The organism is Spirosoma horti (genome assembly GCF_054776595.1).
In genome coordinates, this window is record NZ_BAAHBQ010000011.1 from 57,672 (window position 1) to 114,527 (window position 56,856).

Annotated in this window: 57 protein-coding genes (2 of these 57 running past the window's edge); 26 read left to right on the plus strand and 31 right to left on the minus strand. The window is 48.2% G+C overall.

Translation table 11 applies throughout. The features are described from left to right. Both ACYVAM_RS28120 and xth read right to left on the minus strand, forming a co-directional pair. A protein-coding gene (locus ACYVAM_RS28120) for a hypothetical protein (RefSeq protein WP_461073355.1) crosses the window boundary here: on the minus strand, positions 1-660 show its 5' portion. It extends 24 nt beyond the left edge of the window; the window shows 660 of its 684 coding nt (coding positions 1-660); the start codon lies at positions 658-660; the stop codon falls past the left edge of the window. Positions 661-1,048: 388 nt separating this feature from the next. Further along, entirely contained in the window at positions 1,049-1,822 is a 774-nt protein-coding gene (xth, locus tag ACYVAM_RS28125) for an exodeoxyribonuclease III (protein WP_461073357.1), read from the minus strand. Between the two features lie 240 nt (positions 1,823-2,062). On the opposite strand from xth, the gene ACYVAM_RS28130 reads away from it, so the two are divergent. Further along, a complete protein-coding gene (locus tag ACYVAM_RS28130) occupies positions 2,063-3,100 on the plus strand; it encodes a site-specific integrase (protein WP_461073359.1) in 1,038 nt (345 codons plus the stop codon). Between the two features lie 286 nt (positions 3,101-3,386). Next, positions 3,387-3,740: a hypothetical protein gene (locus ACYVAM_RS28135; protein WP_461073361.1), complete on the plus strand. Its 354-nt coding sequence runs from the start codon at positions 3,387-3,389 to the stop codon at positions 3,738-3,740. Between the two features lie 182 nt (positions 3,741-3,922). Here ACYVAM_RS28135 and ACYVAM_RS28140 read toward each other — a convergent pair whose 3' ends face one another. Both ACYVAM_RS28140 and ACYVAM_RS28145 read right to left on the minus strand, forming a co-directional pair. Further along, entirely contained in the window at positions 3,923-4,165 is a 243-nt protein-coding gene (locus ACYVAM_RS28140) for a TraR/DksA family transcriptional regulator (protein ID WP_461073363.1), read from the minus strand. 601 nt (positions 4,166-4,766) lie between these two features. After that, positions 4,767-5,888, minus strand: coding sequence for an IS110 family RNA-guided transposase (locus ACYVAM_RS28145; RefSeq protein WP_461073365.1), 1,122 nt, complete (start codon positions 5,886-5,888; stop codon positions 4,767-4,769). A 469-nt stretch (positions 5,889-6,357) separates the two neighbouring features. Between ACYVAM_RS28145 and ACYVAM_RS28150 the strand changes: the two genes are divergently transcribed. After that, positions 6,358-7,206: a helix-turn-helix domain-containing protein gene (locus ACYVAM_RS28150; protein WP_461073367.1), complete on the plus strand. Its 849-nt coding sequence runs from the start codon at positions 6,358-6,360 to the stop codon at positions 7,204-7,206. A 158-nt stretch (positions 7,207-7,364) separates the two neighbouring features. Further along, the gene (locus ACYVAM_RS28155) at positions 7,365-9,743 is read left to right on the plus strand and encodes a S41 family peptidase (protein ID WP_461073369.1); all 2,379 of its coding nucleotides are present in this window, start codon (positions 7,365-7,367) and stop codon (positions 9,741-9,743) included. A gap of 779 nt (positions 9,744-10,522) precedes the next feature. Here ACYVAM_RS28155 and ACYVAM_RS28160 read toward each other — a convergent pair. The 4 genes from ACYVAM_RS28160 to ACYVAM_RS28175 form a co-directional block, all read right to left on the minus strand. Continuing rightward, the gene (locus ACYVAM_RS28160; RefSeq protein WP_461073371.1) at positions 10,523-10,705 is read right to left on the minus strand and encodes a hypothetical protein; all 183 of its coding nucleotides are present in this window, start codon (positions 10,703-10,705) and stop codon (positions 10,523-10,525) included. Between the two features lie 84 nt (positions 10,706-10,789). After that, complete coding sequence (locus ACYVAM_RS28165) at positions 10,790-10,993, minus strand: hypothetical protein (protein WP_461073373.1); 204 nt, start codon at positions 10,991-10,993, stop codon at positions 10,790-10,792. An 18-nt stretch (positions 10,994-11,011) separates the two neighbouring features. After that, positions 11,012-12,295, minus strand: coding sequence for a Y-family DNA polymerase (locus tag ACYVAM_RS28170; protein ID WP_461073375.1), 1,284 nt, complete (start codon positions 12,293-12,295; stop codon positions 11,012-11,014). After that, positions 12,279-12,749: a LexA family protein gene (locus ACYVAM_RS28175; protein WP_461073377.1), complete on the minus strand. Its 471-nt coding sequence runs from the start codon at positions 12,747-12,749 to the stop codon at positions 12,279-12,281. The genes ACYVAM_RS28170 and ACYVAM_RS28175 overlap by 17 nt, the downstream gene beginning before the upstream one ends. Before the next feature lie 143 nt (positions 12,750-12,892). Between ACYVAM_RS28175 and ACYVAM_RS28180 the strand changes: the two genes are divergently transcribed. Then, positions 12,893-13,192 (plus strand): hypothetical protein, encoded by a 300-nt coding sequence (locus tag ACYVAM_RS28180; protein ID WP_461073379.1) that lies wholly within the window; start codon positions 12,893-12,895, stop codon positions 13,190-13,192. Between the two features lie 32 nt (positions 13,193-13,224). Further along, positions 13,225-13,566, plus strand: coding sequence for a recombinase family protein (locus ACYVAM_RS28185; protein ID WP_461073381.1), 342 nt, complete (start codon positions 13,225-13,227; stop codon positions 13,564-13,566). Positions 13,567-14,353: 787 nt separating this feature from the next. Here the strand turns inward: ACYVAM_RS28185 and ACYVAM_RS28190 are convergent. The 14 genes from ACYVAM_RS28190 to ACYVAM_RS28255 form a co-directional block, all read right to left on the minus strand. Then, positions 14,354-14,806 carry a hypothetical protein gene (locus ACYVAM_RS28190; protein ID WP_461073383.1) on the minus strand — a complete coding sequence of 151 codons (453 nt, stop codon included), beginning with the start codon at positions 14,804-14,806 and terminating at the stop codon, positions 14,354-14,356. After that, on the minus strand, positions 14,803-15,231 hold the full coding sequence (locus ACYVAM_RS28195; RefSeq protein WP_461073385.1) for a hypothetical protein: 429 nt from the start codon (positions 15,229-15,231) through the stop codon (positions 14,803-14,805). The genes ACYVAM_RS28190 and ACYVAM_RS28195 overlap by 4 nt, the downstream gene beginning before the upstream one ends. Next, positions 15,221-15,679, minus strand: coding sequence for a hypothetical protein (locus ACYVAM_RS28200; protein WP_461073387.1), 459 nt, complete (start codon positions 15,677-15,679; stop codon positions 15,221-15,223). Before ACYVAM_RS28200 ends, ACYVAM_RS28195 begins: the two co-directional genes overlap by 11 nt. 314 nt (positions 15,680-15,993) lie before the next feature. After that, the gene (locus ACYVAM_RS28205) at positions 15,994-16,332 is read right to left on the minus strand and encodes a hypothetical protein (RefSeq protein ID WP_461073389.1); all 339 of its coding nucleotides are present in this window, start codon (positions 16,330-16,332) and stop codon (positions 15,994-15,996) included. A 44-nt stretch (positions 16,333-16,376) separates the two neighbouring features. Further along, complete coding sequence (locus ACYVAM_RS28210; protein ID WP_461073391.1) at positions 16,377-16,823, minus strand: hypothetical protein; 447 nt, start codon at positions 16,821-16,823, stop codon at positions 16,377-16,379. Next, complete coding sequence (locus ACYVAM_RS28215; protein WP_461073393.1) at positions 16,820-17,203, minus strand: DUF3846 domain-containing protein; 384 nt, start codon at positions 17,201-17,203, stop codon at positions 16,820-16,822. The genes ACYVAM_RS28210 and ACYVAM_RS28215 overlap by 4 nt, the downstream gene beginning before the upstream one ends. A gap of 531 nt (positions 17,204-17,734) precedes the next feature. Continuing rightward, entirely contained in the window at positions 17,735-17,920 is a 186-nt protein-coding gene (locus ACYVAM_RS28220) for a hypothetical protein (RefSeq protein ID WP_461073395.1), read from the minus strand. 117 nt (positions 17,921-18,037) lie between these two features. Beyond that, complete coding sequence (locus ACYVAM_RS28225) at positions 18,038-18,601, minus strand: hypothetical protein (RefSeq protein WP_461073396.1); 564 nt, start codon at positions 18,599-18,601, stop codon at positions 18,038-18,040. Positions 18,602-18,709: 108 nt separating this feature from the next. Next, positions 18,710-19,402, minus strand: a complete 693-nt coding sequence (locus tag ACYVAM_RS28230; protein WP_461073398.1) for a hypothetical protein — start codon at positions 19,400-19,402, stop codon at positions 18,710-18,712. 67 nt (positions 19,403-19,469) lie between these two features. After that, complete coding sequence (locus ACYVAM_RS28235) at positions 19,470-19,796, minus strand: SH3 beta-barrel fold-containing protein (protein WP_461073400.1); 327 nt, start codon at positions 19,794-19,796, stop codon at positions 19,470-19,472. Between the two features lie 74 nt (positions 19,797-19,870). After that, a complete protein-coding gene (locus tag ACYVAM_RS28240; RefSeq protein WP_461073402.1) occupies positions 19,871-20,071 on the minus strand; it encodes a hypothetical protein in 201 nt (66 codons plus the stop codon). Positions 20,072-20,232: 161 nt separating this feature from the next. Continuing rightward, positions 20,233-20,841, minus strand: coding sequence for a hypothetical protein (locus tag ACYVAM_RS28245; protein ID WP_461073404.1), 609 nt, complete (start codon positions 20,839-20,841; stop codon positions 20,233-20,235). Then, a complete protein-coding gene (locus tag ACYVAM_RS28250) occupies positions 20,842-22,596 on the minus strand; it encodes a toprim domain-containing protein (protein ID WP_461073406.1) in 1,755 nt (584 codons plus the stop codon). It abuts the gene before it with no gap. A 4-nt stretch (positions 22,597-22,600) separates the two neighbouring features. Further along, positions 22,601-23,536 carry a DUF3945 domain-containing protein gene (locus ACYVAM_RS28255; protein WP_461073408.1) on the minus strand — a complete coding sequence of 312 codons (936 nt, stop codon included), beginning with the start codon at positions 23,534-23,536 and terminating at the stop codon, positions 22,601-22,603. Positions 23,537-23,649: 113 nt separating this feature from the next. On the opposite strand from ACYVAM_RS28255, the gene ACYVAM_RS28260 reads away from it, so the two are divergent. Next, complete coding sequence (locus tag ACYVAM_RS28260) at positions 23,650-24,384, plus strand: M23 family metallopeptidase (RefSeq protein ID WP_461073410.1); 735 nt, start codon at positions 23,650-23,652, stop codon at positions 24,382-24,384. On the opposite strand, the gene ACYVAM_RS28265 is transcribed toward ACYVAM_RS28260, so the two are convergent. From ACYVAM_RS28265 to ACYVAM_RS28280, 4 genes are read right to left on the minus strand one after another with little or no spacing between them, the layout of a single operon-like run. Next, entirely contained in the window at positions 24,312-24,746 is a 435-nt protein-coding gene (locus ACYVAM_RS28265) for a hypothetical protein (protein WP_461073412.1), read from the minus strand. The genes ACYVAM_RS28260 and ACYVAM_RS28265 overlap by 73 nt on opposite strands. Further along, positions 24,743-26,758: a YWFCY domain-containing protein gene (locus ACYVAM_RS28270; RefSeq protein ID WP_461073414.1), complete on the minus strand. Its 2,016-nt coding sequence runs from the start codon at positions 26,756-26,758 to the stop codon at positions 24,743-24,745. Before ACYVAM_RS28270 ends, ACYVAM_RS28265 begins: the two co-directional genes overlap by 4 nt. After that, positions 26,758-28,179: a relaxase/mobilization nuclease domain-containing protein gene (locus ACYVAM_RS28275; RefSeq protein WP_461073416.1), complete on the minus strand. Its 1,422-nt coding sequence runs from the start codon at positions 28,177-28,179 to the stop codon at positions 26,758-26,760. The genes ACYVAM_RS28270 and ACYVAM_RS28275 overlap by 1 nt, the downstream gene beginning before the upstream one ends. Next, a complete protein-coding gene (locus ACYVAM_RS28280; protein WP_461073418.1) occupies positions 28,163-28,618 on the minus strand; it encodes a hypothetical protein in 456 nt (151 codons plus the stop codon). Before ACYVAM_RS28280 ends, ACYVAM_RS28275 begins: the two co-directional genes overlap by 17 nt. Positions 28,619-29,175: 557 nt before the next feature. Here ACYVAM_RS28280 and ACYVAM_RS28285 point away from each other — a divergent pair. The 17 genes from ACYVAM_RS28285 to ACYVAM_RS28365 all read left to right on the plus strand — a co-directional run bounded on the left by ACYVAM_RS28285 (position 29,176) and on the right by ACYVAM_RS28365 (position 44,800). Continuing rightward, positions 29,176-29,931, plus strand: a complete 756-nt coding sequence (locus ACYVAM_RS28285) for a ParA family protein (protein ID WP_461073420.1) — start codon at positions 29,176-29,178, stop codon at positions 29,929-29,931. After that, the gene (locus ACYVAM_RS28290) at positions 29,915-30,415 is read left to right on the plus strand and encodes a hypothetical protein (RefSeq protein ID WP_461073422.1); all 501 of its coding nucleotides are present in this window, start codon (positions 29,915-29,917) and stop codon (positions 30,413-30,415) included. The genes ACYVAM_RS28285 and ACYVAM_RS28290 overlap by 17 nt, the downstream gene beginning before the upstream one ends. Then, a complete protein-coding gene (locus ACYVAM_RS28295; RefSeq protein WP_461073424.1) occupies positions 30,408-30,953 on the plus strand; it encodes a hypothetical protein in 546 nt (181 codons plus the stop codon). The genes ACYVAM_RS28290 and ACYVAM_RS28295 overlap by 8 nt, the downstream gene beginning before the upstream one ends. 11 nt (positions 30,954-30,964) lie before the next feature. Beyond that, on the plus strand, positions 30,965-31,486 hold the full coding sequence (locus tag ACYVAM_RS28300; protein ID WP_461073426.1) for a hypothetical protein: 522 nt from the start codon (positions 30,965-30,967) through the stop codon (positions 31,484-31,486). Positions 31,487-31,858: 372 nt separating this feature from the next. Further along, positions 31,859-32,242 (plus strand): DUF4134 family protein, encoded by a 384-nt coding sequence (locus ACYVAM_RS28305; protein ID WP_461073428.1) that lies wholly within the window; start codon positions 31,859-31,861, stop codon positions 32,240-32,242. Further along, positions 32,242-32,598: a DUF4133 domain-containing protein gene (locus ACYVAM_RS28310; RefSeq protein ID WP_461073430.1), complete on the plus strand. Its 357-nt coding sequence runs from the start codon at positions 32,242-32,244 to the stop codon at positions 32,596-32,598. The genes ACYVAM_RS28305 and ACYVAM_RS28310 overlap by 1 nt, the downstream gene beginning before the upstream one ends. After that, positions 32,546-35,050 (plus strand): TraG family conjugative transposon ATPase, encoded by a 2,505-nt coding sequence (locus ACYVAM_RS28315; protein ID WP_461073432.1) that lies wholly within the window; start codon positions 32,546-32,548, stop codon positions 35,048-35,050. The genes ACYVAM_RS28310 and ACYVAM_RS28315 overlap by 53 nt, the downstream gene beginning before the upstream one ends. A 50-nt stretch (positions 35,051-35,100) precedes the next feature. Further along, positions 35,101-36,270: a hypothetical protein gene (locus ACYVAM_RS28320; RefSeq protein WP_461073434.1), complete on the plus strand. Its 1,170-nt coding sequence runs from the start codon at positions 35,101-35,103 to the stop codon at positions 36,268-36,270. A gap of 2 nt (positions 36,271-36,272) precedes the next feature. Beyond that, a complete protein-coding gene (gene traK, locus ACYVAM_RS28325) occupies positions 36,273-36,911 on the plus strand; it encodes a conjugative transposon protein TraK (RefSeq protein WP_461073436.1) in 639 nt (212 codons plus the stop codon). Next, complete coding sequence (locus tag ACYVAM_RS28330) at positions 36,908-37,225, plus strand: hypothetical protein (protein WP_461073438.1); 318 nt, start codon at positions 36,908-36,910, stop codon at positions 37,223-37,225. Before traK ends, ACYVAM_RS28330 begins: the two co-directional genes overlap by 4 nt. After that, entirely contained in the window at positions 37,222-38,505 is a 1,284-nt protein-coding gene (gene traM, locus ACYVAM_RS28335; protein WP_461073439.1) for a conjugative transposon protein TraM, read from the plus strand. The genes ACYVAM_RS28330 and traM overlap by 4 nt, the downstream gene beginning before the upstream one ends. Before the next feature lie 119 nt (positions 38,506-38,624). Beyond that, positions 38,625-39,488: a conjugative transposon protein TraN gene (traN, locus tag ACYVAM_RS28340; protein WP_461073441.1), complete on the plus strand. Its 864-nt coding sequence runs from the start codon at positions 38,625-38,627 to the stop codon at positions 39,486-39,488. Beyond that, entirely contained in the window at positions 39,485-40,081 is a 597-nt protein-coding gene (locus ACYVAM_RS28345) for a conjugal transfer protein TraO (RefSeq protein WP_461073443.1), read from the plus strand. Before traN ends, ACYVAM_RS28345 begins: the two co-directional genes overlap by 4 nt. Further along, entirely contained in the window at positions 40,078-40,494 is a 417-nt protein-coding gene (locus ACYVAM_RS28350) for a hypothetical protein (RefSeq protein ID WP_461073445.1), read from the plus strand. Before ACYVAM_RS28345 ends, ACYVAM_RS28350 begins: the two co-directional genes overlap by 4 nt. Before the next feature lie 200 nt (positions 40,495-40,694). Further along, complete coding sequence (locus ACYVAM_RS28355; RefSeq protein WP_461073447.1) at positions 40,695-41,705, plus strand: hypothetical protein; 1,011 nt, start codon at positions 40,695-40,697, stop codon at positions 41,703-41,705. A gap of 26 nt (positions 41,706-41,731) precedes the next feature. Next, a complete protein-coding gene (locus tag ACYVAM_RS28360; protein ID WP_461073449.1) occupies positions 41,732-42,361 on the plus strand; it encodes a hypothetical protein in 630 nt (209 codons plus the stop codon). Positions 42,362-42,766: 405 nt separating this feature from the next. Next, positions 42,767-44,800, plus strand: coding sequence for a M13-type metalloendopeptidase (locus ACYVAM_RS28365; RefSeq protein ID WP_461073451.1), 2,034 nt, complete (start codon positions 42,767-42,769; stop codon positions 44,798-44,800). 263 nt (positions 44,801-45,063) lie between these two features. Here the strand turns inward: ACYVAM_RS28365 and ACYVAM_RS28370 are convergent, their stop codons facing one another. The 4 genes from ACYVAM_RS28370 to ACYVAM_RS28385 form a co-directional block, all read right to left on the minus strand. After that, entirely contained in the window at positions 45,064-46,605 is a 1,542-nt protein-coding gene (locus ACYVAM_RS28370) for a sensor histidine kinase (protein ID WP_461073453.1), read from the minus strand. A gap of 410 nt (positions 46,606-47,015) precedes the next feature. Beyond that, positions 47,016-47,309, minus strand: coding sequence for a putative quinol monooxygenase (locus tag ACYVAM_RS28375; protein WP_461073455.1), 294 nt, complete (start codon positions 47,307-47,309; stop codon positions 47,016-47,018). 593 nt (positions 47,310-47,902) lie between these two features. After that, positions 47,903-48,769 (minus strand): aldo/keto reductase, encoded by an 867-nt coding sequence (locus ACYVAM_RS28380; RefSeq protein ID WP_461073457.1) that lies wholly within the window; start codon positions 48,767-48,769, stop codon positions 47,903-47,905. Between the two features lie 429 nt (positions 48,770-49,198). Next, a complete protein-coding gene (locus ACYVAM_RS28385; protein ID WP_461073459.1) occupies positions 49,199-50,386 on the minus strand; it encodes a glutathione-independent formaldehyde dehydrogenase in 1,188 nt (395 codons plus the stop codon). A gap of 1,192 nt (positions 50,387-51,578) precedes the next feature. On the opposite strand from ACYVAM_RS28385, the gene ACYVAM_RS28390 reads away from it, so the two are divergent. Then, positions 51,579-51,851: a hypothetical protein gene (locus tag ACYVAM_RS28390; RefSeq protein WP_461073461.1), complete on the plus strand. Its 273-nt coding sequence runs from the start codon at positions 51,579-51,581 to the stop codon at positions 51,849-51,851. A 263-nt stretch (positions 51,852-52,114) separates the two neighbouring features. Here ACYVAM_RS28390 and ACYVAM_RS28395 read toward each other — a convergent pair whose 3' ends face one another. Continuing rightward, on the minus strand, positions 52,115-54,628 hold the full coding sequence (locus ACYVAM_RS28395; RefSeq protein ID WP_461073463.1) for an ABC transporter permease: 2,514 nt from the start codon (positions 54,626-54,628) through the stop codon (positions 52,115-52,117). 522 nt (positions 54,629-55,150) lie between these two features. Between ACYVAM_RS28395 and ACYVAM_RS28400 the strand changes: the two genes are divergently transcribed. Continuing rightward, positions 55,151-56,856 carry the 5' portion of a TonB-dependent receptor gene (locus tag ACYVAM_RS28400; RefSeq protein ID WP_461073465.1) on the plus strand. Its footprint extends 496 nt past the window's final position, so 1,706 of the gene's 2,202 nt are visible here — the first part of the coding sequence; the start codon lies at positions 55,151-55,153; the stop codon falls past the right edge of the window.

Consider the following 56,856-nt stretch of genomic DNA (forward strand, 5'->3'; position numbering starts at 1 on the left):
TTGTAGGCCTATTTGATAGGAATGATAGTAGGAATATGTTGGATGAGATTGCACATTATATTGGATCGTTGGTTGAGCAACAGCCAGCAGATGGTTGTTTAATCGGTAGATGGCTCCGATTCCAACTAGGGGCGTGACAATTAAAGCTTTCCCAAGCTTGACAGGCACTTCCTGGCCATTTCCGGCTAAATCAACGTAACTAACGCCCCTAAAGTCCAGTGAAGCACCAATCGAAAAATAAGGTGAAAGCCTGTTTTTGGATGACTGATAATTCACCGATAAAGGCACCTTATACGCATTCGTAAAGGGATGGCTGTAGTGATAAGGAATCCGAATAGAGCTGCCATTTATATCGAAATAAGCTGTGCTGGATAAGACATGAGTGGCCCAGATACCAGCCGAAGCAGACCATTTAGGGGAGAAGCTATACCGGGATGATAGGCCCATCATATAGCTAAGTCCATGCGAAGATAAAGTGATGACTGTATTTGGAGATTGGGTATTTGGGTCAGGTAAAAGTAAAGCAACGTTATAACCTGCATGGGTATAAATGGGCGCTAGATTGATTGACAGAGCAAATTTACTTTGCCCAAAGGTTAACTTGATAGTTCCGAGAAAAAGGAATCCGGTAATGCAAAGGCAGGTCCAAGTTTTCATCATCGTTAAGTATTAGATTCTGTTATATAATCAGAATTATGTTAAGTACTACAGAATGTAAGACAAAAACAAGGCTTGTCATACACCATATATGACAGCACTTAATTCCTTCATAGATGTAGAGCCGTAAGTTGACGACTGGGCTGGCTCGATCATTATCCAATCATTTCAATGGACCAGCGCGGTAGTTTAACTCGCCGTGATAATACAGGCCATTGTATTGATATTATCTAACTTCTTGGAGAGTAAAAGAATAAAAAGCGATGTTGACATTTATTAGATAAATACAATTATTTATGTCTATGATTTCGCTCTACAAAATGCTCTTCAAGCGGGTGTTCAAGCTATCATTAAACTTCACTTAACTTGTTAGAATAAAAAACGTCCAGTTTTATTGGGACAGCTTTATCCAGACGGGGGCATGATCGCTTGTTTTCTCCCAACCTCTGACTGATCGGTCTACACCACCCGACACCAGTTGGCCAGCCAGCAGCGGACTAACTAATAGATGGTCAATGCGTAGGCCGTCATTGCGCCGGAAAGCCTGACCAAAGTAATCCCAATAGGTATACATCCGTTCAGTAGGGGCTAGTTGCCTAAGCGAATCGATCCAGCCTAGGTCAAGCAACTTGGCATAAGCGGCTCGTGATTCGGCTCGATAGAGCGCATCATGGAGCCACCGCTGGGGAGTGGCCGCATCGAGTTCCGATGGAATCACATTGAAATCACCCGCTAGAATGGCGGGCGTATTGGTTTCCAGCAGATGAGCCGCCTGTTGAAGTAATCGATTGAACCACTGTAGTTTATAGTCAAATTTTGGCCCAGGTGACGGATTGCCATTGGGTAGATACAGGCAACCAATTAAGACCCCATCTATTAAAGCCTCCAGATAGCGGCTTTGCTCATCGGTTTCATCCCCGGGAAGTGCCCGACGAATTTCGGTAAACTCCGCGCAGCGGGTCAAGATGGCCACCCCATTCCAGCTTTTCTGACCTTTCCAGATAGCCTGGTAGCCGGCCTGCTGAATGGCGGCAAAGGGAAATTTTTCCTGAGGGGCTTTCAACTCCTGTAAGCAGACGACATCAGGCGTTGTTTCAGCTAACCACCGAAGCAGTACCGGCAATCGGGCGTTTATGCCATTGACATTATAGGTAGCGATTCGCACGGGTCGTGATCGGTTTAAACTATCTGGCTGATTAGTCAGTAGCTAGTACTAAGTAAGCAAACCAATTTATCTCAAAATGTTTAGGAAGTTTGTTGAACAACCATCGAGCACTAACGGGCTTTTACTCGCCTTTGACCAACATCGATGAGGCACGAGTAAAGGTGATGTTATTTTCATTTCTCATAAACTATAAAATTAGTTACTCGTGATAAGTCTTAATTATCAGGAGTAATCCTATCTTTGTCAAAAAGAGCCTCACTTGACGTTTTTGTCAGTCTTCACTACTCGTTTCCCATGAAGCAACCCGCCACCCATATCAACGCCCTCACAATTATTCCCCCTCAAGAGCAGCGTCTGTCGATGCGTATCGACGAGCAACTGCACGGGGAAGCCAGAGAGTATCTGCGAGCCGGCTTGCAGGGTTCTGCTAATTCACACCGGGCCTTTATCACCGATACTCGCCAGTTCGCTGATTGGTGTGAACAGAACAGCTATCCACCAACACCGCTGTCAGCTGTGGCGTTGGTGGAGTATGTCACTTTCCTGGGACGGACTCGCTCGTTTTTCACGGTGCAGCGCCATCTGGCCAGCCTGGCCAAACTGCATCGGCAGCATGGGTTCCCTTCGCCAACGACCGACGAACAGTTCAAGGTATTTATGAAAGGCTTTAAACTTAAAAAGACCGTACGCCAGAAGCAGGCTCCCGACTTTTCCATTAAACAGTTACGCCAGGCCATCGACAGCCTGCCGCCGACGCCGACGGGCTTGCGCAACCGAGCGATCCTGCTGCTAGGCTTCACGGGAGCCTTTCGGCGGAGTGAATTAGCCAGTCTGGACGTCACGAATATTCTGATTGATGAGGCGGGCCTGGTCATCCGCCTGGACCGTTCTAAAACGAATCAGTTTGGTGAGGTCGAAGAAAAAGCCGTGGCCTTCGCCAGTGAACCCGAATATTGTCCCATCGGGGCCCTACAGCAGTGGCTTGCTGTCATTGATCGGGAGCAGGGGCCTTTATTTGTGAGGATTCGGAAAGGGGAACGAGTCACCCAGGAGCGACTGTCGGATGAGTGGGTAAACGTGTTGGTTCAGCAGCACTTGGGGGAGTCCTTCACGGCCCACTCCCTACGAGCCAGTTTTGTGACCGTGGCAAAAGCCAACGGGGCGGATGATCTGGAGGTGATGAATCAGACTAAGCATCGCACCACCGTCATGATCCAGCGCTATGATCGACGGCGCAATATTCGCAAGCATAACGCGTCGGGCAAATTAGGCCTTTAAAAAGACAGGGCAACGTCGTTGAAACCAGCGTTGAGAGGATTATATATATGGCGAAGTACCTTCATTGGGTACAAGCTCCATGACTAGACTCATAACCCACTAAAAGGAGTAAACTGTCCCGGGTTAGTAATTTTCTAATAAACCTAATGGCTAGGGCGGTGTTAACCCCTGTGCCTGCACGATCTGGTGGGGTTGTACCCTACCCCTGTTGCAGGATTTGCGTAAAGCTACCCGGCAACGATAGAAAGGAAGTAAATGGTTTTCAACTCCGATAAATGATAAGACGATGAAGCAAGAACTGCTCGACACGGCCAACGAATTTAACTCATCGTTTTTGGCTCCCTTTCCCCATGTCCAGGATCCGGTTACCCAACTAGCCAAGTTTAACACGGCTTTGACTCACTATGCCCAGCAGGCTACAGAGCAGGGTGAAACCATTCATGCCCTCACTACGCTGTTGAGTAATCCCCACTTAGAAGCTTATGCGTCTGAACAGCAACAAGCCCTGGCGAACCAGGAAGCTCCCACCAGTACAGCAGAAGCCCGTGACGTGGTATGGGGTGATGTAGAGCATAATCTGGCCGGCCTTAAAGAATTAGTCAACAAGCTACTTAGCGATTTGGAGGCAGCTACTCCCTAGGGGTCGGTTGGTGTCAAACCAGCTGATCACTTCTGACCAGGCAGTCCCTATCCTTCTCCATAAAGCACGGTACGACTCTACCCATCGTCCTCTCGAAGGATATCCATAAAAACGGCCAACTCGTCATGGAGTTAGCCGACCATAAAGCGAATCAAACTAAACCCGAGAATGGCTAGCCCAAGCTAGTTCCGCTTCTCGCGCTTCATATAGGAAGAGGCACCGGTGCCTCGTCGGGCTCCCATTTTATGCAGCTGTTGGGCATCAGCTTGTGATACGATCTGTAGAGCAGAATATTTCGTTTTACCGGTAATCAACGGAAAGCCCGCTACTCGTTGCGCTTGCGAACAATGCACACAGGTTTTAGCCGTTGGAAGCGCTTTTAGACGAGCTTCGGGAATCAAATTGCCGCATTTAATACAGTACATATACTGGCTATCTTGTTGCTATTAGTATAACCCTAAAGCAAGCTGGATAGTGCCTTAATCGGCGCAATAAAACGAGTTGTTTCTTGTGGATAAGCGACTGATTTACAGTTGATTAATTTTTAATTTTCAATTAATTGCCTAGGCTGGCTTATGCTACTAGTTTAGCTTGTCTACGTTCCAAAAAGGGAGCTATAGAGTACTAAAAAATCAATACGGCTCGCTCAGGGATAGCCGATTTAACTTAGCTAAACTACAAGTAAATACCCATCAACTGATCACCAGGTAGGCTAAACTATATAGGCTGAGACGGGTTAGGGTGACTAAACACAACCTGATAATGAACCTGGACAAACTAACCCCTATTCAGCCCACTCCGTTAACTCCTTTATAACCTGCCAAGCCACCTAGACCCAAACGTCCCCGCATAAAAAAGACGACCTAAAGCCTACATTGGTCAACACAGGATAGTTATGGTAAAAAAGACAGGGCCTCTGGTGCCATCATCTGGGAGAAAATAGTCTCACAAACTCAGTTAAAACGTGAGACTTTTGGTTTGATTCGTGGTACTGTCTTTGGAAGCAAGAAAAGCTGTATTATTTTTTTAAGATTCGACTAAAATCCTCACATTCGTATTCTCAAGCACAACCCCTTGGGGTTGATGCAGCGTAGCTCCTGTCATGGGAGCTACTATTTTTTGTCCCTCGCTCGCGTAATCTGCCTGGTAGGATTGGTCTTTTTTCCACAGACTATAGATAATGGTGAGCAGCTTGCGTTGGACGGCTACATACCCTTTCATTTTAATGCTGGTCCGTTCATAGACCCGTTCAAATAAGCCTCTAAAAGGGCGTTGCTCGTAGCGCACTACCGATAGGGACGGCATATACAAGGCCCGTCGGATCCGAGCATTACCGCGTTTACTAATATGAGTTTTCCCCACCCGTTTACCGCTTTGGTTTTCGACCACATCATAGCCTGCATAGCTGACTAATTGACGGTGGTTCTCAAACAGAGCGAATTCATTGGTTTCGGTCAGCAGGTTGGCAACGGTCAACATACCCATCCCTTTGATTTGACAAATTTGATCCACCTTGCGCTGCCAATCAGGATTCTGGGCAATCGCTTTTTCAATCAGTTTGACGCACTCGCTTAACTGCTGATCAAGTTGATCTAGCAATTTTTTCAACTGCTTTTTGACTTCGCTGGCTTGATACATGCCTGTCTCCAAGGCAATCAATTGATTATTTAACTGCGTCTTAAGCTCTTGTAATTGAGTATGTTGTCGAGTTATTTGCCGTAGTTTATACATGGCTTCGCTGATTGGAGTCCAGGCTTCCAACCGCTGTTGACAAGCCATAGTGGCTAATCCTTGGGCATCCACACTATCGGTCTTGGTTTTGATGCCTAATGCTTTGAGGTAATGAGCTGCTTTTTGGGGTAAGATGACACTCACCTGAGCTTGTTGATGATGCAACGCCAGGGCCACTTGTTCGTGATACACCCCAGTGGCTTCCATCAAATACTGAACAGGTAGCTGACGGTCTTTACAATGATGAGTAGCCCATCGCAGGAAACTGGTGATCCCTTTGGGTGAATTGCTAAACGAATGAGTCGCTTTAATCTTGATGCGTTGTGCTTGATCAACTGTGCTAACACAGGCATAAAAGGTTTCTTTACCCATGTCCAGGCCGACTCCATATTTGAGGGCATTGAAAGAAGCATCCATAACAGGTTTTGGTTAGGTGAAATACATCAATACGCCATTGACCTTTCCGAATTGCTCACATGATTGATGATCGTAGTCAGGCTACGTCATTGGGTACTGTCCAAGTTAACAGAAAGAAAGTGAGTAGGGCAAACCCACGAATGCTATGTCGTCCAAGAAGGACGCATTTGAGATGACAAATCGCTTCTTCTACTCACCAATGGCATACACTGAAATTGCACTTTTTTTTATTATCCTGCTTGGTGTCAAAGATATGTGAGATGACTTTATGAGACTTTATCTCATAAAGTAAGAGCTTGCCTAGGTTTGAATTGTCTCCATCTCAAAAATTGGGCGTTTCTAGCGACACAGCTCAGTGAAAATTTCATAGAAAGCGATTAATAACAGGAAGGATGCAACATGTCTATCAAAAAAGAGTCTATACTTATACTCCCTTTCTTCACATAAACTAGAACTGCGCTTGCTGCTCATGCGAACACTTGTTATACCCGTCTCGCATCCCCGGTTAAAGCCGTATGTGCAATCCTTCTTATTCTTCCGCAAAGCAGATCAGGCTTCGTTCACCTATACGACCTTTCCCAATACCAACCTATGCCTGGCCATCTATAAAAATAACCGGGTTACCTATGGTCCTAATTCCGGCCTGAATCAGTGTGGGGTCAAGCCCGACCAGCAGAGTAGTAGCCGCTTATATGGCTTTCACCAACAGCCCTTTACCGTCAACATTCAGGGGGAGATGGACCAGGTTTGTATTTTGTTTCGTCCCGCAGCACTACGAGCGTTTACCGCTGAAGCCTACGACCAGCTAATCCAATCCGAACACGTGTTGAGTGATCTGTTCGGCTCCTCTTCGATGTCACTGCTCGATCAGCTCTTCAGTCTGGACGAAGCGCCCCAACGCGCCAGCGTACTGGAAGCGTTCTTAGTGGCTCGAATCCTGTCTACTGGCTTGAACCCCCTGGCCACCGCTTCGTTGCAACTCATTGGCCAGCGACCAACCGGCCAACCCATTGAGCAGCTAGCCGCAACGCTTCGAATCCATCCCTCCACCTTGTATCGACTATTTATGCAACAGGTGGGTCAGAGTCCCAAACTGTTTGGGCAGACGGTTCGATTCCGTCATGCTCTGACGGGTTTACAGGCCCCTTTTCGTCCCAATCTGACCCAAGTAGCCTACAGCAGTGAGTACTATGACCAGGCGCATTGCATCAAACACATCAAGCAGTTAACCGGCTACACCCCCAGGCAACTCCAACAAAAAGCAACGGTTGAACAAAACGAGCTCATCTGGATCACTACCCAGCCCCGGGCTGCATGATTTTTACAATTTTATCCCCATCAGCGGAGGTAAGTTTGCGGTCTGTTCACCTCAGCGGATACATAGAGAGAAGCGGTTAGCCGGGCCAACGCGCCTTGGCGACTGTCTTCGCCTACTCGTCAATTCGCTGATTCATGGACTTCACCAGTACCCCGTTTATGAACCGTTTCCTTTCCTTGTCATTCGTTGGTTGCCTACTCTTCCTGGGCACCCAGGCACAACCCCCCATCCCGGCTGAGACCAGCTTATTTACCCCCTACAACCCGGCGGTTTGGAATGCCCCGGCCACCCAAAGGGTAGCCGACATCGGCAAGCTATGGGGCACGCTTAAATACTTCCATCCCCAGTTGATGAAAGGCACACTCCAGGCCGATGAGTTACTGCTCAAAACACTCGATCCCCTATTGGACAATCCTTCCAAAGCCAATTTTGTCCGTACCATTCAGGGCATGCTCCGGCTGATCGGCGATACAACTACGCAGATTGAGTCAGTAATGGCCTTCAGTAAACCCGCTCGTAGTGGGCCGGTAAAGCTCACACAACCCTTACCCGCTGCGATGGGCTATATCGCCCTGCCGCAAGAGCGGTTTACGGCTCCTTTCTCACTGGACTCCTTCTTAACATCTTCACGCCTTAACCAACCGTACTGGATTGTTGACCTGCGCAATCAAGCCGAAAACGAACGGTTAGGGATTCAACAATATACGGCTTTCGTGCAGCCTTTAGTCGCGGGCCTGATTGATCGCACCCTTATTTTACCCACGCTCCGGACGGCTTATTATCATGCCTACTTACGGCAAGACTTTTCCGATGACCTGGATGTCATCCCCGCCCGGGATCGGGGGGGCGACCCCAATTACTGGTATCAGGAACGCTTTGGCCTCAAGAATACCTCCCAGGGGGCCTATCTCTTAAAAGGCAAATCCCGTTTCAGCGGGAAGCGTTTCTGCTTTATCGTTAATCAGTATACAAATGCCAATACGCTAAAAGCCCTGCTGGCTCTCCGGAACCGGAATGGTTGTTACCTGATCGTTGAGGGACCCATGCCTGATTATCTCAAGGGTGCCTACTACACCCTATCCCTAGCGGATCAAGTCCGGGTGAAGATTAAGGTTGGCGAGCAAATCTACGAAGATGGGACGTTAGGTACCCCCCCTGACCAGGTGCTAGGAGCGGCCAATCCGTTGACAACCGATGAATTAATCCAGCACTGCCGGTCCCTTTTCCAGAAGCCCCCGCGCCGAAATCCGACCCCTATTGCCAATACGGTTTATATACGACTACCCCAGCCAACGTACCCCGATTCCTTGTATCCCAATCGCAAGCTTCGCCTGGCGGCCTTGTTTAACTTTTGGAATGTGATTCACTACTTTTCCCCAAACAAACCCTTAATTAAGGGGAATTGGGATACGATCCTGACCTACTTTGTGCCTCGTTTTCTCTTTGCCAGCGATTATAAAAGCTACTATTGGCTGTTGCGTGAATTGAGTGCTCGGCTGAACGATGGCCATGCGGAGGTGCTTTATCAGCATGGGGTCTTACCGCCCCCGGGGATCAATGAGTTCTATGCTCCCTTCTGCATCAAATACCTCGAAGGCAAAACCATCCTGGTCCAACTCATTGCCGACTCCACCCATCGAGCGGCCAACGGACAGGTCGGGGATCAACTGGTAGCGATCGATGGCATCTCCATCGATACGCTCTATCAGCGATGGCACCAGTATGCGGGGAGCTCCAATGAGAGCAGTTACCGCGATCTGTTGCACAAGATTCCACTCGTGAGCCGGTCGGGGCCACAGCCATTTGCCATCACGATTGTGCGGGCGGGCAAACCAGTGGCCATGCAGGTAATACCGGTGGCTAAAAGCGCTTACTTAACCGCCTTCAGCCACGTTTACTATCCGGCGGTCCCCAAGCCGTATTGGCGCAGCCTGAACGACAGCACGGGTTACGTGCGGGTCAACAGCATTTATAGTACGCAGGTGGACAGCGTCTGGCAAGCCTTGAAGGGGCGAAAATATATCATTCTCGATGCCCGGGGCTACCCTCGCGATGCCGCCATTGTGAGCACCATCGCGGCTCCTTTCATGACTAAAACCGATACGGTCTGTATCAATGCCTTTCCCGAGATTACGCATCCGGTATTGAGCCGCAATGCCGTTACCCTGGAAGCTGAAACGGTTTCGCCCTTGAGTTCAGTCGTGACCGTAGACCAGGATAAGCGTTTCGTATTGTTGTGCGGGCAAAATGCCAGCCAAGCGGAGACCAATATTATAGCCTGGCAAAAAGTGCTTCATCCCACAACAATTGGATTGCCTACCGTTGGGGCGAATGGGGTGTCGAACACGATTCTGATGGCTGGGGGGTACGAATCTCATTACTCGGGTTTTGCGGTCTACTATCCCGATGGTACGCCGAATCAACGCCTGGGGGTCAAGATTGACCTTCCCGTTTCGCTGACCATTCATGGCGTTTTAAGTGGTCAAGACGAAGTCTTACAGCGTGCCTTACACTTTATTGAGCAACAGGGGCGCTAGTAGCTACTTAAGCAACGTCCTGGTAACTTTCCCTCCCCTCTTTGCTCCGATCAGCTCCTTGTTTATATGACACTATCACTCAGTGAGTCCCATACTCATTTGCTTCATCTCACGAAACGCTCCTACTTGAGACGAACTCAGCTGATAGGGTAGTGAATTAGTAACCCCTTACAAACGGTCGTTTAGAAAATGTAAAATACGCTGTCATACTGCTCACCACTTTTTGAATCGAGCGTCATTAGGTATAAAATAATACTTTATACAATATTTAGGTTACTTATGGGCTTGTAAGTAACTGGATGAGCGAAGATAAATATAAGAACAAATCAATCGGGCCATTTTTCTAAGCCGGCAGCTATGCGCAAGGCCCGTTGAACATCCTCCCAGTAGTAGCCGCTGTCATAGCCAGTTGATAATCGATCACAGACTGTCAGAAAATCATTGGCGGCACAAACCGCAGCTTCTCGGGAGTTGGTTGATCAGGTTGAGCCGGGAGTTGATCAGATAGGCCTTCCATGCTGGAAATTGTCGATAGTGTTGAACACGAAAAAGCCCCACGGGTAAGACCGATGGGGCTGAACTAAGATAACAGATATAAAACGTCCAGTTAACCCTTTTATTGTGTCCCTCGAAACAGGCGAGGACTTATTTATCACTTTATTTCTACATACTCGTTTGCTAACCTAGGTCAGTTCGTATAGGCGGTTCTCTTCCTAGTGAGAGATCCAGTCAGACGGGCGCCAATGAGGCTGGAATAAATGGGTCGGATTTGTCTCTTTTCAATGATCAACTGTCAAGGGTGGATTATACGTACCGGAAACGAGTTCCGTATTACAGGCGTCAATCCCTTCTTTCAACTCCGAGATAGCCCGCTTATTTTCCGGTAAATCCGCTAACCCAGTCAAGGCAGTTTGCAAGGCAACCTTCCGGGCCCAAACGGCCTTCATCTGTTCTTTTGTCATGGCAATCTTTTGGGGTTGTTTAGTTTCTAATTCCTTCCGATCAATGATAGCTGGCCAGACTTCCCGTATTGATTTTGTCCGTGGCTATGTGGCCCGTTTATCGGCTAACTTCCTCACGTCGTTCGGGTTGACTAATTTCGAGTTCTGGCGTTTATCCCCATCGGGCTGGACTTTGAGTCTGCCCGATGACATCCAGGCAATCACGGTGGCTTTGTAGGCTTTACGTATAATGCCATTTTTGATGGGTGTGACCATCACCCGGTCACCCGGCGCAATAACTCGGTTCATAATTATGTCAACTTAATCCTACTTTACTTCCAATATATCCTCCCAACGCGTCGTATATCGAGGGGATAAGTACTTGGGCTTCATGGGCCACTCAGGATTATACAGCTGGGAGGCCATTCGTAGCTTATCCTGACCATACCGTTTGTTGACTTTATCCACTACGGCCGACAGCCTGATCAATCGTTCATCCGGCCCCTGGGTAAACACACCTACTTGCCGGTAGCCCGCAGGTACTAGGTCCGTCAGCATAATGCCCACTCGCTGATAGCTGTAGCCAAACTTAAAGATCGCCTTCAGGCCTGATTCCGCGTACTTAATAATCTCCAGCGTTGAACTGGTTGGATGAGGGAGTCGAACCGTAACACTGTTACTGTACTGTTTGGTAGGCTGGCCATTGCCGGGGGTTTTCCGGTGGGGATTGGTCCTGAGCCATACGGTGACCGCTCCACACAAAGATTCCTGCTTGCGTAGCTTTTCGCAGATCCTCGACAAGTGGACCGTTAAGGCATCGGTGATATTAGCCAGATCGGGAATGACCTTTCCGAAGCCCGGTTCGGTGCAGATCGCCTTTCTCGGCGGGGGATTCACCTCCAGCAGTTTGCAGGGCAAGCCACGGAGTTCATGTACGAGCCGCAGTCCGTTGACCGTCATTATACTCTGAATCCAGTCATCATTGACTTCCCTGAGTTGGTGAGCCGTCCAAATACCCTGTTTTTTAAGCTTACTGACTGACCGTCCACCAACGCCCCAGACATCCTCAATCGGAAAACCCAACAAGGCCTCGTCGATGGCTTCGGGGGTATCCAGCACGCAGACACCGTTTAGTTCAGGCTTCGTCTTGGCCAGGCGGTTGGCAATTTTAGCGAGCGTTTTGGTAGGTCCGATCCCCACACCCACCGGCAGCCGCAGCCACTGTTTAATGGAATCGCGTATGGTCTCACCCAGGCCTCGGTAGGTCGGGTAAATGCCGGTATACTCCTCCAGTTGCAGGAAGGCTTCATCTATCGAATAGACCTCAACGTCAGGGGCAAACTGGGTAAGTAAGCTTATTAATCTTGACGAAGTGTCGCCGTAAAGCTCGTAATTTGACGAGAAAACGGTTACTTCGTGTTCTTCAACTAGCTCCTTCGTCTCGAAGAATGGCTGCCCCATTTTTATACCAAGCTGTTTCGCCGGGGCACTTCTGGCCACTACATTACCATCTCTATTACTTAGCACAATAATAGGTTTACCTTCAAGGTCGGGCCTGAAGATCTGGTGGCAGCTGGCGTAAAAACTATTGGCATCAACGAGGGCGAGCATAGCGGGGTGGTTTTGAAACGATGTATGTTACTTCGCCGAGCACGGCAACCTTGTCGCGGTCAGGGTGCAAGTACATGGGAGGATAGTTCTCGTTGCTGGATTCGAGCATAATCATGGGGCTCTTATCGATATAGCGCTTCACGCACCAGCCTTCGTTGACCCAGATGACAATGACCATCCCGGATTCAATCGGCCTAATTGAATCAACGACCAGAATGGAGCCGGGAAAAATGTAATCTCCCAGCATGCTCTCTCCTGTGGCCTTCACAAAGTACGAATTGTCGGGATGCAGCACGCACAGATCCTGAAGGTTCAGACGCTGACAAATGTAATTGTCAGCCGGATTAGGAAAGCCTGCTTGTACGGCCATATCGAAAAGGGGCAAGTCTTTACGCCTTGTCGGGTCGGTCAGGAAGATATTTTCGGGAGGTATGTAGTCGATCCAATCAATCATATAGCGGTGTTTACATGTAGCAAATCGCTATATTATACTTTTGTTATATATGTTGCAAGTCAAATATAAAAACTAACCCTTAACAAGTGCCGAACATTGGAATGCTTTCCGCGTTTTTATACCCCAGATAACGAATAAACTATATGTGCAATAATGCTCCCCGGGATAGCTCACCCTATGCTAAATTGATGATGGCTGAAGAGAAATTTCTACAGTTGACCCCTGATTGTAGTGCAGAGAACGTCAGCCAACAATTAGCTGAGTTTAAAGAATTATTGTGGGACGTAATTGAAGGCTCGCCCGACCCATTTCCTTTTACCAATTCTTGGAATATGATTAACCTATATGCAAAAGCCGATCTATTAGACTTCGAGAGTGGCAATACGGATGCTCTGCCCAAAATCCAAAATAAGGTACAGGAAGCAATTACAAATTTGCCTTGACTTCTTTTTGTTTAATATGGGCTTGGACAGATTTGATTGATCGATTAAGCCGCAACACCGAGAAGGCCTTACTTATACATCGGGAGTTAGAGGGCAGATTAGAGCTGCGACATTCCGAACTCGACAAGTTCACCCTGACGTTGTTAATGGACATTGCCGACCGGGAGCGTGAGCTAATCGGACTCAGGACCAAGCAGGCACTTGATCAGAAGCCCATAAGATTAGGCGAATGGCGGAAGGGAGGCCCGAACGTTAAGAAGGCCGCAGCGGGCCTTATTGGGGCTCAAACTGTAAAGGAAATGGCTAGTGAGAATGAGAACAGCCGTCGGGCTACGGCGTTGATCGGTTCACTTCGTAAAGGGGGGCTGAGTTAACCCATCATTGCCCATCAATTAAACATCGCTGGATTTAAAACGCCACGAGGCAAGGGCTTTATCGCCACTCAGGTGCGCCGACTTCACTTAAAGGAGACCGGCAATCCAGCCAGTACTGTTAATACAATAGATAGCGACAGTCTAAGGCAATGATTTGTTTTTTTACGCTCACCTTGTCCATTCTGACTGGATACTTTTATTGCGTGCACATAGGTTAATGAAGTCAGCTGCATGAAGGGCGAAACCATAGTCCGTAAGGTCAAACCAATAGTTGCTGTCATAGCCCGTTTTCAGCCAAGATATAAAAACAGTAGCACTACCACTGCCTCCATTGTAACCATATAAAATGCGGCTTATGTCACTTTCCAAGAGGTCATAGCGTTCATATAAGGCCCCCCAGATTAGGGTAATTAGTTGGTTCCGCTCAAAGCAAGCTCTCTCCAGCGGTTTCAAAAGTGCTAATAGGATCTTATGGTCAGCCTTGTTGCTACTCGTAGCGAAATCGGCATCTGAATCAAACTTCTGCCGAGCTTTTTGGTACTTGTAAATTAAATTTTCATTCCAGCCAATAGCTTTTGACAGTTCGTCTAGTTTAGATTGACTATTTAGAAAAGCCGTATAGACAGGTAGTTATACAATTAGCTCAAGCGCTTGTGCATCAGTTACCTTCTCTTTTGGTGGTGGGAAGTATGGGCGACTAAAGAGCATGTGAAATGTTAATAGAGGGGCTGTAGAGATAATGGTAGAGGTGCGAAAATGGACTACTACTTACGCTGTAATTGCCTCATCAAACGCCGATCCGCTTTAATACTTCGACTATCTTCTCAATTTGTTCGGGCTTCCACAGCAAAGGATTCTCAACGCGTCTGCGCCATTCAGGTAAAGAAATTTTTGCCTGTGCCAAAATAATTCCTTTCGCTTTGGCTGTCTTCATGCGCTTAGTAAGGGCGTGTTGTGCTGCTTCGAATAGAACGAACGCACGTTTGTCCGCATCATTCCCTACGGTCTTAATGATCTTTTCGACGTCTTCTGAAGAAAGGGCGCGATGACCCATCCGCTTCAGATAAATGGTCTGTGGTGAGCCAGAAATGAGATCATCCCCAGCTTTATCTAGTAAGCCAGCAACTTTTGAAACAGCCTCCTGGAAGCGCTTCGCAGCTTCCAGTATTTGATCATCCGAGATACCTCCTTTTGCTTCATTCCCCTCCATGAGGGCCAATATTACAAAATTTGTGTTCATACGGTGGTCTGTTGTTGGTCCAGATTCAAATAATAAGCGCTTATCATTCCCAGAAAGTAGACGGCCATTACTTCCCAGTCATGCAATGGCCGAAAGTTTTTGATAGCCTCCAGATTGATAAGCCGATGGATCCGGGTTAGACTGGACACTAACAACGGGGTATCTAAAGTATTTGCCGGATATGTCTGATTTCGCTCCCACACCTGACGGTTGCTATACTCGGCCGCTGCAGCTGAATCATGATAGATGTTCCACCATTGCTTGACCATCTTGTGCAGGTCCTCTACTTGGCGACTGACAAAAGCTACCGGTACCTCACCGAAGGCCCACCGGCGGGCTAGCTCAACCTCAACCGAATTAAACAGAATCTCGATCTCCATGGATGGTTTCGCTTTCTGGGCAGGTTGGTAAAGTTTAGTGGTCATTGGAATTCTCTTTTAACAGGGTTAATATGTCGACAATAGAACCTTCTTCCTTTAGTAGTTTACTTATTTTGCCCATGCGCTGATTGAATTCTACTATCGCGTTGCTGGCCACGATGTTCTGATCAGGGCCGGCCGTTTCAACTACAGAAATCAAATCCTGCTCACCCTGTTTTTGAGTGAGGAAATCCAGATTCGGAAAAAACTCCTTATAACCTTCTTCGAGTCTTCGTTGCATATCGGTGTACATCGCAACCCAGGCCTTCAACTCACTGGTGGAAGTGCCCAGCGGGCATTCAACATTTTCGAAGTACATCAAACAGTACTGGTAAATCGAACGAGCATTTCCCCCACTTGATTTGGGATCGAACTCCTCTCCTATCAAATACTGCTCAATAGCCTTTATAAGACTTTGCCTGTGGCACAGTAGAATGTTCAGTTCATCCGCCATCACTTCAAAGTATAATAGGTTATTTAACGCATTCTGATGCGGCTCACTTCCAGCAACGTATTCTTTATTTCTTAGACGACTACATAGCGTACTAATGTTAAGTCTTAATGCTGAGTTGAGATGTTCTATAGTTATGTACGTGGTGTGCATTATTTACCCAATATTTACCTGTGCGAAAAATCGTAAACTAATTTGTCGCGAAATGATTGATGATTTGACTTATGGGGCCTGTAATCGTCACGTGCCCGGGAATCTATTTTGAGCAGGCAATAATCAGTTGAGGGCAGAGTCGGACTCTGCCCTCAACTGATACACTAACTGAAGATAGTAGCCTGCCTGGCCTCCGTCGACGAAGCAGGGAGATTGGGCGTCTGCGGACCAAATACAGCCTTTTGCTTATAAAGGCTAAAGTCAATTACCTCTGTTATCCCGGCGGCATAGTGTTCCTGTTCATTTCGCAAATACAGGTAAGAAACCAACGGCTTACACCTAGGGAACCGATAATTAGCCCGGTGCACCAAGCCCTCCAGGTGCTTTTTGAAGGCTTCCGGATCCTCAACGGTATTGCAATCCAGTGCTTTGATCTGTTTGCCCACGTACTCTTTTAGTCGATTGGTGGCCGTGTGGCTATTGGTGATTTTGGCGAAGAACATTGCTTATTAAAATAAATGGGTGTGTGACGAATGGACTATCCTTATTAGCGCTGGTAAACAGGTCGGTCAGCGTACAGATCAACCTGACGGCAGATACAGCGAATTTTTGGCAACAGCCCCCGTAAGTCAGCCTGCATGGTTCTCAGCGCCCAATCGGGCACAAGACCCACACTCCAGATGTGGTACTGCTTTTCCTGTTCCATGAGAAACGAGAGAAGCGTCGATAGCTCATAGCCATACAGCACCACGTTATGTATATCCAGCTGGGAGCGTGGGGTCAGCAGTTTGTCCAGGCGGCACAAATCCTCTACCTCAAAAGCCGAGTATCGGGTATCGATCAGCGTGTAGGCAATTACCGAGGTCAACCGTTGTTTGATGACCCAATCCAGCCCGGCTGGAATGCTTACATTGGCCCTCTGGGGAAGAATTGCCTTTTGGCCCACTGACCGGAAATAGTTTCCGGCCAGTGGCTTTGCGTTAATCAGATTCATGAGCGGGAAGCAGTTGGAAAGGGGAAGGAATTGAACCCAACAATGAACAGCACGGGCTTGGTATGCACCTCTCCTACCCACTCAATGGCGCGGGTAGCCTGCTCGACTGTTGTTATCGGCTCATCGGTCTCGCCTTCATCGTCGCAACCGGCGAGTAAAGCCACGCCATGAATCGGGCCATATCCTTTGAAGAAAAAAGCGGCTGGCTGCGGCTCCAGATAAAGAGCTTCATCATCCACCGTCAACGCATCACCATTGTCCTGACGCGCGCAAACGTCGATCATCCGACAATTTAATATACGGTACATTTCTGCCAGATTACCAGTAGTTTCAACGGTTTCTACGGTCTTGGCCTGGGGGTCAATCTTGATAAGTTTCATACCTGTTCTCGTGTTTTAATTACGATTTAAAGGTATGACAATTTACATAAAATAGCAAATAATAAGGTATATTTATTGTAAAACGATAATAACAAGCTTGAAACTATGTTGAATAGATGCGGTGTTCATTACAGTGTCGTGGTATCTTCGGATATTTGCCCCAGTATTTGTTAAATGTTTTAATTACAACATTATAGTAGAGGCCAACGCGGATCGCATTGGCCTCTCTTGTTTTCTGGGAGTTTTCCGCTGGAAAATTCCCTACTGTGGGTTTTTCGGCTATCACCTTGACAGCCAATATTCAGGCCTGTAACTGTTCCATTCATCCTTATCTTTGTGATCAACTACAGCATTTATGAGTCAGAACAGGAAGATACTGTCCATTTTTTCTCTAGACGTATTGATTGTCTTGGTTTGCCTGATTATCCTCAACTCGTTGGGTGTTTATTACGGGCTTGATGCTTGGTCACCCTTTCGGCTTATTCCTAATTTGGCAGTCGTTTTTTATTGTGCGTATCGGATTTATCGAAATTAAGAGCCGCTAATCACCTTTATGTTCGCAGCCGACACGCATTTAATGCTGTTGTATTTGTTTGGATCTACCTTTACCAGCCCGCTCTCCGTGAAGCCTTTCACGGTGCCTTTGTAGGAGCGCAGATAGATGTCTCCTCGGTATACACTCACAATAACCCGACTCCCTTCTTTAATTTCCTTCATCTGCCATAATGCTTAATTATGGGTTTCCTTATTTAACCAAATTGCCCTAAACTTAAGTATGGGTTAATTGAGCCAGTACCCCAGACTACCTAGTGTAAGTCTGGGGTACTGGCTCAATCAGTCGTCAGATAAAAGGAAGGTGGCCCTTGCCCCAACAAATCCATTTTTAAGATAGTCAGGTAAACTATCGACGATATTTCTATACGCTCCTGCACCCATACGGTTGATTATATACGTCTCGTGTATAAGCCCCACCGCATGTACTTTCTCGGTCAGTCTGATGTGCAGAGTTGCGGCCTCTGGACCGCTCATGCGTTGAAGTTTGAAACTGCCCGTTATTCGATGCTGTATCAGGTCAGTGAATGGATTCCCCTGCTGGGTATAGACGGGGCCATACTTTCCAGCTAATGCCCACCGGCTCAACAGTTTCTCAATTACTTCGGGATTGGCAATGCGGATTTCGTCAACAGCCAGCACCGCGCGAGCCGAGAACAGAACAGCGTAATAAGCTTGGGGAAACGTCCAGGAAAGGGACGCATTCAAGAAATCGCGTTCAGAACAGTTTGGCTTAATGCGGAGGGCTAATTCCGCGCTCCAAGCGTTCAACAGCAATTTTCCTACACTGGTCTGGTCTGGAGACTTACAGCCCGTACCTTCGTTTTTTTGAGTTATCAGGGACATAATAAGTGAAGTTTGGCCGGTCGCTGACGGTCCCGCTCCGGCGTACCGGCCGTTGCGGCTATCACAGCACATGCTGCCCTGCTCAGCGACCCAAGCCCGTTGTAAAAATTAGGCTTCTCCGTTACCGATCTGATAGACTTCTTCAACGGCCCCGCGCACTTCGCTATAGGTTACCCCTTCGGGCAATGCTTCGAGAGCTTCCCCCTGCACTAGTGGATTGTAGTAATTGAAAGCGGTCTTTATCTGGGCAATGTCGGTTAGGGTTTCCTGCCGAAATATGCGCGTGTCAGACGAGTACAACTTACGCTCTGCCGAGGTAGCAGGGTCAGCCATTTTATAGGTGAATGCGGCAATGTAATAGACTCCCTTCGGCTGAATCTTGGTGTTTTCTTTCTTCTCCGCTACTGCCGTAATTACCACATCGGCCAGCGTCAGATCGTCGTAATAAAGTGGCTCAATGAGCCGGAAAATGTTGTCTACTGAATAGCCGTGAAACAGCACAGACGAAACACAATTCTTTTCATCGATGAAAAAGACCTCGGCCCAATTCTTTGAGCCCATGTTGAGAATGTTGTCATGGAATATGCGCCAAGCAATGGGCTGAAAGGTCAGAATTCGACCTATCTTCTCCGTGACGTTGATATTGAAAATTCCCTCTTTCGCATCGAATCGGTACTGGCGGGGATGCCCTTCGAGGTATTTGTATTTGTTGACAACTTCCCCGGTCAACTCGTGGACTTTCTGATAGGGCAATAAAGCGTTATTGATGGTTTGTTCTGCGGTGGCGTTTGTCTTAGCCATAGGAGTAAAAACGATTAAGAGAGTGTGAATTGGCCGGAGCTAACCCCTCCGGCCATCGGGTTTTGTCTTAGCAGATCAGGCGATCAATACGGAATGAGCGCCATCCGTCGGCAAGCGTATCAAAGTAGCGGACGACTAACAGGCTTTCGGGTTTACCGTTGCCATCGGTGGGCGTATCGGCTGAATAGTGACCTACGGCAAAGCGTTCGGTTCCATCACCTTTGTAGTAGAAAAAACTTACTGGCTTGATGAGCATTTCCGCTTTTAAGCGGAGAGTGGCCCATGCTTTTTTGGATGCTTCTGAGAAGGAAAGGGAAGCGTTGCGAACTAATTGCCATGTTAGGCGCAAAACATCGGCACGGCTAATTTTAACGGGGCTGGACTGGGCTTTCATAACAGGATGGAGTGAGAATTGAAAAGTGAAAGAACTGGGCTACATAAGATGCCCTCAGTAGTTGAGGGCGGTATTCAGTAGTAATGCTCCAATACCTGTTCAATCATCTGCTGTTCCATCTCTGGCGTAATAGCTTTGAGGGGAATCTCCACACCATTCAGGCTAACTTTTGTGATTTCAACCTCTGGGCCATCGCCGGGATAATCGCGGGTGGGAGCTTCACCGGGGGTGTACTTGAAATCGAAATCGAAGGGGACTTCCGTTGCAAGTGTCATATTTGTCTATGTTTTAATTACATTATGAAGGTACGCCTTTTTACATTAAATAGCAAATTAAAATGCATAAAAATTGTAAAATGAAGGCACAAAAAAAGAGGGTCAATGCCCTCTCTGTGTGTTAACATTCTTTCCCCTTTCCAACCTATGGCGCTGGATAGCTATTTTTCTGACGAGGTATTGTCCTCTAATAATGCTTTCCGCTTTTCTTCAAACTCCCGACGTTCTACAAAATAGACCCGGCAGGTTTTAGGGTATTTTGGCCGCAAGGCTTCAAGCTGCTTATTTACCTGCTTGTAGGTTTTAAATTCCTGCGGCTTCTGATCGTCCTTTGCGGATAAGCTGGCCATCGTTCCATTTGTAGTCAAATAGAATTCATGCCCGGTACCATCCTGAATATTTATTAAGTACACCATCTCGCCCTCTGTCCAGTCGTGTTCGCTTTTAGAAGGCGCAAATGTACTCCGCGTTGGTGTTTCTACCTCAACATAACCAACCATTGATAACGGATAAATCATGAAGTCGGTAGCAAAGCGTTCCGTACCTATATAATTTATATCTTGAACACAGGTCAGTGATCCGCCAAATAAGCCGATGGCATCAAGATCAAATGTTTCGGGCAGTCTCTGCGTGGGGACCAGGTAAGCCGAGCCATAAGGTAATTTGTCCTGTTCGTAAATGAGCTTCTTTACCTCGCCATTATAGCCAAAGCCTTCCATGACGTTAAAGAAGGCATCAAGGTCTTTGAATTTAACTGCCTCGCGATTCATCTACCGTTTCAGTTTAGGTTGAGTGTCATCGCCTGCCCTTGGCTGCGGGATCTGTTCAATCTGGGGTTTATTCTCAGGGTTGAGTATTGTCCTCTCCTGGGGTCCCCGGTGAACTTTCTCGGCGGCTATCTGCTGAATAAAGTCAGGCTTCTGCTCGTATTTTACGGTTTGTCCCTGCTCGATCTTTATTTCGGCTAGAGGCTTTTGAAAGCCGAATGGTTGTAGCTCATTGACGATAAATGTCTTTGACAACCCCTCCCCTTCCACCTGGTGCTTCAGGTGGTTCAGGGTGCGATTCATCAGAGTAGCTACGTTGCCCTTATAGATGTCTTGGCCAGACTCATCAGAGATACTGTACCTGAACTTTACGTTTTGCTTTACCATACGAACCAAGTCTTCATTGAAATCTTTACTGGCAGCTTTGTCTACAACAATGCGTTGATTCAGCCCGGTTATCTCCAGTAATGATTTAGTCATCATGGTTAGGGCTGGGCATGATTCGGGTATGCTCAAGGCATATTGCTTCCCAGTGACGCTGATAAATATCTGCTGGTTCGCGAGCTCCTTTTGGCCTAACTGATCGGCATCTGACGGAATGAACAGCGTCTGCACGTTCTTATTGAATCCGTCGACCCTCGCTAGTAAACTTTCCCGCATAGGCTTATAGGCATCATCTTCGGGAAGCAGGTAACTCACCCGGTTGACTCCTCCTACTGTGGCACTCATTGGAAACTTAGTAGCGATCAGCTGCTGGATGAACTGCAAGTCAAACCGATGGCCTTTTGCGTCATTATCAAAGGCCACGTTTATTGACCATTCCGGTGCCTTTTCAAATTTGCCGATGTAGCGGGTGATAACGTCTACCTGTTGGGCCGTTAGCTGGCCACCAGTCGAGAAGTAAACCGAGTTGAAGTCTTTATCCCCTTTTATACTTCTTAGCTGCTGATGAGAGAGCGCATCGATGGCACTCTCCATAATGTAGAAGTTCTCAACCTTTGGCGGAGTGTTCGAAACAAATACACTGCCGTATCGATCACTACCGGGGGCGTGCAGCTTCACGTTTTCATTCCGAAGTTCAAGACCAGTTATCTCGTTTGTTGTCCCGTTGTAATAGGGGAATGCTACATTAGTAAACGTAAGATACTTGCGTTCCGGATGCTCTTTGGCTATCAGATAACTCTCTGAATGGCCCCGTTCAGTATCGAAGTACGCAATCTGAGCTACCACTTTATTGGTAAACTCCGGGCGTTGCAATGTCTCCGGTGCTATTTGCCGCTTGGTCAGGTAGTTTTCAGGACTGAGCGCTCGAATATCAAACTGCTCTCTGGCGAATTGCTGCTTAGGCTCCCCGTTTGTGATCGATGCGGTTACCTTCCGGTTCTGATTGATGTGATCAGGATCGATGCGGAGGTAATCATATAACACGCTGGTGATGTTCTTGAACTCGTGATCACCTGGGCGATTGAACTTAGAAAAGACAGTACCCAGGCGATTCCGTATAAAGTCAATTACGGTTCCTGAGTCGGTAAAATCTCCAGCTCGTTGGTAAATCTGCTGAGCGGCATCCTGAGGATTCTTGATAATAATGATATCCTTAAAGTCAGGGTGTTCTAGGACCGGCCTGCTTTTGCCCTTGTGTAGCTGCGGCTCGTAGCCGTACTGTAATGCCAACTCAACTATAGAGACATTCTGTCGTAGTTCCTGAATGGGGATTACGTTTGGAAATCGCTTCTTTAATTCATCAAACTTTGTCATGGTCCTAGCGAGAGCGTTGCTTTAACGAGTGATCCCTGCCCGGCTTTGTGTCGCTATTCAACAGGTCTTTAATGGCTTCGCGCTGGTGATTACTCACGGCAGGCGACCCCACTGCTACTTCCTGTTGCCGAGTAACATCCGTCTTTGCGCCATTACTGTTAAGCGCTACTTGTTGCCGGTAGTGGTTATCTGGGCTCAAAGCTACGTCTAAACGGCTGAGGTCGCTAAACTCCAGCGACTGTTTACCGGGCGATATGTTGACTGTGGCATTAAAAGGCTCCCCTTGCTTATCCAATAGTCCACTCAAGTGTACCGGATGTCCACTGGCCAACTGCATCTGCTGATCCTTTGTCAAGTCAATGCCGAGTAACTTCGTTGGCATCTGCTCCGGTCGTACGCGCCATAACTCAACCGAGTTGGTAACCTCGTCGACGCGCAGATAGGTCGGCACGAATGTTCCATTTTCAGGAATTAGAATTGGACGTGGCAGGTAGCCGTCTTGGCTAAGTTGTTGTTGTTCGGACTTGCTGAGTCGAACACCAGCTATTTCATCTGGAATAGTCAGTGCCTTGTTGATTGGCGAGATACGGATATCAGGGCCTTCCTCGGTCATGACTACACGCAGTGACCCTATCATATTCATGTCTGGTGTGATATGTATTCTGGTTGAGTCCGTAGCACGGCCGCTGAACAGGTCATCGCGAAGTTTAGGAAGCGTGGCCAGGTGATCGACGCTGTAGCCCAGCTGATCCATCTTGGCTTCGATCTGCTCCCGGTATGGCTCCAGTTCCCGGCGCATCACGGCGGCCCGTTCCTCGGGACTAAAGAAGTTGTCAGACTGGGCGTACTGCCAGGCCTGCTGACCCTGCAAGGTTGTTGGTGCGATGTTGTCATAGCCATCGGCCTGAGTCCGGGTGTAAGAAAGGGATTTGTCTTCCATGTGATTCAGTTAAGGTTTTGATTTGGTCTAGTGCTAAGAGTAAAATTAGAGATTTCTTTAGCCATAAAAAGAAAATTTGCACATTTGTTGAATAATAGGATTAAAATTTACCCATGAAGCGAAAAGTACCTTTAAGTCTCCTGCTTATAACAGCCGGCATACTGCTCGCTAAGCCCGCCCCTGCGCAGGCACAGCCGGTACAATTGGACTCGAACGCTATTGAGAAAGTCCAGCTTACTAGTGATCATTTGCGGGACTCTCTGGAGGTTGTTTTGCTGAGTACAAGTCAAACCTACTCGCAGGTCGAACGGATTATCAATGCGGTTTCGCTAGATCCGCAGTACCTTGATTTAATTCCTTCCGTGCTACCGGTTAACGTGCCCCTCGAATCATTTAGAATTAGCTCACTCTACGGTATTCGCCGTCATCCTATTCATCAGAGAGTTCGTTTTCATAATGGGGTTGACGTCATAGCATCAACAGGTATGGCCGTAAAGGCTACGGCATCGGGAGTGGTCAGGCAGGTTGGCCATGATGCTGCGCTCGGCGTCTTTGTCCGTATTCAGCATGATTTCGGATTCGAAACAACCTATGGACACCTCTCGGGCTATTGTGTGAAGCCGGGGCAGGTCGTTGCCCGAAGTGAGGAGATTGGCAAAGTTGGAAGTACCGGGCTGGCCACCGGCCCGCATCTTCATTATGTTATAAAGAAAAACGGGTCCAATGTAGACCCGTTTCAATTCTGCTTCTTATTGCGTCGGCGACTCTGGCTTTATCAGAGAGCAAACCCTGCCGGTTCATGTACATCAGGGCTTGATTCTGCCAAAGCAGTATTCATTGATGGATGATAGCCCAGGGTGCGCAGACGACTACTGATTTTAGCGTAACTCTGATTCAGTGTCTGTGCCAGTTCGTTCACATCGTTCTCAATCTTGAGTAGTTCACCACCCGAAAAACTGATCATTGGTACCTCTGAATTGTCAGCAAGTAGTATCCAATCAAGGTTATAGCCTTGCGAATGATAGTAGCGGACCAAGGTAAGCAATGAATCCATGCTGCCTTTGAGTCCACTTTCAAGGCGTTTCAGGAAGTCATATTTCAGGTCAGCTTTTTCAGCCAGGCTCTGCATGGTTAACTCCTGCCCTAATCTTTCGCCCAGGTGCTTACGCAGGGTCACCAGTCGCTCACTTACAATGTCAGTATCTGTCATTTTCTTTTCTTGGGTTTTGGTGGTGTATCGTTCAGTTCAATATTGAGCCGATCTATTTCATCGTCGATGATTTTCTTGGTCTCACTTTTGATCCGGTCATAATTTTCCCGGACTACTTCATCAATACTAGGTCCCTCTTTAGCAAAAATAGAAAAATCCGGTAATTCTTTAGCTTTCTGCCGCTGCTTATATCCGGTAGTATCAATGATCACCTCCGCATTAAAGGCCTTTAGGTTTCCCTCATCCCCGTAACTCCCTGCAACCACACCGACGAAATGACCTGCTTTGAGCTGGCCGATCTTTGCCGCTGGCGCCATGGGCTGTAGTTCGGTACTTATGCCGTGCGTCGTATCTTCGGATTGAATGTTAATACTATGCTTCTTTTGAACGTTCTTCCCTAAACGTTCCTCCATTGCCTTCGCGGTTTGACCCGACACGGCTCCTGAAATAACCGTACCGACTGTGTTGCGTATTACCTCTGCTTCAGGTTTGCCGTACTCACGCTCAGCCTGGGAGAAATCCTGCATCGACAGGGTAACCGCAATCTTATTGCCTCGTCCGGTAGCGATCAGATCACTCAGGCCCTGGAAGTAAATCGTCGGTAACTCGTCGATAACAACCGAGCAGGGATGTTGATTAGGCATATTAATTAGGTTGAGGACCCGGGCATTAAACAAACCAACGGCTGCGCTGTAGAGGTTCTTCTTTTTCGGGTTGTTGGCCACACACAGGATCTTAGGCTGATCCGGATTATTGATGTCCAGTGTGAAGTCATTGGCGCTCATTGCCCAGTAGATGCCCGGGCTTGATAATTTAGCCAGACCTGATCGGGCCGTACCCACCTGCCCTTCCAGCATTTCCATGGCTCCGCCATTATAAGCCGACACGAATAAAGTCATGTATGCCTCCAGATCAGGATGTGCCATTAGCACCGGGAATATTTTACGATAATCGATTGTCATCATTTCGACCAGGTGCGGGAAGGTGCAGTAGATACCCTTCTTATACGTTCGCAGAAACCACAGAAGAGCGGTCGTGTAGTTGATAGCCGAATCTGCCCAGATATCCCCTTCCTTGCCTATCCACTGCTTATTCATGTTGAGCATCATGATCTTGGCGCTTTCATAAGCATCGTCAATTTGTGGTAGGTAGATCGGGTCCAGTGGGTTACACCGGTGCGACTTCTGGGGATCACTCAAATTGATGCAGTAAAAGCGGGTATTTTCCGGCAGCCGCTTCCGATTGTGAACCATAGAGTTGAACGCAACCAGCGAAAGGTCAGGTGATTTCCAGTCATACAGATACACAGAGAAACCCTTGCTTATGTGCTGCTCGATGATGCTGTTCATGAAGGCGAATGATTTACCGCTCCCCGGTGTACCCAGTATCATACTTCCCCTGAATGGGTTGGCGATGTTTATCCAGCCGTAGCGCTCTTTCCCTTTATAGAAGTATTTAGTTGGCAGATTAATAGAAAACTCATTCTCAATCTTACGCTCCTCCTGCAGAAAGGTTTCGTTCTCACTATTGAATTCATCCCCACCTGGCGTAAAGCCGAGTAACCGGTTAATGCCCTGAGCTCCTTTGAGTAAGTACAGTAATCCACCAATGCTTATGACCATGTAGGCGATGCTTAGGTAAGAGACGCTCGTTTTGCCCAATAGCCAATTACTGCTAAGCATGAATGTGCTGCCGACATAGAGTATCACGCCTATCCCTAATGACCTGGCTACTGAAGCCGCTGTCAGCGTTGTTGATTTCACCCCGCGATTGCCAATCCCGTAGGCGACAATACAGGCACCTGCAATCATCTTCATCGTCCAGTGGCTACCAAAGAGATTCTTTGAGTTGTTCACCATCCGACCAAGAATAGCGTCTGACTTTGGATGAGCATAACCAAGGTTAGCAAAAAAGGTATGCAGTTCGATATAGATGTGGACGGCAAAAATGCCCAGTCCGATCCACAGAACGGATTCAATTTGTTTGTTTAGTTCTCTACGGTCGTCTTTCATTATCTGGATGGTTTACGGGCTCTTTTTAACATTTTAGCTAATTCGTGTTCCTCTTCTTGTCCATCGGCTGGACCGTCCAGGGCGTAAAGCAACTGGCGTATTAAGTCTAGATTTTGCATAGGCATCTTTTCGTTTTGTTGACTTCTACTCTGTTCTCGTTCGGTTTTAAATTCATCTTTGTTCTGCTGGCCAAATTCTTTGTTTTGTCGCTCTATCTCCTTCTTTTGCTCTATGGTTGGTTTGATGTATGGATTGTTTCTCACAAATTCCATTGCCTCATCACGGCGGTGGGCTGCCTCCATCGTGTCTTCCTGGTAACTCCAATTCTGTGACCTGTCAACCTGCTGCGCCTGAGCAATCAATGGAACCGTAAATTGAGTTGTCTCATAAGCGCCGAATGCACCCTTGAGGGCTCCGGCCGTCATGGTCTTGCCCAGCTCACTACCGGTATAGATCGCCCGACTTTTTACATCGACGAATGAGATCCCGAACAGGTTATCATCTTTACCCAGGTGAGGGATTACGCCGATACCTTGTCCGGATAATCGTTGTTGAAAGTCACCCCATCCTTTACTCTGGCCTAGTTCAAGGGTTGCCTTCCTGCGCACATCGCTAACCTTATCGCCTTTTATCTTTTTACCACTACTGATGCGCCGGTTAACGGCTTCCATTGTGGGTTGATAAGGAAGCTGGCTTGCGCGAAACGTGGCTCCTACTGCAATTAGGTTCCGATCGATTGCGCTGTATACCAACCCCGGTTTTTTGCCTTCCTGTGGCACTTCTGTAGCCCTCACATTGTAGAGGCCCAGTAGTTGGTTGTATTGATTGAATGAACTGAACTTGAAGTCCCTCAGAATGCCGGTAACTACGTCGGAGATATCCTGCTTAAGGTTCCCCTTCCCATATTCGACCGGTACCAGCTGAGTGCGCTCCTGCTTCACTTTAGCTTTTTCGGCAGGCTGCAAATTGAATTCTTTCTCAATACCCTGGCGTAGCTTATTAGACCGCTCCCGTTCATAATTGTCCGGTATCTTCTTGGCTCTCTCGTCGACGCGGACTGAAACAATATGAATGTGGGTGTGATCCGTATCAAAGTGCTGGTATATGGCGTAAGGCTGACGGCCATACCCCATGCCCTCCATATACCGGTCCGCTATTGCGGTCAACTCTTCGGGCGCTGGCTTCTCGCCCTGGGCAAGTGATAGGCTTGCGTGAAAAGTAGGCTTCTTGATCCGTTCGTTGAGCGAAGCGCGTTCTTCCAGTTTAGTCGCTATTGTTGAGAAATCAAGCTGCTCTACGAGTACGTCCACCCCCCTGAAATTGCGAACCGCTAACCGTTCTGCTTCCCCTTTCCCGACCTTCTCCTCATTGTATTTAACTGCTCCTGATGGGGTAGCCCCGCTGCTAATTCGGACTACCATCGGGCGAAACAAGATTAGTAGATGTGGTATGATCATCCTGAGAAACGGTTCGCATTACGGCTTGAATTTGTTGGTTAATACGGTCCACTTCTCCACTCATAAACTGAACATCGCGCTGTAAATCGCGGTAATCTGTCACGCTGTATATGCGCTTAGATGCCTGATTAATGTTAACACCAATGCGTAACATATCACTTCTCATCTCCACCAGTAGCGACAATACGTCGGATTGATGAGTACTTAATTGAGCTTTCATGTGCAGCGGTTTGTTCAGGCATACCGTACGAATGAACTCGGATAAGTTAGGCGACAGGGTGGTTTCTTTCCGTGCAACTAGCTTCTTGTATTCTGGCTCATTGAACAGCACTCGAACGATTCGTTCTTTGCGTTCACTGTCTTCTTTCTTAGGGGCTCCCCCCCTGCCTCGTTTCTTTTCCATATCAGTTCTCTGGTTAAAGGGCCGACTTCGGAGGCCCGTTGTTACTGTCCCGCTTAGGGTGGGAAAGAGTTTTTATGGTAATAAAAACACATCTTGCTAACTAAAACCGGATGGCTATTCTCGGTTTGACTTTGGGACTGCTGACTGTCTATAACTCTATAGCCCAATAAGATTATAAGACTATAGTCTTATGGTCGATCTATCTGCTTTGACTGTTCCCCTAAACCGCATAAGGTAATAAGCTTGTTTGTTTATAGGAATAGAATCCTAGAGCCTTATTGGTTAATAGGAATCTAAGACAATCGACTTATAGAATGATAAGCTTATTGAACAATAAGGTTCTAAGCTTAGAATTATTTATATTTATAGTCTCATAAGCCTGTAGTATTATAATCTTATTGGATCATTAAACTATTGAATTATAGATCTATTAGAATATAGACTTATTGAATAATAAGATGATAGTTTTATAAGATTATAAATATATTTTCCTATTGACCTATTGCTTTATTGGACTCTAGACTTATACCTTTATGCCGTAATTAAAACAAACCTTCATGGCAACACCTACTACGCTGGTCGGCTCATCGGCTTCAGTCTCCCCGGTCGTTCTGGCCTTCGCTACCCAAAAGGGTGGAATGGGGAAAACAACTCTCTCAGTTCTTGTCGCATCCTGGCTTCATTACAAACGGCGAATACCTGTTGCCGTACTTGATGTTGATACCTCCCAGCTGTCGGTCTATAATCTGCGCCTTCGGGAAACTGAGCAAATGGACGAGGAGACCCGCGATCGATTCAACGTTCAGGATGTAGACCCTTACGCTATCCTGAGTGGGGAGCCTGCTGACGTACCCAACCTGATCAGTCAGATACCGGCAGATGTACAGTTCATTTTTGTGGACCTGCCCGGTAACATCGACATTGATGGGTATGAGGTCGCCTTAGGAGCAGTCGACTACCTGCTGGTACCGATGGAAACCTCTGAGTTTTCGGTAACTACCGGATTCAATTACCTGAGCGCAATTCGGCAAATCGACTTACTTCCTGCAGATCGGTGCCGTATCGTCTGGAACAAGTACAAAGAATCCAGAGATGGCGAGTTAGCCGATCAGTTAGAGGCTCGTTTCAAGGAGCACGGGTTTGGTAGTCTTAAGAGTCGCATACCTCAGCGCGATTCCTATCAGGACTCAGGCAATCGCTCCACATTGTTCCCCATGCCGATCACCTACCTGCGTAATAGCGGACTAAAAGACCTTTTCACTGAAATCGAATCCTTACTTCCCAGCTTAGAAAGCGATGAGCAACCAAAATAAACCCCGTCTGTCAGATGTGGCCAAGAAGAACACCACCGATCGAGCCAGTAAGCTGGTTAGTGGATTCCTGCCACCGGTACCAACTCTACAGCCAGCTGTCGCCACGGCCGAGCCTGAGCCAGTCGTGAACACGGAAGTTATTGAAACACCGGTAGTCTCGGCCGACGAGCCTGAGACAACAGCCCAAGTGAATGCAGCGCCAGAGCCCGAGGTAGCCCAGCCAGTAACTCCACAGCCTGAAGCAATTCAGAAACCTGCTGAGCGAAAGAAGCGGAGTCAGGCTCCAGCTAGCTTCGTTGATATGGTTACCCAGCCTTTCCCCGCAGGCCTCCGGTGTGATAAGCCGATTATGGTGGCCAGCGATCACCACAAGTTACTGCGTGAGCTCAGCTTCATTCACAATAAGCCAATGACAGAAATATTGTACAACCTGGTGGAAGCGGCTACCCAGTCTTACCATCGTGACCAACAAAAAGATGTTTAGTCAATACTCATGGGGTGATTACTTCAAGTTTATGGCCCTGATTGGGGCGATCTACTACGCCTTTGTCCTGATCCGGTATTACCGGGAAGATATCAGGGAATGGATCAGTAACCGAGGTAACTCAAATGAGCGCAAAGCTCAGCCAGTAGAAGAATCAGAAGAAGAGGAGGAGGTAGATTCAGCTAACCTTTACTCGACTAAGCAGTACACAAGCAGTAAGGCTCCTGTTCAAAATAACCAGGCTCCCGCTGCGACTACTGCTTCATGGTCTGCTCCAGCAGATGATATCGATCTCAGTGGAGAAACTGTCGACGAGCATTCCGGAAACGGCTTTCAGTTGCCACTTGCCGTTGAGGCCGTTCGACCGAATGAGCAGTCAGTCGCTGAGTTACAGGAGGCTGCAAGTCGAACAGAGACAGACGAACAGGGTACCGTTCGACCAACTGACCCAAAGGACAAAGCTGCAGAAAGGCTCGCTCGAATCATTAATGATCAGCAGGGCAATCAGGCTTTTTCCGGAATATCTTTCAATCGATAAACCACACAATCATGTACCTCTACGTCTTTGACTTCTGGGGAGTAGTTATCCTCGCCTTTGCAGTTGGCCTACTGTCGGTCGGCATTCGTCTGGTTTGGTTTTTAGCTCACGTATCCGAGAATACAATCATCATGTTGGCCCGAATGGGTGCTCATGGGTTTGCAAAGTCGTTGCTGTCTGTTTTGATTAACTACGATCAGAATACGTATCGGCAATCGAGGTACATTGTTTGGAATCAGATCGCTACCCGCTTTGCCATATTGTGGGGAGTGATCCTGATCATTATCAGCTCGGCACTGCTCTTCCAGTCCTGGTATCTGGCCGCCGTGCTGATAGGGGTGGCTACTGTATCGATTCTTTTAATCAGACAATGGCGCAGAGCCAATACCCTGCCCATCGCCCACAATGACCAGGCGTTATCTTCATTAATGCAAGATGTCAATGAACGCATAAAGCCTGCTAAGCGCTACGTTGGCCCAGCCATTCGTCCGTGGGATTACCTAGACGAATTGTTCGCGCAACCGGCTTACTAGCCTTACTTTTTTAATGCATCTCAAGGCCAGGCTTATGTCTGGCCTTTTTTGTTTTACTGCACTTCAAGCAAATCTAGTAAAATATCTACCTAACTATCAAAGTATGGGTAAATAATGCATATAGATGATTACATGGAATTTACAGCTAAATCAAAACCTACCGTATAATTTATATATTCAATATAAATTAATTTGATTGTGTACTAATAGTTGCTTTTGTACTATAAATCAGAAAATTATCTACACAAATAAGGATGGATGAAATATTTTTATTTCATATATTATGCATATTTTAACTTTTGATAGTAGTTTAGAATTAAAATTTCTCCATTAATAAGAATTTTAATTATTTACCCTAAAAATTAAGTGAGTATGAAATCCATCTGTATTACCCTCAAAGCACGGTTGGCGTTTACCGCATTGATGCTTTCAATCACCAAGAATCGAACTATGCGTCAAGGCATGCGGATTGCTTTAACGCTTGACCTGGTGCTTATGACAATGCTGGCCAATGCCCAGGCTGGCAATGGGGCAGGGGCTTTAGCCACAACGGCAACAACTATTCGTGGCTATGCTACCGCAGCGCAAACGATTGTACTGGCCTTGGGGGTTGTTATCGGTTTGATTGGCGGAGTACGCGTGTATTCTAAAATGCACAATGGCGATCCGGACACACAGAAGGCGATGGTCAGTTGGTTTGGGGCCGCCCTGTTCCTGGTAGCCATCGGGGCAATCTTAACCAGCTTCTTCGGTTAATGCTGGAGATCAACAAAGGCATCGGAAAGCCCGTAGAATTTAGGGGACTAAAAGGCACTTACCTGTATTTATCCGCTGGGATTGTAGTAAGTAGTCTGGTGTTGGCTCTGATACTCTACGGGCTTTTGGGTCTAAATACCTACCTCGCTACGCTCATTGTGGTGGGTAATGCAATAGGGGGTGTATGGTACTGCATGCGGCTTTCCGCAAAATACGGCGTATCGGGACTGCTCAAACTGGAAGCCTCCCGCAATCAACCAAAGGCTATCCTCATCTCTTCAGCCAAACCATTCCAATCACTCCGTGAAGCTAAACGCCCGAAGTCTCGAAACCGCCATGCCTCTGCTGGCCGTTGAGAATAATTGCCTTGTCAGCAAAATGGCAGACATTACCGTTGGGTTTCGCTTGTATCTGCCTGAAATCTTTACCCAATCAAGGGAGGACTATATTACTCTGCACAGTGCCCTGGTGAAAGCAATTAAGCTGTTGCCATCAGGAACTGTCATTCACAAACAGGATTGGTTCATCGAAGAGAAGTACCAGGCTGATCACGAGCAGGGGGATGATAGCTTTCTAACGCAGGCCTTTCAGCGTCACTTTGTCGAGCGACCGTTCCTGAATCATCATTGCTATCTCTACATCTCGAAACTGCCGAAGGCTCGTCAAAAGCAGAAGAGCAATCGGCACTCGTTAACTCGTCGCAGTCTGGTGCCTCGTGAGCAGATGACACAACGGGAACTGCAACCCTTCTTTGATGCCGTATCTCAGTTTGAGCGCATTCTACAGGACGGTGGCAGCATACGGGCCGTACGATTAACCGATGAGGACCTGGTTAGCGAAAAGGGAGATCGGGGCATTGTTCCCAACTATTTCAGATTGCAGCCAGACGGTACCAAGAAAGTCATCCTGGAAGATTGGGATATTGACGGCCGCGTTCGAATCGGATCAAAAGATGTACTCTGCTTTACGATTTCCGATGCGGATACTATGCCACAGGCAGTAGACATAATGGCCAGCTATGGCCCGCTGTCTTCGGATAGTACACAGTTCGCCGTTGGCAACGTGCTCCCCGTTGGGTTAATGTTGCGCTGTAATCACGTTTACAATCAGTACATCTGTCTGGATGACGCGCAGGCGATGCTGAGGGAGTTTGAGCAGACAGCCCGGCACCTTAATTCCCTTTCGCAATTTTCAGCCGAGAATGGCATTAACCGTGACGCGACTCAGCGCTACATTCAGGAAGCTATTCAGAATCAGCGCACGGTATGCCGAACTCATTTCAATGTAATGGTTTGGACCGAGAAGCCTGAGCAACTGGAGTACCTAAGGGCTAGTACCTCGGCGGCCATCGCTCAACTCGACTGTCTGCCCAAACATAATACCATGGACGCGGCCCGGCTCCTGTGGGCAGGTATACCAGGCAATGCAGGTGATCTGCCAGTCGATGAAACGTTCTACACCTTTGTCGAGCAGGCTGTTTGTTTCTTCAACCTAGAATCGGTCTATCAATCTTCACTCTCTCCGTTCGGCGTTCGTCTTTGCGACCGGCATGGTAAACCCGTATGGGTGGATCTGTCGGATGAGCCAATGGAAAAGGGATGGGTAACCAACCGCAACAAGTTCGTTATCGGGCCTTCCGGCTCGGGTAAGTCGTTTTTTATGAATCACCTGGTACGCCAGTATTATGAGCAGGATACGCACATTGTACTCGTTGACGTCGGCCATTCCTACCGGGGACTCTGTGAGCTCATATCTCGCAAGACACGTGGTAAGGATGGCATTTACCTGACCTATGAAGAAGATAAACCCATCACCTTCAATCCGTTCTACGTAGAAGATGGCTTTTACTCAATCGATAAGGTTACGTCGATTAACACGTTGCTGAAAACACTCTGGAAGAATGAAAGCGAAAGCTTCTCCAGAACCGAAGAGGTAGCCCTGTCGGATGCCGTTGAGGAGTTTATCAAGCAGGTGAAAAAGAACAAGGCAGAGGCTAGCTTCAACGGCTTCTATGAGTACTGCAATGACGAGAATGGATTCAGGGCCTTTCTGAAAGAGAAGAAATACACGGATAAGTATTTCGACATCGAGCAGTTTATCATCACGATGCAGCCCTTCTACAAAGGCGGCAAGTACGACTACCTGCTCAATTCGAATATGAATCTGGACCTACTCAATAAGCGGTTCATTGTCTTCGAACTGGACAACATCAAAGATCACCCGATCCTGTTCCCAATCGTTACGCTGATCATTATGGAAACCTTCGTTACCAAAATGCGCCGGCTAAGTTTGGCTACCCGCAAAATGATGGTGATTGAGGAGGCCTGGAAAGCGATCGCTAAAGAGTCGATGGCTGACTATATCAAATACCTGTTCAAGACTGTTCGGAAACACTTTGGAGAAGCGCTGGTGGTCACCCAGGAGATTGATGATATCATCGGAAACAACATTATCAAGGATGCCATTATCAATAACTCCGATTGTAAAATCCTGCTCGATCAGAGCAAGTACCAACACCGGTTTGAAGAGGTTCGTCAGCTGCTGGGATTGTCTGAAAAACAGAAGCAACTGATTCTGTCGGTCAATAAAGACAATGATCCTCGTCGGAAGTACAAAGAGGTATTCATTGCCCTGGGAGCAAGGGCCAAAGTCTACGCTACTGAGGTAAGTTTGGAAGAGTACGCGGCCTACACTACCGAAGGGTCCGAGAAGTCCGAAGTTCAGCGACGCACGGCTCAAAATGGCGGAGATATCCAGGTTGCCATTATCGACTTTGCCGATGCCCGGCGTAAGCCTGAATTAGTGTAATCAATCGACACGTCCATTCGTCGTGTTCATTTCAACCCCTTTGTATCGACATGATATTACTACAACAACCCGGTGGCGGTACCTATGAGGACTATAACTTCTACCAGAAGTTCAGCTCCATTGAAGAATCCATCACGACAGCCTTTCAGGAGGTACTACAAGGTATGGGCAATTTAGGGGCAGTGGCTTCGGCTATTGCCGCCATAGGAGCAACCCTGTTCATCGGCATGCGGGTGCTGGGTCATTTCGCCCGGGCTGAGCCCGTTGATGTATTCCCACTACTGCGTCCCTTCGCTATCGGCTTTCTGGTACTCAACTTCACAATCGTCACTGACTTTCTGGATGCGATGATCAAGCCGATTCAGTCAGTCACTCAGAACATGGTTGATGCGCAGACAACACGCATTCAGCAGCTGGAGCAGATGCGACTTGATAAGACAAATGAGAAGCTGGCCCAACTGGATAAAAAGATGCAGGAAACCAGCATGTGGACCTCTACCGGACAGTACTTCTCACTGGGGATTGAGAAGCTGAAGATCTATCTGGATGAAGGCTTTCAGCAGTTTTTGAAGAACCTGTTCTATGCACTTTATCTGGCGTCCCGGCTGGTGATCCTGACTACCCGTGCATTCTTCCTGATTGTGCTGACCATTGTTGGCCCGCTATCGTTCGCACTGGCCATCTTTACTGGCTTTCAGGATTCACATTTGATGTGGATCGCCCGGTATGTTCAGATTTCGCTGTGGTTTCCGCTGGCCAATATCCTGGGAACGATTGTCGGCTATCTGCAAGCGAAAGTTATCACACTCCAGTATCTGGAACTGACCAACAACGTGCCCGATGAGGCTCAGAGCGGTGATCTGATTTACATGGTCTTTATGATCATCGCGACATTGGCCTACTTTACCATTCCCACGATTGCCTCTTACGTTATTTCCTCATCCGGTGTTGCTGGCGCCCTTCAGCGAATGACCAGTCTGTCCACGGCTATGGTCATGGGTGCTGGAATGCCAGCAGCAAGCTATGCCGGTGGTGCTGCCGTATCGGGTGGCAAAATGGTAGCAGGCGCTGTCGGTGGTGCGGCCGTGATGGGTATTGGTGCCGCCGTAGTTGGGGCCCGGGCAGTAGGACAGACGGCGGCCAACTACGGCTCATTCTATGCAGAAGCGGCTAAACAAGAATATAACAACATGAGAAACATTACCAAAAGCGCTGACTAACCATGGCACAGGAAACCTTTTTTAAGTCACTCCGCAATCTGGAGACCTCTTATCGGAACATCCAAATACTAGCCTTTGCCGCTGTTGGACTGTTCTTTTTGCTGACCTTATCGGCATTGGCTTTCGCCTATAAAGTCAAGACCGATTCAGAAAGTCAGATGTTCGTCGTTGCCGATGGAGTAACGCTGCTGGCATCCCTGCGTAGGGACGTACGGGAGAATCGACCTGTTGAGGCTAAAGATCACATTCGCCGGTTCCATGAGCTATTCTTCACGCTTGATCCAGACGCCAAAGCAATCGAGGAGCACATCAAAGAAGCGTTGCCCTATGCTGATGAGAGTGTAGCCAGGCTCTATCTGGATACTAAAGAGAAGAGCTACTACAATCAACTGATTCAGGCCTCAGCATCGCAGGAGATTCAGGTAGACAGTGTTCAACTGGACATGAATCAATACCCTTATGTGTTTCGCACGTTTGCCCGTCAGCAGATCATTCGCTTGACAAACATTACGGTCCGTCGATTGGTGACCACTGGCTACTTACGGAATGTGACCCGTTCTCCGGAAAATCCTCACGGCTTTCTGATTGAAAAGTTTGCGGTTCGGGATAACACGGACATTGAAGAAAGATCACGGCAATGAGAAAGATACCTACTCTAATTGCCGGAATTGGGGATTGGCTGGTAAGTCTGTCCGATCGCAGTCGACTGCTGTTGGTGTTAGGATTTCTTCTGTTGCTGGGTGGTGGCAGTGTCTATAAGCTAAAGAATAGTATTGAGGATATGCAGAAGCCTGTCAAGCAGACGAGCCCTCAGGAACTGATCGAGCCAATGCAGAAGATTTTCGAACAATCGCAGGGAAGTCGGGAGGCCTTTCAACATCGCCAGCAGACTGATATGCTCCAATTGGATAGTTTGGCTAAACTCCATTCCTCAACTAAAGCCTTATCAAAATGAGCACAGCAGCAGTAACCCTATCAAATGATGACACGGCTTTCAATCGAAACCGTAAGACCTATCTTGTCTATCCTCTAATTGTTTTCCCCTTTATAACGGCTTTATTCTGGATACTTGGGGGTGGGAAAGGGGAAAGATACCTAGCCGAAGAGGAGGCCGCGGGCCGTGCTGGCAGTAGCGGCTTTAATGCCAGTATGCCTAATGCCAAAGGTGGATCAATCAACGGCCGTGAAATAGATAACCCGGCCTATGGCAAGGCTGCAGTAGGGCAGGTTCTTTCTGCCTTTACAGCCAGTAAGCACGATTCGGCATTTAAGGGAATCAAAGAATTGCCGGTGAAGCCTGCGACTTATACGGGAGCGGCTGATCAAACGTTCGGCAATCACGCGTCCAGTCTGGCCACTGGTGGATCAATGGCGCCCAAACAACAGTCTGCCAGTTACACGGCCAGGCCGATTGGTAGCAGCGGAAAAAGTACTCGTCGATCCAACTCAGGAAAGGGCTATTATTATGTTGCTCCGGGCACACAACCCAATTACTACGCCGGGTCAGGCACTGATCAGCAGATTGATGCGCAGTTGCGTTCCTATCAGGCCAAAAGCGCTCAGCCAGTAAGCCGTACGGGCGCAAATCAGCCCGTTGGAGAAGCGATCTCTACAGATAGGGTAGGAGAGGACACCAGAGCCGCCAATGTTCTGGTAAGCGACAATTTAACGGCTACCCGTCTTTCTGAATCAGCTAATAGTGCGGACGCTTTTTTCACGGCTCCGACTTCGGGTTCCCGTCGGCAGGCTGAACGCGCGGTTCTGAGTGGCGGTAACTCCTACGGTTCCAAAAAGACTGTCGCCTGGATGATACCAGTTGTTGTCCATGAAGATCAAACCTTCAAGAGTGGTAATACGGTAAAGCTTCGATTAACCAAGGAGATATCAGCCGATGGCATTACCATTCCAGCCAACACAATCCTTCACGCTATTTGCCAAACGAGTGATGACCGGCTACGCATGGTTGTTCGCAGTCTCCAGCTGAACGGCCAACTGATTCCTCTGGATCTGGAGGTATATGATATCGATGGCATTGCCGGTGTCAATATGCCGGGACTATCCAATCCGGTTGGTGGCCAGCTTCAATCCTCCGCTATTCAGGGCCTTCAGGTCCCCGGTGTTGGTGGACTCGTCAACACGGTCGCCAATCAGGCTCGCATGAGTGCCTCTAATTCGGCTCGTCAACCAACGGTTCGACTTAAGGCTGGCTACAATCTGTACCTCAAAGCCCAATAGTTCTACCAACTGCTGCGGCTCAGATTCTTAAATGTGGTCCTGACACACATTTAAAAACCTTTACCTAAAAGCTTAATAGTTAGCATCAACTTATGTGTAATGATCTAAACAACGTACCCATGAAAATTCGTCACCTATTTTTATTGACCCTACTGAGTTCCACGCCATCACTGGCGCAATTGGCGTTCGTGCTGCCCATGAGCAATTCCACGATTCGCCCCTCCTATGCCATCCAGGTGAGCCATAGCAAAACCACCCACATTATTTTCCCTTATGAGATTCGGTATGCCGATCTGGGCAGTAAAGACATCGCCGGGGAAGCCGTTGAGAAGGCTAGCAACGTCTTTCGACTAAAGGCCCTGGGGCAGAATCCATTCATGGAAACCAACCTGACAGTGGTGACGGCCGACGGTCGGCTATTTAGCTTCCTGATCACCTATAAAGACCAACCCGATGCGGTCACGTATGATCTGACCAAAGTGCTGCTTGATGGTGATGTATCCAAATCGGCTAAGGTAAGCGCCGGGTCACAGGCCCGGTTAGCAGACAACCTCAACCGTCAAGGTGAGCTGGCTATGCATAGCCGACGGAAGATTCGGCATGTTGGTTACAAAGCCCAGGGCATGAATCTGTACCTGAAGAATATCCTCTACAAGGATGATGTCATGTACGTGGTACTAGGCATGGAGAATGACTCCAAGCTCGATTATGGCATTGATTACCTGCGCACGTATGTCATGCAGATGAAGAAAGCCGGGGAGAGCTCAGCTACGCAGGATGTGCCAGTTGATCCAATCAAAGTATTTGATGCCAGTGAGATGGTAATCCCTCGGCATGATGAACTGATCAAGGTAATCGCCATCGAGCGCCTGACACTGGAAAAAGACCGTCGGCTCGTGGTTCAGGTAGGCGAAGAGAGTGGAGGTCGTCAGTTGGCAATTTCAATTGGTCCTGAAGAATTAGCAACTGCCCGTCCCCTATGAAATACCTATTCATTACACTTTGGCTCATGAGCCTGCTGTGCCTGGCTAAGACTTCCAGCGCACAGATTCACCAAGCCGGGCAATCAACCATTGAACTGTCGGCGGGCCTCGTCGATGGTTTCAAGCTGCCCGGTCAGGACAATTTCGGTGTTTTCGGTGGTCTGTCTTACAGCAAATACAAATCACTGAATTCTTACTGGAAAGGCACAGTACACCTCAATCAGAAATTCTATGCCTATGACAAAGCCTTTGTACCGGTATCTCAATGGCTGGGAGAAACAACCTACTTCACGAAGGTCATGGGGCTGATCAACCGATCCTGGGTACTCAATGTCGGTGGCGGTGTTGCGGGTGGTTACGAGTCGATCAATCAGGATCGGGATGAAGTGCAGGGAGCGAGTTTAATGAACCGATCGGAATGGGTTGTAGGGCCTACGCTGGCCATCGAAGGCGAATACATCTTATCGGGTCGCACAATACTGGTTTTGCGCGCGCAGGAGTACTATCTATTTCGCTCCAATATCATCCCTACCCGCTTCAATCTGGGTGTAGGGATCAAATTCATTCTTGACACAGACTCGGAATACAAATGAGAAAGCTATTTTACCTCGGATTGACCACATTGGCCATGGGCTGCCAGTCGGAATCGTTAGATATTCGGGCTAATTACCGGATCCGGTTGCAGGCATCCTTTCCCGGTGCCACATTGAAGGCTCATCAGCGCTATGCGTTGCCACTGGAGCTACTGACTGACTCGTATTACTCTGAGTATGGCTATCAGCTTCAATTCTATCAGGAATCGGGTCTCGGTCGACTGGATAAGGGTAGCGACGCTGAATCCTTACCCGTGCTGCAGAAAGTAGGCGTTAGTCTGCCTTTGGGTAAGTCAGCCTGGCAGTACACTCCGGAAGCTGCCGGCGCTTCTCAAATCGTTTTGATTGCCCAGCAGGAGCGGGGCTACACCCAGCCAGATACCGTTCGATTAAACTTTACTGTAGTTCCCTAATAGAGCCCCATCAACATCATTGTCTGTATGATCAAGTTAATAAATCGACTTTTCAATCGAACCAACCTTGGTTCGATTGAAAAGCCTTCCGAATCCGCTCTAGAATTGTTCCAAGGCATTCTCATAACAGGATTGCCTAGTAAGGGTAAGTCAGTCGTTACCAAACGCCTTTCCGGCAATCAACCGTAAACCAGACAGTCATGAAATTCTTTTTTCTCCCCATTCTCATCCTCTTCACACTGGTTAGCTCGCTGGCCAGTGGGCAGGGCGCGGCCGACGTACTCAACATTGCTTTGAAGGGTGATGCCAATACCGAGCAGGCGGCCAAACTGGAACTGATCCGTATCCTGCAGGAGCGACTTAATAAGCTCACGGTAGCCCAGCTTAATTCCAGAGTAATCGTGTCAACTGGAGTGAAGAACTACTACAAGGTTGATGAAATTCTTAGGATGCACGATAAGATGCGGATTTTCCGCTCTGAACTGATGACAGAATCCTCAGCACTAGCCAGATCTAATCCAGGCTTCGTAGATGCTATTAAAATGTACCAATTACAATACACTGAGGCTATGGGTACGGCCAGTGCGCTTAAGGACCAAACGAAGGTTCTTATTGCCGATGGTAAACCAATCATTCTCCCGCCAATGCCTACGTTCAGCGTGACACCGGCTGCCTCCACGGATGATGTAGTTGGCGGTTTTGCTCAAACCATGCAGGGTATTATGAGTAGTTTCGGCATAAAGAGTCAGGACGATATCAACAATTTACCGGCCGATAAAAAAGCCGCTTTTCAAAGCGCTGTTGATGCGGCAAAGGCTGATTTTGAAAAGAACATGTCTGAATCGCTCAAATCGACCACAAAACAATCCTTGACATTATTGGGTAATGTGGTTGGTACCATGTTTGGCGTACCTGGCGCGGGAACGTTGATTGCTGGCATTGCCAGTGGGGGAGGAGCGGGTGCTATATCAGGTCTGGTAGGTTCTATCGTTGATAAGTTTGTGATTCCTGACAACTACTATGATTCAGAAACACTAAAGCTTACCGACGCTGAACGCTTAAAGTTGATCGATGAGCTTCATACGCGGATGTCTGAAACGTTTCAGAAGGGAATGGCTCTTCGAGCAAACATGAATTCTGAAGTGAGGAAACGTTATGACAACATTAGTCAACCTCGCAACGACATGATTTTATACGGACCTAAAAAGTAATGCCCGTCAAAGGGTTGGAAAGGGAAATGAAACGATACTCGCTTTACGTCATTGTTCTGGCTTTAGTTGCTGGCCTTTGGGCCTGCAGGGGTAAGGATCCGGACCCTCAGGCACAATTGCCGGGTTACTTACGCATACCGGCTACCCTAACAGGTTATGAAGGTTCTGGCCTAATAACGGTTGATGGGGCCTTATCCTTAAGAGCCGAGGGCCCGGAAGTCCAAAACGCAACCAATAAAACGTATACTGGCGTTCTGGGCAGCATCAATAGCGGGTTCAAGGCTAATTTTACAGTTGGCCAACCGTTGCCCTATAAACAAAATGGCACGGTGCCGGACGAGTATCAGTCTAATGGTCAGTTGGTGCTGATCAACACCATTGATGTAGGTACCTATCCGATGGGATTCGAAAGTAAGCCAACCCCGATCGGAGCTGCGGCTGACCTAACGTTAAACTTGCCCGGCCCCCAGCTGTATACAGCCAGGCTTGGCACAATTACCATTACTGAATCAACGCTGATCAAGAGTGAGGGGGGTAGTAGCCTCTACCGCATCCAGGGTAGCTTTCAGACGGCCCTATTCGGCATAGGTGTTGGTGCACCCTCAGATAAAGACTACAATGTTACTGGCACATTTGACCTGCTACTGCGCAACTAGTCCAGACATTTTACATAGAAAGTAATATAGCCCTGGTCAGACAGATCAGGGCTTCTGTTTTTATAAAATATCGCTTACCTCTTCACTTGGAACTTGGCTTCCGCCTGTTTCGGGAAACACCCCATTTATAGAGCAGATATACAAAGGCTATATTGTCTCATATGGGAGCATTATTGTGAGACGATTATTTTACTGACTATCAATTGTAGCGTCTGACCGTCACCATTGCCGGCCAGTTAGTAACACACGTCTGTCTACTCGTTTGGTTAACCAATCGATCCTTTTGTAGTCCCCTTTTCAGGAACCAAGCCTAAGACGTAGACCAATAGAAATTAGTTGTCCTACGCTTTAGAAAGACAGCTAATCGTGTCAGGGGTTCTGTCAGGTTCCTACTACAGTCGTTTTATGGTTTTTTATCGATGGGCGCTTTACCGCTTACTGACCGCTCTATTGCTCGCCTTTGCCACTCGTGGGGCTAAGGCACAGGCTCCCCCAACAGGGCCGCATTTCGTGGGGGCTTCGGTCCTCGATTCTTCTTACGTGCCTGGGAATGATTTCTATCAGTACGCCAATGGCCAATGGATGAAGCGCACGACGATTCCACCTGAGGGGTACCGTTCAGCCATGACCGAGTTAATCATTCAGAACGACTCCTTGTTGAGCGACTTGATCCGGGATGTGATAGCTGGTCAGTATAACCACACCCAAGCCGGGCGATTGCTCTATGCATTTTACAGCAGCGGGGTAGACTCCTTACTCAGTCCCCAAAATAGTAAACGCTCCTTAAAACGGCACTTGAACCTGATTCGACAGGTGCGGACTAAATCGGATTTACAACATTACCTAGCCAATCAACTCGAAATGCCATCTAATCGGCTGATGGGCCTCTATGCCGTCGATGATGTCGACACCACTCGAATTGTGCAAGCCGTATTAGGCCAAGCCGGATTGAATAGACCTCTAAAATACTATCAGCTTAACCTACTCGGTCAGCCAGCGGTCCAGCAAGCGTATTTGCATTTTTTGGCCAGTATTTGGACCTATTTAGGCTATAGCATGACAACCGCCCACCAAAACGCAGGCCGCGTACTAGCCGTTGAAAAACAGCTTGCGGCTTATTGTGATTCGACTAAATCGACGCATCGGCTCCGCTATGCTCAGTTGGTCGACTTATTTCCTAATCTGCCCTGGCGACAAATTTTTAACCGGTTTGCCATCCCGCATGAGCTACTTATCTCGGTGGAGCACCCCCGCTACTACGCTGGTTTAAATAAGCTGCTGGTGAGTATCCCCTTAGCCGATTGGAAACTAAAGTTAGCGGCCGATTTTGTGCTGTATAACATGGCTTATCTAGGCCCTCAGATGGCCCGAACTCACTACAACTATGTTCAAAGAACGTTGTGGAGAAGTCAAACGCCTTATAGTCCCAAGCGCCAAGTGATGGATCTGATGACGGATTATTACGACGCGTATAGTTTAGCGGATCTACTGGGTGATTTATATGCCCGTAACTCGCTGGGCCAATCTGATAAAGCCAAGATATACCGGATCGCTAATGGGATTAAAGCGGTTTTCACGGCTCGGCTGAAGGCTATAGATTGGCTGGCTCCCCAGACCAAACAACTGGCTATCAAAAAGATCCAAACGCTAATCGTCAAGATTGGCTATCCAGACACGCTGGCCTCAATGCGTTTGAAGTTCACTAAGGATAACTACCTGGCCAATTATCACCAACTTTTTAGGCTGAAAAGGGGCCAGTATTTACAAGCGATTGGCAAAGCTAAAGACCGAACGGCTTGGCGTCGTCCCCCTTGGAGCATCGCCAGCTCGTACGAGCCCGACTATAATGGGTTTATTATTGCGGCTGGCAGTTTGAAACCTCCTTTCTATTTTTCGGGGGGTGAGGATGCGCTGAATTATGGGGCCATTGGCACGCTGATTGGCCACGAGCTGTCCCACGCCCTAGACAACTTAGGCAAAAACTACGATGTGTATGGAACGAAACGAGAGTGGTGGACGGGGGATGACTCGATACGGTTTAGCCAAAAAATTAGCCCCCTCATCAAGCAGTACAATGGCTACAGGGTGTTGGCCAATATTCCGATCGATGGTACCAATACTGTAGGCGAAACGATGGCGGACTTGACCGGTCTTCTGGCTAGCTACGAAGCATTTCAGCAAACGGACCAATACCGCGCGGGTAAGCCGCTAGAGGGGCTGACGCCCACTCAACGATTTATCGTAGCGTTTGCTCAGCAATGGCGGGCTAGCTATACCGATAAAGCTCTGAAGGAAACCGTTCAAACCGACGTTCACCCACCCGAATCCATTCGAGTCAATGGAAGCTTGAGCAATTTTCCCCCTTTTTATGAGAGTTTTCCGGTTCGGTCTGGCGACCAACTCTACCGCAGCGAATCAGTAAGGATAAAAGTATGGTAAGCGAGCTTGTCGTGCTTCGTTAGGTCGACTTGTTGGTTGCCGGAACCGCTAGCCAATCATTCCATCGAGTTAGAAAACTATATAGACTCCAAGGATAAAGAGGTGGCCAAAAGCTTCAACGTCTTACTTAATGGAGCCTTTATGTAAGACAGCGCTTTTTCTATAAGCTATCTTACACGATCAATAGCATACGGTCTAAAATACGGACGTTATCTGCTACATCAGCCAGTCATACTAGAGGATCGCCAGGCTCCCTCTTGCGCTTAAGCGGGCAGATACACACTGAAGGTAGCGCCTTGACCGGGTTGGCTAGTGGCCATAATCGCCCCGCCATGATTGGTCACTACGCGTTGGCAAATGGCCAGCCCAATGCCCGTACCCACATACTCGCTCTTGCCATGTAAGCGCTGGAAGACCTGAAAGATGCGGTCCCGGTACTGCTCATCAAAACCGATCCCGTTATCCATCACCGCAATCTGGTGGTAGGCCATAGCTGACCGGGCGGGCTTGAGACCGGCAGGCAACTGATGGGCCGCCACCTGGCTGGCCTTAACGACAATATGGGGAGTCACCCCTGTACGCCGAAACTTAAGCGCATTGGTCAGCAGATTTTGAAACAGTTGACCCAGCTGCGAAGCATTGCCCTGTACAGTAGGTAGGGGGTCAATACTCACCTGAGCGCCCGTTTCCTGGATGCTCATCTCGACCATGGTCAACACGTGCTCAAGGACCTCATCCAGGGACACCGGGCCGCTGGCATCCCGCTGGGTAGCAATGCGTGAGAAGTCCAACAGGTCTTTGATCAGGGTGGACATGCGTCTGGCCGCGGACTGCATCCGCTCCAGGTAGGCTAGCTCATCCCCTACCGAACCCGTGTAACGACTCTTGAGCAGGTCGCCAAACGACTGGATCTTTCGTAAGGGTTCCTGCAAGTCATGAGAGGCAATGAAAGCGAACTGTTGCAGGTTCTCGTTGGAGCGTTGCAGGTCCTGATTGGCCAGCTGCAACTGGTGGGTCTGCTGGGCTACCCGCTGTTCGAGGAGTTCATGACTCAGTTTGTGCTGGGTAATGTCCACCACCATGCCCACAAAGCGGGTAGCCGCACCCTGCTGGTCAAAGTAAGCCTGCCCCTGCGCACGAATCCAGCGTAACTGGCCGTCAGTTAAGCCCACGGTGCGGTACTCGATGGAGTAAAAACCCGACTGGTGGCCTTGCAGGGCGGCTTGAACGACGGCATCGGTTCGCTCCCGGTCATCGGGATGCACCCCTTGCAGAAACAGCGGATAACTGACGCTGGCCTGGGGCGGTAAGCCAAATAAGGCTTTGCATTGATCCGACCAGATCAGCTCGCCCGTGGCGGGGTTAAGGTCCCAAGTGCCCATCTCAGTGGATTCGATGGCCATCTGTAACCGCTGCTGGGTGATCTTTAATTCATGAATGTCGGTAACCGAGCCCACAAAGCCCAGAAAGTTCCCTTGGGCGTCAAAACGGGGGCGGCCCGTATCTTTCATCCAGCGGTAGGTGCCGTCGGCGGCTCGTAGCCGATAGTCCAGTGCGAAGGGTTGCCGGGCCTGGTTGGCGGCCAGAAAGATAGCGCCCGCTGGCTGAGCGTCGTCGGGATGGACCGCCCTCAGCCAGCCTATGCCCAAAGCCTCCAGCTGGATTTGTCCGGTGTAGTCGTACCAGCGCTGGTTGAGGAACACACAGCTAGCGTCGGGTTGGGTGACCCAAATCATCACCGGCAAATCGTCGGCCAGGGGCAGGAGCTGGTCTAAATTGGTTGGGTTGGGTAGTGCAGATGGCATGCTGGAAGGCGCTATATGACACGAATATCATTTGATTTGAGGGAATCTGGGGTCGTATCTTACTGGAAAACTTCACCCGGGCAAAGTACATTGATTAAGTTGAGAGCCGATCGGCTGAGTTCATCGGCTGCCGGTTGAGTTCCATAGACCTAATACGGTCCAGAATTTTGGGCAAGGCGGCAAGGCGCAAGGGGGGGCAGATAATTTTAACGGGGAAACCCTTTTATCAGCTCCTTCGTTTGTCGTTTCTCTAAAAAACGTCCGACCCCAGAAGTAGATACATGAACGCCTCTTAGTCTCACTGGGGAAGGTATTTTGAGAATATACTACATGTCGCTTGATTTGTAACAGGGTAGGGACTATCCTACTTGACTTGCCAAAGCACGAAAGTCCCTATCCTGTTATAACAGTTACTTGACGGCAAGTAATTCAAGCTGTTCGATCACAGGAGGCATACTCAGTAGCGTATCCGCATTGGCCAGCAACGCCTTCGCAATTTCACCGCTCAGGTGGGCTTGCCGGCCGTCTTCGGTGGCAAATGTGTCGAAAATACCAAACGTATTCTCATTGATCTTGAAGGCATACCAACGAAGGGTGCCCTCTTCCCGTTGAGCCATGGCCAGCGCTTCTTTCAAAAAGGTCTCGACAGTAGCTTCTTGGCCAGGTTTGGCTTGAACACGAGCCAGTAATGACAGTTTTTCCATGATATATGAGTTTAAAGGTTTGTAATACGTATGATCGTTAACAAGCGTACGACTTTGGTCCTACACTTTTAATTCATTCAAGACACGGGATAGGGTAAATTGATTGTGTCACTTGAAACGCCCGTTTGATGTGTCATGACAGGTTGGTATTTTGAGGTAAAATTGCACGCCACTAACATAGCAACCCCTTGTTTGGTCATGACCTCCTAGTAGTTTAACCTAACTACTTGTTTATCAGATATGGGTCTTACCGGCAAAACGGTGGGTCGCCCACGGGCCCCCGTTGCGGTGTGAGCCATCCAGTTGAACCGCCGAAGCAGCCGGACCAATAGGACACTAGGTGGAAGGTTACCCGAAACTAACTTGGTAGCGCATTAGGCATCAGGCAGCCTCATCCGGTAAATGGCATAGGGTGTGGTTCGTTTGTTTTCACCTTCATTGTAATCGGGTTGCTTATTGATCTGGGAGCAACTGATGTATAATTAATCATCCTCTGAAATAGAATAACTATCCGGCTATATTAGCCTTTCGTCTGCCACGAGGCCGCCAAAATAAGTAGCTAATAAATGTAGTTCACCGGCACAGAAAGCTGCTCACCTGATCGCAAGCGGCACCTTTTTGTGCGGTGGCGGAAAGGCCTGATCAAGTGTTGTCAGATCATTTTCAGTAAGGGTGATATCGAGGGCACGGCGATTTTCTTCTACATGTTTTGGTGTGCCCGATTTAGGGATTACAATAACCTTCTGGTGAAGCAGCCATGCCAAGGCCACCTGTGTCGGAGTGGCTTCATGTGCCCCTGCAACCAGGTTTAATGCTGGATGTTCGAGCATTTTCCTGCGGTCTTCGGGCGAATGTTCTAACGGCGAGTAGGCCATAACGGGAATGGCACGCTGACGGCACAAGGGCATCAAGTCGTATTCGATACCCCGGTTTGCAAGATTATACATAACCTGATCCGTCACTATTCCCTCGCTTCCGGTTGAATTCAATGCCTCCTTCATATCGGCTGTATCGAAATTGCTTACACCGTAATCAACAATATACCCCTGATCCCTGAGATACGTAAACCCCTCCAATGTATCATCAAGTGGTATTCCGCCACGCCAGTGCAACAGGTATAAGTTTAAGTAATTAGTCTTTAGCCGTTTGAGGCTTCGATGGCAGGCATCTATTACACCCTGCCTGGTGGCATGGTTTGGAAGTACCTTACTCACTAGGTAAACTTCTTTACGACGGCTTTCTATGGCTTGGCCTACCAGCTCTTCAGCGGCTCCATCGCCATACATTTCAGCCGTATCAATGAGCGTTAAGCCCAGATTTAAGCCCGTTTCAAGTGCGGCAAGTTCTGCTTTTCGCTTCGATGCTATTTCGCCCATCAGCCATGTGCCCTGACCGAATACAGGTATCGCTCTGCCTGACGGAAGCATCGTTGTTCGTATACCAACATTTGATGTTTTCATGTTTGCCTGTTTTGTGTTGTAAAGCGATGTAGCTGCCAATAGGGTTGTGCATAAGAACCTTTCAAAAATTTGATGTATTGTATGTTGAAATTGAATGTGCTGTTAAAGAACTAGTACTGCTCATGAAAATATTGTTATTGGTTTTACCGAATTAGACGACACACAACCTCAAACAGCTAATTGCACACTACGAAGCGTCGATGAGCAACCATAAATGATTTCGCCAGTGCGTATTATAACCTGAAAATCAGTAATTAGGCTATGATTCCGCACCTTGTAGTATTTCTAAACAAGCACCGGATGGATTCGCTAATGAAAAAGCCTGTAATGCCGCATTGGATCACCACAATTAACATTATCAATCAACAGGAAAGCCTGTATTTTTAATTTACAGGCTTTCCTGATTTATAAACCGCAGTATTCTGGGGTTTATGCAGTTACTGCCTCTCGTTCTTCTACTTGTTTTTTTGTGGCGCCTTGCTTACCCGGTTTTAAGATCACCTTAGTCCAGCCTCTGTCGCGGGCATCAAAATGCTTGTAACCGTCCGGTGCTTCTTCTAATGAAAGCTCATGAGAAATAATGACTGACGGCTTGGCTTTGCCTGATGATATCAAACTGCAAAGCTGACGGTTATAAGATTTAACGTTTGCCTGGCCTGTTGCAATACTTTGACCCTTCAACCAAAAATTGCCAAAGTCAAAATCCATGTGACCTTTTTTCGCAAGAGGGTCTTCTGCTTTTGGGTCTGGTGCAACATAAACACCTACTACACCAATGGAACCTGTGAACTTAACGGCTTGCACAAGTTCGTTCATGGTTATATTATTATGTTCGTGCCCGTGCTTATCACAACACTGGTAACCCACGCATTCGCAACCTCTGTCAGCTCCAACACCATCGGTTAATTCAAGGACCTGGTCAACTGCTGGTGCTTTTGAAAAGTCGATAGGTATACCACCCAATTCTTCGGCTAGTTTCAGCCTGTCTGGATGATCATCTACCACCATTATTTTGTTTGCACCTTTTATCCCAGCTGAAATTGTCGCCATTAAACCCACTGGCCCGGCACCATAAATTACCACATTATCTCCGGGCTTAACGCCTGCCAACTGGGTTGCATGAAAGCCGGTAGGGAAAATATCAGATAGCATTACGTAATCGTTTTCCTTCTCTTTGGCATCTTCGGGCAGTTTTAAGCAGTTAAAGTCCGCAAATGGCACCCGCAGGTATTCAGCCTGCCCTCCGTTATAGGGGCCCATTCCGGCAAAACCATAAGCGGCACCGGCAAACCCAGGGTTCATGGTTAAACAGAAGGCGGTGAGTCCACTTTCGCAATTCTTACAATGACCGCAACTAATATTAAAAGGCATACACACCATGTCACCGACTTTGATGTTAACTACTGCGTTACCTACCTCAATTACCTCCCCGAGATTTTCGTGGCCAAAAATACGTCCTTCTTCCATATTGGTTCTGCCTTCATACATATGCAGGTCCGAACCACAGATATTAGTCGTCGTGATCCTCACCAATACGTCCGTGGGCTGTTCAATCTTTGGGTCCGGCATCTCTGCTACTCTTACGTTTTTAGGGCCGTAATAAACTAATGCTTTCATAATACTATTTGATTAGGTGAACAATTTGTTTTAAAAGCTAAAAAGTCTCAAAGGCCATTCGGCAAGGGACAATCGATTACCCTTCCTGTCCCTTTTCCGGTCTAACCTGATTTGACGGGCCCCGCGAAAATTCATTGCTAACATAGCTACCTGTCGTTAAAGGTGATTGAACTACTCTACTGAAGACGTCAAGCTGTCATGCCGCCTTGACGCTAGCTTAAGCGCTTGCCCTTTTGGCAAAATGAGTCCAGCCGCGACAATGACGGGTTTAGAAACCTACCTGAGCGGTAAGTTAAAAAGGCGTAAAAACAACTGGTTTTTCCAGGATAAGACCCACGCTTGCCGAGCGAAGCGTTTGGGTTAGCCGAAGGGCGTGTCGTGTGGATCGGGCAAGCCCGTCAACACGATCTGTATCATTTATCCCTTTAGACTGAGCAACAGCAGACCATTTGGCGCTTGGTTAACAGACAGATAGTGTCTGCTGTAGACAAGCCCATTCACCTTGTCGCCACATGCAGAATGGTCATTCTGCGGTGTGGTCGTGCGTTGTTGTTCTGATAACCACCGCTATCAGCATGGTCTGGGCTGTACTAGCAAGTCCTGGTAACGATTTATGTAGCGTGAGATTCACCCACCTTTGTCAAACCGTCGACTTGTCTGGGACAACTTTTGTTTAACAAGAAAGTTAGAATCGAATCGAAAAAGTGAGGGTACGGTCGCATCTAAAAAAATGGACCGCGCCAGTGGGTAGGCGGACAAATGATCATTCAGGACGACAACCAATGAATGGCTGTCAGGCAATCAGCCGCCGATTCCCAGCCTGGTCTCAACCCTTGATGAAGCCCTTGGGCGTCAGGCTTAATCACTGGGAGCTCGCTTTATGGTTGAGCAGGCAAGATCGCTACATCCGGCAGGAGCGGTTCGTCCGGAGGAAGTGATCCCAACTGGGCCACCAGACGAAGGGAATGGATACGTTAACTCGTTATTCGTTCGACTTAACACTCGTTTAAGCAAGATGTTAAAAAAAAGGTTTTTTTATCGGACGGCACCTGTTTATTTCAGGCTATCAGCGCCCCGCCAGGCGTTCCGACGAATCCCCTTTCCCCATCTCCGGTATGACCACGTCCATTGAGACCCTTAATCGGCTCAAGCTACACGGTCTATGTAGGGCAATGCGAGAACTGAGGAGGCTATGAAGCCGATTCAATTTGTTGGTTACCCGTCCGTGCAGCGCGAATTTGATGTGCCACGCTATGATGCGGAGGCAACCACCAGCACCATTTCTGGCCCCATTGATCAACGGGAAGTTCTCTATTGGAAACCCCTCATGCAAACGGATAGTAAGGAGCACAGTCAGCTACATTTTTCCATGTCGGATGTAGTGCGAACGTTACGCGTGGTCATACAAGGCGTTACGGTCGATAGCCGCCCGGTGCTGTGCGTTCAGTTAGTTCGAGTACAATAAGGCCGTGATTAGTATCTCCTGAGACAGGTGTGAGCTTACATCTGTACTTCATTAAAAGACGTTTCTCCTTTCGGACCGATCTACGTAATGGTTGTAAAGTGAGAAACCGAATCGCGCATGAAAAAAGTACAATGTTAGTAGGACCACTATTTCTTAACCCCCCGAATTATAAGGCATCCCTCGTCTCATGAAGGAGCGTATTACGAGATTAAGTCAACTATTCTTTACCTGCTTCGATCTTGTCAACATGGCTGACTAAACCACTATTCATACCGCAAAGCCCGTACTGGATTCGTACGAGCCAGCCGTATGGCATGGTAGCTCGTCGTTAAGCTAGCAATTAAAAAGGCTGCACCACCAGCCAGCACAAATTCACCAGAGCCAATTGAAATATGGTAGGCAAAATCCTGTAACCATCGCTTCATCGTAAACCAGGCCAATGGACTCGCGAGGAGGATGGACAAGCCAACCAACAAGAGAAATTGCCTTGATAGCAGATAAACTAGGCTATATGACTGAGCACCCATTACTTTACGAACCCCTACTTCCTTCGTTCTCTGAGCGGTGGAAAAAGAGGACAAGCCGAATAAACCCAGGCAGGCAACAACAATCGTTAGCAGGCTAAAATAGCTGAAGATCGTGACCAGGCGTTGTTCCTGCCGGTATTGCTGGGCAAAGGTTGCATCCAGAAATGTACCCTCAAACGCATGATCCGGCAAGATCCGTTTCCACTGGTTTTCGACTAGGTTAAATCCATCCGTTAGTGCCCCAGTGGATAAACCTACGAGCACTTTTTCGGGTCCTTGCCAGGCATTGTTTTGCAAGACCATCGGCTCGATCGGCTGTTGGGGGGACTGGAAATGGAAATTTTTGACCACCCCGACCACCCGTCCGTGCCACGTTTCGGCTCCAAGGGGCCCTTGACTGATGTCCTTGCCGATGGCTGCTTCTACTTTCCATCCCATCTTCGTCACCAATGCCTCATTGACTAGCACCTCATTGACTACTTGACCTGTCTCCTTACCCCTCATCCGGGCATCGACAAAATTCCGACCGGCGATGAGGGGAATACCTAATAGAGTCAAGTAGTTTTCGTCTACGTTAATGGAGCGTTGGGGCAATGGTAGCATCTTGCCATCCTTTTCCAGATTGAATGCTGATAGGTTCATTTCCTGGCTAGGCAGGGAATGGGAACCGATTAGGGCTACACCCCGTACATACGCTAAGCCAGCAAGCGCTTCCTTGAGTGAGGCTATAGCTCCGCTGTTGACGGCTTGCTGGGGAATATCCAATATCAGCACCTGTTCCCCTTTAAAGCCCAGATTCTTATGTTGCAGATAGTGTAACTGTTTATAGACGACCAGTGTACCAATGATAATAGTGATCGAAATGGTAAACTGAAGTACAACCAGCAACTGGCTGATTTGTAATCGGGCAGATTTCCCTCCCAGCCGAAGTTTGCCCTTTAAGGCCGTTACAGGCTCAAAAGAAGCCAGGTAAAAGGCGGGATAGCTCCCGGCCAGCACGCCAACGATGACAAAAATACCACCCAGCAGGCCACCCATCGGCCAAGTCATCAGAGAGTAAAGCGAGAAATGCATCTCCGTTATTTCATTATAGACGGGCAGCAGTAGAATCACCAGTAGTATCGAGAGCACGATGGCTAGGCCGGTCAACATCAGGGACTCGCCCAGAAATTGAATCAGGACCTGGAAGCGAGCGGCTCCGATCGCTTTGCGAACGCCCACTTCCCGGCTTCGCCCGACGGATTGAGCTAGGGAAAGATTGATGTAATTGATCGAGGCAATCAGCAACAGAAACCCAGCGACCAGGGAAAAGATAATTAAGTAGGATCGATTGGCCTTAGGCGTATCAAATAGTTTAGGCTCCCCTACGTGAATATTCCTCAGGTTTTCCAAGACAAAGGCAATGTGGCTACCCCGTTTGGCAAAGTCAGCCTGAATGGGCTCGGCTACCTTGGCCAGCTTTGGGGAAAAGTCGATACCGCTGGCCGCCTGTTTAAATACTACGTAGCTAGTACACCAAGCCTGCTTCTCTAAACTCTCCGCCTTTTGCGCAATCAGTACCTGGAAAGGCATATCGGTATTGGATGGGATGTCTCGTAGTACGCCGGTGATCTGATAGGCGTTCCCCCCTGACTGGATTATTTGGCCAACGATTCCTTTTCCCTGGTTCCAGTCGTTACCAAAAAACCTTCGGGCTACCTGTTCCGTCATGACGGCCGATCCGGGACGGGCTAAGGCAGTTTTCGGGTCGCCTGTCAACATGGGATAGGTAAAGGCGGTCAAAAAGGCTGGATCATACACGGTATATACCTGATCCAGATTAAGTATGCGTGGCGCTTTATTGGTTGGCTGAGAGACCACCTTAAAGGAAACGTTGCCGGGATTGGCTTGCAGTCGAATGACCGCTTCGACTTCCGGATAGTCTGTCTTTAGCTGTTGGCCGATGAAATTAGGTGCCCAAGCCGTATGGTCTTCTTTTCCATCCACGGTTAATTGGGTCGTTAATTGGAAGATGCGGTCGGCCTTGAGGTGATAGTTGTCGTAACTCAACTCATGCTGCACATACACCATAATCAGCACACAACTGGTAACACTGACGACTAATCCCAGCAGATTAATGAATGAAGCCAGTTTCTGGCGCTTTAAACTGCGCCAGGCGCTTATGACATAATTGTTAAGCATGCCACCTGTAAAGCGGCTGAACTTGCCTCTTGGCGTTAGTAAGTTGTTGCCATTCTGAGAAGGGATCATGGTAGAGATCGGTCGTGGTTATAGGAGTATGCTTATAGATGCTCTTTTCCTATAAAATCCATAACCAGTTCTTTCTTAAATATATAGCAAGAATACGTTGAACCGCTCAATAGCTTAATAGATCACTTAAACTATCATCTCTAGAATCGCCCGAATTAATGAGCAGATCCATGAATACTTAATCGTTTAAGATGTGAGTCTACTCATGAACGTTACTGCGTCTCGCATTGAAGCGTATATTGAGATTGGCGCAAATGCTTTCTTCGGCATAACATAGCAACTACTTTTCCGTGAGATTGGCAACCCAAATCCCAGTTAAGAGTCATTGTTATTAGGTACTGCATTCCTGAATTTAAGGCATGGCTGGAGAACTGAAGGGAACCAATTCACACTTGGCTTATTCGAAAGCGTTGACCATGAGCGGTTGCGCCAGCCAATCAACTGGATTTCCTACCTCAAAACCAAGAACTTCAAATTTGCTTCATAATTGATGCCTACCCTTGCGAATACATTTTCTTGCGGATGAGCCAATTTATTCTTTGTGTCTTGCTGAGCCTGTCAACGCTGTCAGCATTCGGTCAAACAGGCCGTATAATTCGGGTGGAAGATAGTGCCACGCATGAACCCATTATTGGGGCAACCATTCGGACACCTGCCAGCGTAAAACCGGTCACTGGTGCCGTAACGGATGTAAAAGGCGTTGCCTCCATGCCGAGTACACCAGCCAGCGTCACGGCCCTAACCGTGAGTGCCGTTGGCTACGAAACCGAATCGTTTTCCCTGCCAGCGGGTAATGATACACTCGTCTTTCAACTTCATAGTCAGGATGAATCGCTGGATGAAGTAACCGTTACATCGACCCGTACTAACTCGCGCATTGAGGATTTGCCTATTAAAGTGGAAGTGCTGGGTCAGGAGGATATGGACGAAGAAAGTGCGGTCGTGCCGGGCAACGTGAGCAGTATACTGGGCGATATTTCCATCATTCACGTGCAGCGGACCTCGGCTGTTAATGGTAACCAGGCCATTCGGATGCAAGGGCTCGACCCAAAATACACCCAAATTTTGCGCGACGGGCTGCCGCTGTATGAAGGATTTTCGGGAAATCTGGGTGTTTTACAAATCCCACCGCTGGATTTAAAGCAGATCGAAGTGGTGAAAGGATCCGTCTCAACGCTCTACGGCGGAGGAGCCATTGGTGGTATGATTAATATCGTCTCGAAAAGCCCTCACTCGGAAACCCCCGAATTTACGGCCCTTTTGAACCACTCGAATCTGAAAGAGACCAACCTCAATGCCTACTACTCGCAGCGTTATGGCAAAACTGGCCTGACGCTCTTTACGGGTTATACTTACCAGAAGGCTGTCGATGTGACGAACGATGGCTTTACCGATAGCCCTGGCATTAAGCAATTTAATTTCCATCCCAAGTTCTTCTGGACCCCGACCGATCATACCAAGCTGGATATCGGTTATGCGTTCACTACCGAAAATCGTACCGGTGGATATCTACCGGCTCTTGAAGGTAAAGAACCTGGTTCCTATAAAAACGTAACCGATTTACAGCGTCATACCGTCGACTTCAACGCCAGCCACAATACCTCGGCAACCAACGCCCTAACGGTTAAAGGGGCCGTTAGTACCTTCCATCGGCAGAACACCGATTATCAGAAACTCTCCGATGGGCGTCAATCGTCGATTTATGTAGAAGCCAATGATTTAGCCCGTTTTGGTAAACACCAACTTATTATAGGCGCTAACCTGACGGTCGAAGCGTTCCGCAAGAACCCCGACAGTACCCGCCTGGTCGATTATACCTACAACACCGTTGGCGGGTTTGTACAGGACGACTGGCAGGTAGGTAACAAGGTCGCGATCCAGGCGGGACTTCGATTCGATCACCACAATACGTTCGGGAGTTTTCTATTGCCCCGCCTATCGGTAAAGCTCAAACCATCCGATCCCTGGACAGTGCGTTTGAGCGTAGGTACAGGTTACAAAACGCCAAACCTGTTTGCCAATCAGACGCCCGGTGCGTTGAATGTGAGTCTGATTTTCCCCCGCTTGCTGCCGATTGACGTGGCAAGCGTGAAGGCAGAAAAATCGGTGGGCACTAACATCGACATTGCGTATTCGAAAAGCTTCGAGAGTGGCTTTTCGGTCCAGGTCGATCAGGCGCTTTATTACACCGTTGTCAACTCGCCCGTGGTATCAGCTTTTTCCAGCCT

What these genes read in the sequence shown, in the direction of transcription:
- ACYVAM_RS28260 (WP_461073410.1), top strand. Translation starts at nt 23,650, where the DNA reads ATGAAGCGAAAAGTACCTTTAAGTCTCCTGCTTATAACAGCCGGCATA.
- ACYVAM_RS28210 (WP_461073391.1), bottom strand. Translation starts at nt 16,823, where the DNA reads ATGAATCTGATTAACGCAAAGCCACTGGCCGGAAACTATTTCCGGTCA.
- ACYVAM_RS28320 (WP_461073434.1), top strand. Translation starts at nt 35,101, where the DNA reads ATGATATTACTACAACAACCCGGTGGCGGTACCTATGAGGACTATAAC.
- ACYVAM_RS28385 (WP_461073459.1), bottom strand. Translation starts at nt 50,386, where the DNA reads ATGAAAGCATTAGTTTATTACGGCCCTAAAAACGTAAGAGTAGCAGAG.
- ACYVAM_RS28225 (WP_461073396.1), bottom strand. Translation starts at nt 18,601, where the DNA reads ATGTCCCTGATAACTCAAAAAAACGAAGGTACGGGCTGTAAGTCTCCA.
- ACYVAM_RS28195 (WP_461073385.1), bottom strand. Translation starts at nt 15,231, where the DNA reads ATGACCACTAAACTTTACCAACCTGCCCAGAAAGCGAAACCATCCATG.
- ACYVAM_RS28160 (WP_461073371.1), bottom strand. Translation starts at nt 10,705, where the DNA reads ATGACAAAAGAACAGATGAAGGCCGTTTGGGCCCGGAAGGTTGCCTTG.
- ACYVAM_RS28250 (WP_461073406.1), bottom strand. Translation starts at nt 22,596, where the DNA reads ATGACAAAGTTTGATGAATTAAAGAAGCGATTTCCAAACGTAATCCCC.
- ACYVAM_RS28285 (WP_461073420.1), top strand. Translation starts at nt 29,176, where the DNA reads ATGGCAACACCTACTACGCTGGTCGGCTCATCGGCTTCAGTCTCCCCG.
- ACYVAM_RS28265 (WP_461073412.1), bottom strand. Translation starts at nt 24,746, where the DNA reads ATGACAGATACTGACATTGTAAGTGAGCGACTGGTGACCCTGCGTAAG.
- ACYVAM_RS28295 (WP_461073424.1), top strand. Translation starts at nt 30,408, where the DNA reads ATGTTTAGTCAATACTCATGGGGTGATTACTTCAAGTTTATGGCCCTG.
- traK (WP_461073436.1), top strand. Translation starts at nt 36,273, where the DNA reads ATGGCACAGGAAACCTTTTTTAAGTCACTCCGCAATCTGGAGACCTCT.
- ACYVAM_RS28305 (WP_461073428.1), top strand. Translation starts at nt 31,859, where the DNA reads ATGAAATCCATCTGTATTACCCTCAAAGCACGGTTGGCGTTTACCGCA.
- traM (WP_461073439.1), top strand. Translation starts at nt 37,222, where the DNA reads ATGAGCACAGCAGCAGTAACCCTATCAAATGATGACACGGCTTTCAAT.
- ACYVAM_RS28270 (WP_461073414.1), bottom strand. Translation starts at nt 26,758, where the DNA reads ATGAAAGACGACCGTAGAGAACTAAACAAACAAATTGAATCCGTTCTG.
- ACYVAM_RS28380 (WP_461073457.1), bottom strand. Translation starts at nt 48,769, where the DNA reads ATGAAAACATCAAATGTTGGTATACGAACAACGATGCTTCCGTCAGGC.
- ACYVAM_RS28140 (WP_461073363.1), bottom strand. Translation starts at nt 4,165, where the DNA reads ATGTACTGTATTAAATGCGGCAATTTGATTCCCGAAGCTCGTCTAAAA.
- ACYVAM_RS28240 (WP_461073402.1), bottom strand. Translation starts at nt 20,071, where the DNA reads ATGACACTTGCAACGGAAGTCCCCTTCGATTTCGATTTCAAGTACACC.
- ACYVAM_RS28235 (WP_461073400.1), bottom strand. Translation starts at nt 19,796, where the DNA reads ATGAAAGCCCAGTCCAGCCCCGTTAAAATTAGCCGTGCCGATGTTTTG.
- ACYVAM_RS28290 (WP_461073422.1), top strand. Translation starts at nt 29,915, where the DNA reads ATGAGCAACCAAAATAAACCCCGTCTGTCAGATGTGGCCAAGAAGAAC.
- traN (WP_461073441.1), top strand. Translation starts at nt 38,625, where the DNA reads ATGAAAATTCGTCACCTATTTTTATTGACCCTACTGAGTTCCACGCCA.
- ACYVAM_RS28345 (WP_461073443.1), top strand. Translation starts at nt 39,485, where the DNA reads ATGAAATACCTATTCATTACACTTTGGCTCATGAGCCTGCTGTGCCTG.
- ACYVAM_RS28150 (WP_461073367.1), top strand. Translation starts at nt 6,358, where the DNA reads ATGCGAACACTTGTTATACCCGTCTCGCATCCCCGGTTAAAGCCGTAT.
- ACYVAM_RS28300 (WP_461073426.1), top strand. Translation starts at nt 30,965, where the DNA reads ATGTACCTCTACGTCTTTGACTTCTGGGGAGTAGTTATCCTCGCCTTT.
- ACYVAM_RS28365 (WP_461073451.1), top strand. Translation starts at nt 42,767, where the DNA reads ATGGTTTTTTATCGATGGGCGCTTTACCGCTTACTGACCGCTCTATTG.
- ACYVAM_RS28180 (WP_461073379.1), top strand. Translation starts at nt 12,893, where the DNA reads ATGTGCAATAATGCTCCCCGGGATAGCTCACCCTATGCTAAATTGATG.
- ACYVAM_RS28395 (WP_461073463.1), bottom strand. Translation starts at nt 54,628, where the DNA reads ATGATCCCTTCTCAGAATGGCAACAACTTACTAACGCCAAGAGGCAAG.
- ACYVAM_RS28220 (WP_461073395.1), bottom strand. Translation starts at nt 17,920, where the DNA reads ATGAAGGAAATTAAAGAAGGGAGTCGGGTTATTGTGAGTGTATACCGA.
- ACYVAM_RS28205 (WP_461073389.1), bottom strand. Translation starts at nt 16,332, where the DNA reads ATGTTCTTCGCCAAAATCACCAATAGCCACACGGCCACCAATCGACTA.
- ACYVAM_RS28355 (WP_461073447.1), top strand. Translation starts at nt 40,695, where the DNA reads ATGAAATTCTTTTTTCTCCCCATTCTCATCCTCTTCACACTGGTTAGC.
- ACYVAM_RS28190 (WP_461073383.1), bottom strand. Translation starts at nt 14,806, where the DNA reads ATGAACACAAATTTTGTAATATTGGCCCTCATGGAGGGGAATGAAGCA.
- ACYVAM_RS28255 (WP_461073408.1), bottom strand. Translation starts at nt 23,536, where the DNA reads ATGGAAGACAAATCCCTTTCTTACACCCGGACTCAGGCCGATGGCTAT.
- ACYVAM_RS28350 (WP_461073445.1), top strand. Translation starts at nt 40,078, where the DNA reads ATGAGAAAGCTATTTTACCTCGGATTGACCACATTGGCCATGGGCTGC.
- ACYVAM_RS28175 (WP_461073377.1), bottom strand. Translation starts at nt 12,749, where the DNA reads ATGATTGATTGGATCGACTACATACCTCCCGAAAATATCTTCCTGACC.
- ACYVAM_RS28135 (WP_461073361.1), top strand. Translation starts at nt 3,387, where the DNA reads ATGAAGCAAGAACTGCTCGACACGGCCAACGAATTTAACTCATCGTTT.
- ACYVAM_RS28145 (WP_461073365.1), bottom strand. Translation starts at nt 5,888, where the DNA reads ATGGATGCTTCTTTCAATGCCCTCAAATATGGAGTCGGCCTGGACATG.
- ACYVAM_RS28170 (WP_461073375.1), bottom strand. Translation starts at nt 12,295, where the DNA reads ATGCTCGCCCTCGTTGATGCCAATAGTTTTTACGCCAGCTGCCACCAG.
- ACYVAM_RS28330 (WP_461073438.1), top strand. Translation starts at nt 36,908, where the DNA reads ATGAGAAAGATACCTACTCTAATTGCCGGAATTGGGGATTGGCTGGTA.
- ACYVAM_RS28310 (WP_461073430.1), top strand. Translation starts at nt 32,242, where the DNA reads ATGCTGGAGATCAACAAAGGCATCGGAAAGCCCGTAGAATTTAGGGGA.
- ACYVAM_RS28155 (WP_461073369.1), top strand. Translation starts at nt 7,365, where the DNA reads ATGAACCGTTTCCTTTCCTTGTCATTCGTTGGTTGCCTACTCTTCCTG.
- ACYVAM_RS28165 (WP_461073373.1), bottom strand. Translation starts at nt 10,993, where the DNA reads ATGAACCGAGTTATTGCGCCGGGTGACCGGGTGATGGTCACACCCATC.
- ACYVAM_RS28230 (WP_461073398.1), bottom strand. Translation starts at nt 19,402, where the DNA reads ATGGCTAAGACAAACGCCACCGCAGAACAAACCATCAATAACGCTTTA.
- ACYVAM_RS28245 (WP_461073404.1), bottom strand. Translation starts at nt 20,841, where the DNA reads ATGAATCGCGAGGCAGTTAAATTCAAAGACCTTGATGCCTTCTTTAAC.
- ACYVAM_RS28390 (WP_461073461.1), top strand. Translation starts at nt 51,579, where the DNA reads ATGAAGCCGATTCAATTTGTTGGTTACCCGTCCGTGCAGCGCGAATTT.
- ACYVAM_RS28370 (WP_461073453.1), bottom strand. Translation starts at nt 46,605, where the DNA reads ATGCCATCTGCACTACCCAACCCAACCAATTTAGACCAGCTCCTGCCC.
- ACYVAM_RS28200 (WP_461073387.1), bottom strand. Translation starts at nt 15,679, where the DNA reads ATGGCGGATGAACTGAACATTCTACTGTGCCACAGGCAAAGTCTTATA.
- ACYVAM_RS28375 (WP_461073455.1), bottom strand. Translation starts at nt 47,309, where the DNA reads ATGGAAAAACTGTCATTACTGGCTCGTGTTCAAGCCAAACCTGGCCAA.
- ACYVAM_RS28360 (WP_461073449.1), top strand. Translation starts at nt 41,732, where the DNA reads ATGAAACGATACTCGCTTTACGTCATTGTTCTGGCTTTAGTTGCTGGC.
- ACYVAM_RS28275 (WP_461073416.1), bottom strand. Translation starts at nt 28,179, where the DNA reads ATGGTAGTCCGAATTAGCAGCGGGGCTACCCCATCAGGAGCAGTTAAA.
- ACYVAM_RS28215 (WP_461073393.1), bottom strand. Translation starts at nt 17,203, where the DNA reads ATGAAACTTATCAAGATTGACCCCCAGGCCAAGACCGTAGAAACCGTT.
- ACYVAM_RS28280 (WP_461073418.1), bottom strand. Translation starts at nt 28,618, where the DNA reads ATGGAAAAGAAACGAGGCAGGGGGGGAGCCCCTAAGAAAGAAGACAGT.